Below are 57,671 nucleotides of genomic sequence, written 5' to 3' on the forward strand. Positions count from 1 at the left end.
ATCGGTGCGTCTCGCAAGCGGTTCCTCGGCGCGGTGCTGGCCGACGACGCAGGCCGTCCTCGGCCCGCCGACGGCCGCGAGGTGGCAGGCGCGGTGATCTCGGGTCTGTCGGCGCGAGCCGGGGCCTGGGGCGTTCGGGTGCACGACGTGGTCAACTCCCTGGACGCGGTGAAGGTGGCCGCCGCGTGGACCGAGGGGAGCAGAGGATGACCGATCGGATCGTTCTGACGGGCCTGCGGGTTCGCGGCAGGCACGGTGTCTTCGAACATGAACGCCGGGACGGCCAGGAGTTCGTCGTGGACGTCACGGTGTGGATCGACACCGCCCGTGCCGCGCAGACCGACGACGTGATCGACACGGTGGACTACGGCCTGCTCGCTCGGCGGGTGGCCGAGATCGTCGGCGGCGAGCCGAGGAACCTGATCGAGACGGTCGCCACCGAGGCCGCCGACTCCGTTCTCGCCGATGCGCGTGTGCACGCCGTCGAGGTGACGGTGCACAAGCCGGAGGCGCCGATCCCGCTGGACTTCGCCGACGTCGCGGTGACCGTGCGTCGGTCGCGGCGGGCGGGCCGGGGGCGGGCGGACTGATGAGCCGCGCGGTGCTCTCGCTCGGCTCCAATCTGGGCGACCGCCTGGCCATGCTGCGGCTCGCGGTGACGGGTTTCGGCGCCTCCGTGCAGGCGGTGTCGCCGGTCTACGAGACCGCGCCGTGGGGTGTGCTGGACCAGCCCGACTTCCTCAACGCGGTGCTGATCGTCGAGGATGCCGACGTCGACGCCTGGGGCTGGTTGCGCCGGGGGCAGGCGCTGGAGTCCGAGGCGGGACGGGTTCGGGAAATCCGGTGGGGGCCCCGCACGCTGGACGTCGACGTGGTGACCGTCGACGGGGTCCGTTCCGAGGACCCCGAGCTGCTGCTGCCGCATCCCGGCACGGCGGACCGGGCGAGCGTTCTGGTGCCGTGGCATGACCTGGAGCCTGCGGCGGTGCTGCCGGGACGGGGGCCGATCACGGCGCTGCTGACGAAGCTGGACACCTCCGGGGTGCGTCGCGTCGAGGCGGGGCTGCCCGGTGCGTCGGAAGTGCTGTGAGCCCGAGGAGCGGACGGCGATGCGAAGGGGGCGCGGATGAAGTTCACCCGGATGCGTGATCTCGCGGCGACCACGATCATCGTGGGGCTGCTGATCAACCTGATCGTGCAGGTCTCGTACGGGTCTTGGCCGCCCCTGCCGCTGTTGGCGGGCAGCCCGCTGCTGGTGCTCGCCGCCGTCGAGACGGCGTTCGGCTTCTCGCTGCGGGCGCGGATCGGGCGCCGCCGGGACGCCCCGCCGGTGGACGCTCTGCTGGCGGCGCGTGCGGTGGCCCTGGCCAAGGCGACCTCGGTGGCGGGCGCGGCCGTGCTGGGCGCCTGGTTGGGCGTCGTGGGGTATCTCGTACCACGGGTGGGCTTCGTGGTCGCCGCAGGCGCCGACATGCAGGCGGCGATGGTGGGTGCGGTCTCGGCTGCGGCGGCGGTCGGGGCGGGTCTGTGGCTCGAGTACTGCTGTCGGACGCCCCAGGACTCCGACGACGATCCAAGGGACGACTGGGGAGACGACCGGAAGAACGGCTAGCGTCGGCATCTCCCGCTGGTCGGGCCCGCCGCCTGCCTGCCTTCGTACTGCCGTGCGCCGCGTCGTCCCACGCCGACGTCGTGGTGCCGCAGGGGGACGTCGTGGTGCCGCAGGGGGACGGCTGCTCGCTCGTGGTGGTCGGCGGCCTCGGTTCTCTCGAGTCTCTCGAGCCTGGCTGTGCGGTCGACCGTGGGCCGCCGAGGCCTGCGATCCGAGGGATCGACGGTGAGCGTCGAAGGCGATGAGCATCGGGATCGTCGTCGGGTCGAGGCGCCTCGTCGGCGCCATCCACATCGGACTCTGCGGTCACCGACCGCGCCACGCCTGCGTTCCGCGCTGGTGGGGTGGGGTGGTGACGATGAGCCCTGGCGAGGAGGTCTCGCTCAGATAACCGACGGGTACCGTATGGGCCATGGTCGGCTTGTCGGATACGGATGGCGAGCGCCGTCGCATCGGCCGAGGAACCATGATCTGGGCGCTCGGAGCGGGTCTCGCGCTCATCGCCACGGTGGTCCTGATCCTCGGCGACGACGAGCGCCTGCTGCGACTCGGTCTGCTGGCCGCACTGTGGACCGCCCTGCTGGGTGCCTTCGCCGCCGCCCGCTATCGCAAGGACGCCAACGCCCGCACGGGCGAGGCCGATCGGCTTCAGCAGATCTACGAGCTCGAACTGGAACGGGAGATCTCCGCACGCCGCGAGTACGAACTCGAGGTGGAGGCGGAGACCCGCCGTCAGGTCGAGGACGAGGTACGGGACGAGTCCAGGCAGGAACTCGACGCCCTGCGCACCGAACTTCGTACCCTGCGCGAGAACCTGGAGGCCCTGCTCGGCGGTGACGTACTCGTCGAACGCGTCGCGCTGCGCGCGGAGTCGACGCGGCTGCGGTCGTTGTCGGATCAGTCGCGGGTCATCGCCGCCCACGACGAGGAGATCCGCAGCATCACCACCTCCAGTTCGTCCTCGGTCGTCTCGGCGGAGGAGACGCAGATCATCGACGCGCTGGTGACCGTGGACGGCTCCGTCGCGGAGATCAGATCCGGGGACGGCCGTGGCGCCGGGCAGGCCGCGCGCGGCAGGCCGGGCCGCGCCGAACGCGCGCATCCCGTCGAACAGTGGCGAGCGGGCGCCGGTGCACCGCATCGGGAGGACTCCGGACGTCAGGCCACCCGGCGTCCGTCGCAGCGGACACCGGCGCAGGTACCGCCCCAGCCGAGGTCGAACCCGCCCCGACCCCCCGAGGTGTCGGAGGAGCCGAATTCCCGCCCGACGAGGATGACCATCGACGCCGAGCCCGTCGCGCCGCCCAGGCCCGAACGCCGAGATCCGCCGCCCGCACCGGCAAGGAAGCCCCCGGCGCCGGCTCCGGGGCGAGACGCACCGTCGCGTTCTCAGCCGCCGCCGGCCGCCCGGCGCGGCCCGCAGCCGCCACCGCCGCCGCCGCGGGAAGCGTCCGGTCGGCCCGCCGCGCGGGGCGGCCCCGCGAAGCGGCCCGCCCGCGAGGAGCCGACTCGCCAGATCAGCAGGCCGCCCCGCCGTACGTCCGGCCCGCCGCCGGTCCCGGCGCCGCCGCCCGAGGTACTGGACGAGGAGAGCGCCCTCACCGAGGTCGGCGGCTGGCAGCCCGAACCCGAGGTGGAGGTGGAGCCTGCCCCCACCGGTCGTCGGGCGGCTCGCAGCAGGCGGGCAGCTCCCGATGCCGATGACGACGCAGGCGCCCACGCCTCCGGTCGATCGGTGAGCGAGCTGTTGGCGGCGTACGGCGAGGAACAGCCGCGTCGACATCGGCGCCGCGCCGACTAGGGACCACGTCGCGCCGCGGTCGACGCAGACCGTGCACTGCTCTGTCGCGACGACTCTGCCGTCGGGCGCCACCTCGGCCACCGCCGACCGGTCGGAACACGTCACACCGGCAGCGTCGTCGCTGCGCTGGTGCGGCTGCACTGGGGCAGCCGCGACTGTCGTGCCCGGTCATCGGGGAGTAGTCCTTCGCCGGTCGTCCGGCGCGCGGGTCTAGCTGCCTGCTCGTGCCTCTCCGTCGAGTCCCTCCTCAGCTCTGTGGCGGGGCTGTGCCGATGGCGAGGGCTGATCGGTGCGGCGCTGCGCCTGCGTCGGCCGGGGCAGGCCGATGACCGGCCTGCGGCGGTCCGCCTGCCTGGAGGGCTGGTGCTGCTCGTCATGACGTGCGTCGCGCTGCCGGGGTGGTGCCGGGACAACAGGCGGCCCCGGTGGGATGGCTGCGTGCGGGTCCGGTGGTGATCCTCGGGGGAGCCGCCGAGCACCCCGCTGATGCCTGACGAGCGTCCTGCGCCCGCCCGGCAGTGAGATTCCTGGACTGAAGATCCGCCGCCTCGGCTGCGGTGCGCGCTGCCGGTCGACGCCGGACTCGGGCCGATGCCGGGCCGTCGACGTGCCCGGCCTCCACCGCCAAGTCGGTGACGAGTCCCGGCTCCTCGCGGCCACGGTCGGTGGTCGTCACGGCCGATCGGGCTGTTTCGCTCGGCGATCGGTGGTGATCGCCGCCGAGGCGTCGGACCCGCTCGATACTGGAGAGCGGGCCGCGCTCGGCACGGCGGTCCGTCCGTACCGGTGCCGGGCGACGTCGCCCGAGGCGTCACGGGGAGGGCCGATGTCGGAACCGGGCTCGATCGCCGCCTGCTCGCCATCGTCGGAGGTGACCGGGTCGCCACCGGGGGCCGATGCGGGCGGCCTGCCACCTCGGGCAGGCGCGGACTCACCGCCCCCCGACAGGGCGAACGGTCCGGCCCATGCGGCGGTGGTCGGGCGGCGGTCGCAGACCGCGCGGGAGACGGCATCGGCTGGTGACCTGGCAGCTTGCCCGCCTGCTCGGGCCGGAGTCGCCGTTCCGCAGACTCGTACCGGGCATGACGCGCGGCAGTGCCGGTCGCACCCCGGCCAGTCGCCGCCCCACAAGACCCACGCAGGCAAGACCCACTCCGGTGGGGCGGCGCCGCGAAGCGGTCGGACCGGCGGGGTGGAGTCCGGTCTGCACGGCGGGCCGCGCAGACCGGACCCGCTCCCGAGAACCGACGGACTCCGGAGCACCGGAGGCGAGTCCGGCGTGGTCAGGCTCGGCAGACCCCGGCCCGGCGATCTCCGATCCGACGGCGGGCAGCCAGGACCGGCGATGCCCGTTCGGCCGCGCGTGGTGCGCCTCACCGCCCTCACGCTCGCCGGGCTCGCCGCGGCTGTGCTGGCCGCCACCATCGTGGTCTGGTGCTGGTTATGGCTTGACGAGGCCGTCGCCTCGCTGCCTGAAGTGCTGTTTTTCGGTCTCCTGGCCGTCGTGCCTGCATCGGGTGGCGCGCTGCTGGGGACGGCGGCAGGCGCCGTCTGGCGAGGCCGTCGCTGGGGACTGAGCCTGTCGGCGGGGGTGTGCGTGCTGGTGGTGATCGGCGCGATCTTCCTGTCCGCCGACTTCGTGTACCGCTCGATCGTCGGGTTGACGGTCGACGCGGCCTCCTGGTGGCTGCTGGCCGTCCTCCTCGCAGTGATCGTCTTCGCCGTCGCAGCCGCCGTCCTGCTTCGGCGACTCCGACACACGCTGTTCGTGGTCGAGACGGAGCGTCGCGGTCGGCCGACAGGGGCGAACCGCTGATCCCGGCGAACTCCACTCGTCCGGTTGTCACCCGCTTCTCGAACCGCACGAGTAAGTCGTTCGGCTCCTACAGTTACCAGCTGTGACCTGCGAATCCTCGTCTACGTCACAGCGGCTGACGCGCTCGCAGTGCGGCAGGCGTCGAATCCTCGTCTGGCCGGTGACCGGCCTGGCGCTGCTGGGTCTGTGCGGCCTGGTGCTGCTCGGCGTGACGCATGCCCGCGTGGGCGCGGTGGCGATGCTGGTGGGCGCGGCCGCCGCCCTGCTGCCGGTCGGCCCGGTGATCGCGACCATCCTCTGGGTGGATCGCTGGGAGCCGGAGCCGCCGAGGCTGCTCCGCACGGCGTTCCTCTGGGGTGCCTGCGGAGCGACCATCACCGCGTTGCTGATCAACGACACCGCGCAGGTGGTCGGCGAGGCACTGCTGGGCGCGGGCGGCGGCAACGTCGCCGCGGCCCTGGTCTCGGCCCCGTTGTTCGAGGAGGCGGCCAAGGGACTGTTCGTGCTCGGCGTCTTCCTCCGCCGCCGACAGGAGTTCGACGGGATCGTGGACGGCATCGTCTACGCCGGGATGACCGGAGTCGGCTTCGCCTTCACCGAGAACATCACCTACTTCGGGCTGGCCTTCGTCCAAGGCGGTTTCGGCGACGCGACCAGCGGAGTCATCGCGGTGTTCCTGCTGCGCGGCGTCCTCTCGCCGTTCACCCACCCGCTGTTCGGCGCCATGTTCGGCATCGGCCTCGGCATCGCCGCGATCACGACGCGCAGGCGGCTGCGTGCGGCGGCTCCGCTGATCGGCTATCTGGTCGGGGTCCTGCTGCACGCCCTCTGGAACGGCGCGGCGGTGCTGGGCGGCGGCCGGGTGTTCCTCGACGTCTACTTCCTGGTGATGGTGCCGATCTTTTTGTCCACCATCGCCCTGGTGCTGTGGCAGCGTCGTCGGGAGCAGCGGATCGTGGTCGCCCAGCTTCCCGGGTTCGCCGCCGAAGGCTGGATCGCCGCCAGCGAGATCGGCCTGCTCGCCAGCCTGACCGGTCGAAAGGGGTGGCGGGCGGCCGTCCGTCGTCGCTCCGGGGAGGCGGCGGCCAAGGCCGTGGCCGACTATCAGGCGGCCGTCACGGAACTGGCCTTCCTCCGAGACCAGAGGGCCAGGGGACGGCCGGTGCAGGCGCCTGCCGCCCGACTCGGGCATGCCGTCGACCACCTCCTGCGCACCAGGGAGGCCGCGCGTCGATCCCCCGAGGCGCTGGACGTCGCCGCTCGGGACGCCGCGGGCATCCGCAGACTGGCCAGGCCACGTCGCCGTGTCGAGTACGCCGTCACCCGGCCGATCGGGGATGCCGCCAGGCAGCACGCCGCATCCGCCGCCTCGACACCTCGGATGACCGATGCGCCCCGTGTCCCGGTGCGACCCGTCGAGGCGACGTGGCCGGGGGGCACCGGCCCCGGGGCGCCGTCTGTGCCGCGCTCCATACCGCCGCAGCCGGCACCGCAGCGAAGCGGAGTATCGGTACCGCAGCGAAGCGGAGCGTCGGCACCGCAGCGAAGCGGAGCGTCGGCACCGCAGCGAAGCGGAGCGTCGATACCGGAGCGAAGCGGAACGGCTCGCACCGAGGTCGGCGGAGAGCCGATCGCGACACCCGCCGGGCAGCCGGACGGTGACGGGACGTGCGTGCCGACCTCGACGAACTCCGGGCCTGCCGCGCTAGACCGCCGCACTCGACCGCCCGAGCCGCGTCGGCCGGGGTTCGCCGCTCTTCGACCGGAGTCTGTTGTGTCGGGCGTCCAGCGACTCGATCCCGCCGGACCCGGTCTCGCCGAGGACACCGCACCGCTTGCGGACCCACTCGGCACGGACCCGGCCTCGACGGAGACCGCAGGCGCCACGCCTGCGCCGCGCGTGCCGGAGACGGCGGAGCCGGTCGACCCGGCGGGCGCTCGGTCCGCCGAGGCCTGACCGACCCGCTTCGTCGAGCTCGCACGCCGAACCCCGCGTCGGGTCGGGCGGTGAACCTGCTCACCTGGACACGGCGAGCGAGTCCTCCGCCCGCTACGCTCGCCGCCGTCCGGTACCCGCAGGACGAACGGCGGGACCGGAACGGCAGGAATGGAGTTTCCACCCACATGATCGACACCACGCAGGTGCGGCCTGCCAGGCTGGCCGTCGGAGTCGTCTCCGCAGGCCGGGTGGGCGCGGTGCTGGGCGCCTCGCTGGCCCGCGCAGGCCACGTCGTGGTCGCCACGTCGGCCGTCTCCCGTGACTCGCTGCGACGCGCCGAGGAACTGCTGCCCGGCGTTCCGGTGCTTCCTCCGGACGAAGTGGTCGCCATGGCGGACCTCGTACTGCTCGCGGTCCCGGACGACGTGCTGCCCGGCCTGGTCAGCGGCCTGATCGCCACCGGATCGCTGCGGGCGGGCCAGATCGTCGCGCACACCTCGGGCGCCCACGGGGTGGCGGTGTTGGCGGAGGTCGCGAGGATCGGCGCGCTGCCGTTGGCCCTGCACCCGGTGATGACCTTCACCGGACGCAGCGAGGACCTGGCGCGACTGGCGGCCTGCTGCATCGGGATCACCGCATCGGGTGAGCGAGACTCGCCCACCGATCCGGGCTGGAGCGTCGGCGAGGCGCTGGTGGTGGAGATCGGTGCGGACCCGGTGTTCATCCCGGAGGCGGCCCGACCGCTGTATCACGCGGCCCTCGCGCACGGGGCGAACCATCTGATCACGTTGATCACCGAATGCGTCAGCCTCCTCTCGGCGGCCGGGGTCGCTCAGCCGGAACGACTGCTGGGGCCCTTGTGCAGCGCGGCACTGGACAACGCACTCCGCCACGGCGACCGGGCACTCACCGGGCCGGTGGCCAGGGGCGACCTGAGCACGCTGCGCGCCCACCTCGACGTCCTCGGCGAGGTCGCGCCTGAGGTGGTGCCGAGTTACCGCGTGCTCGCCGCCCGCACGGCCGAACGGGCGCGGGCGGCCGGAGTGCTCCCCGAGACCGCCGCCGCCGAGGTCGCCGACCTGCTCGATGAGGAGAACCGATGACCGACGCCCCGGCCGCTGCCGCGCTCTTCCAGCCGGACGGCACCACGGTGCACGACGACCCCGCGCAGCTCGCCAGGGTGACGCGGGCCTTGCGGGCCACCGGACGCAAGATCGTCCTGGTCCCGACGATGGGCGCACTGCATCGCGGGCATCGCGAGCTGATTCGGCGGGCCCGTCGCATTCCCAACACCGTCGTGGTCGTCTCGATCTTCGTCAACCCGCGCCAGTTCGGCGCGGGAGAGGACTTCACCCGCTATCCGCGCGACCTGGACGTCGACGTCGCGGTCTGCCGGGACGAGCAGGTCGCGCTGGTCTTCGCCCCCACCGTCGAACAGATGTACGGCTCGGGCGCCTCCGTCGCGGTGACGCCGGGCGCGTTGGGCTCGGAGCTGGAGGGCGCGAGCCGACCCGGCCACTTCGACGGGGTGCTGACCGTGGTCGCGAAGCTGCTCAACATCGTCCGGCCGGATTACGCCTTCTTCGGTGAGAAGGACTATCAGCAGCTCGTGCTGCTGCGGCGCATGGGGCGAGAGTTGAACTTCGACGCCTCGATCGTGGGCATCCCGACCATCCGTGAGCATGACGGCCTGGCGCTGTCCTCGCGGAACGCCTACCTGGACTCCGACGAGCGCGCCGCCGCCGTCGTCATCTCGGCAGCCCTGGCCGCCGCGGTGCACGCGGGCACGGCAGGCGCCGACGCGGTGCTGGCCGCCGCCCGGTCCGTGCTGGCCAGTGAGCCTGCTCTCGACCTGGACTACCTCGAGCTGCGCGACGTTGAACTGAATGCCGCCCCGGAGCGAGGCGAGGCACGACTGTTGGTCGCGGGGCGGATCGGCGGTGTTCGACTGATCGACAACACCGCAGTCCGGCTCGGCGAGCCGGATACCTCGGCGGGCCGAGCCATCGATACCGAGGCGGGGCGAGCCCCGGACGAGACGGAGCCTGCCCACGCGGGCAGCTGAGAGTCCATCGGCCACCGCGCCCTCCTCGGGCGCGGCAGAGGGGAGAGCAGATGTTGCGGACGATGCTCAAGTCGAAGATCCATCGCGCCACCGTCACTCAGGCGGATCTGCATTACGTCGGCTCGGTCACCGTGGACGAAGACCTGATGGACGCCGCCGACCTCCTGGCGGGGGAGCAGGTGGCCATCGTGGACGTCACCAACGGCGCCCGGCTGGAGACCTACGTCATCCCCGGCGAGCGAGGCACCGGGGTGTTAGGGATCAACGGCGCCGCCGCCCACCTGGTACACCCCGGCGACCTGGTGATCCTCATCGCCTACGGGCTGATGGACGCGGCCGAGATCCGCGAGCACCGGCCCTCGGTGGTCTTCGTCGACTCGCACAACAAGGTGGTCACCCGAGACGACGACCCGGCGGGAGTCCCGGCGGACTCCGGGCTGAAGTCGGGGGCGGTGACCGCGGGCCCGCCGGTCACGGGGCCCGCGACCGGCACGGGCAGGCCTGCCCAGGCCGCCGAGGACCGAGCGGCAGGCGCGGAGACCGACGACGCGGCCCGGCTGGACGCTCTGCTGCAGTCCGAACGCTGACCCGGCCACGAGGCCAGCGCGCGCACGAAGGGAAGGACCTCCGGTGCTGTTCGCCATCGACGTCGGGAACACCAACATCGTGCTCGGCCTGTACGAGGGCGAGGGTGCGGACGCGCGGCTCATCCGGGACTGGCGGATGCGCACCGACGCCAGGGCCACGGCCGACGAGATCGCGCTGACGATGCGGGGACTGCTCGGCGATCATGCCGAGGAGATCACCGGCATCTCCGCCCTGTCCACGGTCCCCGCCGTGCTGCGTGAGCTGCGCGTGATGCTCGCCCGCTACTACGCCGACGTGCCGACGCTGATCGTGCAGCCGGGGGTGCGCACCGGGGTCCCGCTGCTGGTGGACAACCCCAAGGAGGTCGGCGGCGACCGGGTCGTCAACACGCTGGCCGCCCATCACCTCTTCGGCACCGCCTGCGTGGTCGTCGACTTTGGCACCTCCACCAACATCGACGTGATCTCGGCCAGGGGCGAGTTCCTCGGCGGCGTGTTCGCCCCCGGCATCGAGATCTCGGTGGACGCGCTCGCGTCGCGGGCGGCCCAACTGCGCAAGGTCGAGCTGATCCGTCCGCGCCACGTGATCGGCAAGAACACCGTCGAATGTCTGCAGGCGGGCATCCTCTACGGCTTCGCCGGGCAGGTCGACGGGCTGGTGCGGCGCATCAGCGCCGAGTTGGCCGCGACGGAGCGAGGACCGATCACCGTGCTCGCGACCGGCGGGCTGGCGCCCCTGGTGCTCGGCGAGTCGGAGACGATCGCCGAGCACGTGCCCGATCTCACCCTGATCGGATTGCGGCTGGTCTACGAGCGCAACGTGCTCTGAGCGGCGGCCCGCGTCGCGCTCGGCCGCGCCCGCGAGCGGTACCGTCGATCGATGCCGGACGGCAACCCGTCGTCCGGGCGTGTCCGCCCGACGCCTACGCTGTGTCTCCGTGAACGCCATTCCGGAGAACGACGCCACGACCAGCGAGGACACCCTTCCCGAGCAGATGCGTATCCGTCGGGAGAAGCGGTCGCGGTTGCTCGAATCCGGCACGGAACCGTATCCGGTCGTGCTTCCGGTCACACATGCTCTCGCCGACATCAGGGCGAAGCACACCGGACTCGCACCCGACACTGCCACGGGCGAGATCGTCGGCATCGCGGGCCGGGTGATGTTCCTGCGAAACACTGGAAAGCTGTGTTTCGCCACCTTGCGTTCCGGCGACGGCTCCGAACTGCAGGCGATGCTCAGCCTCGGTCAGATCGGCGCGGAGGCATTGGCAGCCTGGAAGGGCGATATCGATCTCGGCGACCATGTCTTCGTACACGGCGAGGTCATCACGTCGCGTCGAGGCGAGCTCTCGGTGATGGCCGATGAATGGCGGCTCGCCGCGAAGGCACTGCGGCCGCTTCCGGTCGTGCACAAGGAGCTGAGCGAGGAGACGCGGGTTCGGCAGCGTTACGTCGATCTGATCGTCCGGCCGCAGGCGCGGCACATCGTCGAGGTCCGGGCTGCAGTCGTGCGCTCGCTGCGGGAATCCTTCCACCGGCACGGTTACACCGAGGTCGAGACCCCGATGTTGCAGACGCTCTACGGCGGTGCGGCGGCTCGGCCCTTCCAGACGCACTCGAATGCCTTCGACATCGACCTCTACCTGCGAATCGCGCCGGAGCTGTATCTCAAGCGCTGTGTGGTGGGCGGAATCGAGCGGGTCTTCGAGATCAATAGGAACTTCCGCAACGAGGGCAGTGACTCCTCGCACTCGCCCGAATTCGCCATGACCGAGTTCTACCAGGCGTATAGCGACTACCACGGTATGGCGACCCTGACCAGGGAACTCATCCAGGACGCGGCCAAGGCGGCCTGTGGCGGGGAGGTCGTCACGCTGGCCGACGGCAGCGAGTACGACCTGTCCGGGGAATGGACCTGGCTCAGCATGTACGGGTCTCTTTCCGAGGCACTCGGCGAAGAGGTGACGCCGGACACAGCGGTGGCGCGGTTGCGGGAGTGGGCGACCAAGCACGAGTTGGAACCGCACCCGGCTCATGGTCACGGCAAGCTGGTCGAGGAGCTGTGGGAGCATCTGATCGGGGATCAGCTGCACGAGCCGAGCTTCGTGAAGGATTTTCCGATCGAGACCTCGCCGTTGACTCGGCAGCATCGCACCGATCCCGGTGTCGCGGAGAAGTGGGATCTGTATATCCGAGGCTTCGAGCTCGCCACCGGCTACTCGGAACTCGTCGACCCGGTCGTGGAGCGGGAACGCCTGGAGGCCCAGGCCCTGCTCGCGGCGGGCGGCGATGTCGAGGCCATGCGGCTGGATGAGGACTTCCTGCGTGCGCTGGAGTACGGAATGCCGCCTAGTGGGGGCGTCGGAATGGGCGTCGATCGTTTGTTGATGGCGTTGACCGGTGCCGGTATCCGGGAGACGATCCTGTTTCCGCTGGTCCGTCCGGAATGAGCCGTCGCCGATCGGCGGCTGCGGGCGCTGATCGGCCGGACGGAGTCCTTAGCGTCCGTTAGATCTAAGGGTGACCAGATCCATTTCTGCGGTAATATCGGCCGAAATGAGGCACGTGGGCAGCCTCGTCAGATCTTTTCGGTGGAAGGACATGGGTCATGGCACAGAAGGTCACCGTCACACTGGTCGATGACTTGGACGGTTCCAAGGCAGATGAGACGGTCGAGTTCACATTCGACGGAGCCGCTTACCAGATCGACCTTTCCGCGACGAATGCCGGGGCACTGCGGGATGCGCTCGCCGGTTTCGTCGGACACGCTCGCCGCTCCGGCGGCCGCAAGCGCAACGTGCGTCCCGGCGCTCGTCCGGACGGCGGCAGCACGGCGGCGGGTGATCGCGAGCAGAACCAGGCGATCCGCGAGTGGGCGCGCAAGCGGGGCATGAAGGTGTCGGACCGAGGCCGCATCCCGGCCGAGGTCATCGACGCCTACCACGAGGCGAACTGACTCCACGCCCTGGAGCAGACGGCCTGCGTCGCCAGGCCATGACGGGCGTCGTAGCCGCCACCGCGCCGCAGAGAACCGCCGGGTGCGTACCTGGTGAGGACGATGGGCACGTCCTCTCGGGGCCGCTCGTCGGGTTCCCCGGTGCTTCTTTGACGCCTGTGCGACAGGTCATGCGTGGACGAGACGGGCTCGTCGGCCGGCCCTGGCGGGTCTCGACCCGCCGAGCAGGCGGGCGGGCCCGTTGCCGTTTCTGGCCGCCGCCGAGCTCGTCGTCGAGGCCGTCGCCCGGTTATCAGCCCAGCTCGCGCACTCGCCTGGCGCGTTCCTCCGCACCGACGCGGGGACAGGTGGTGCAGGCCTGCGGCGAACCGGGCAGGGCGTAGTGGAAGCAGCAGCTCTCCCTGCGTCGCGTCCAGCGGTCTTCGCCGTCGGCGCCGGGGACTCGATACATCGTCGAGAGAGCGGTGAAGGGGTCGGCCTCCGTGCCGAAGACGAGGGCGGCATCGGCGACGCCGCGGTCCTCGTCGCCGCACATCTGGCCGCTCAGCCACAGTGTGGTGTCGAGCACGTCGGTTGCGGCCGCCCAGAGCATCCGCCTGCCGAGGCGGGTGCCGGGGGCGAACGCGGCCACGAAGCGCGCGGCGTGACCGGCGAATCGGGCGCGCAGCAGTACGGCGAGGGCCTGTTCGTCTGCCACGACGGTGGCCGACGGGTCGTCGGCGTCCGGGTCGTCGGGCAGGCAGGCGAAGGCATCGCCGGTCAGCGCGATCCCGTCGAGGTGCGGCCTGCCTGCGGCAAGGCGGAAGGCGGTGTCCTCCGGGCGCAGCGACGGCACGCGACGCGCCGTGTGAAAGAGCAGTGCGCCGAGATATCCGGGCACGCTCAGATACCAGGACATCACGTAGCCCGCGGTGGTCCGCTCGGGTGCCGCGCCGTAGTTCTCGGTGAGCCAGCCGCCCAGCACCTCACGCCATCGGGTGAAGGCCGCCGGGTCGTCGAGCAGCGAGGAGCAGCGCGACCAGTCCTCGCCGATCGAGGCATCGCCGTGTCGGGCCTCCAGCCATGGCGGGAGGCCGAGCCGCGCGACGGACTCGGCCAGTGCCGAGCGCCGACCTGCGGCGATGGCCGGGCCGCGAGGCGCTGACCTGCGAAAGGCCGTCGTCATCGGCCTGCTCCACGGCCTGTGTCGGCGGCGCTGATCGGCACGATGTCTCACCTTCGTCGATGACGACCCCTCGGAGTCCGGCGTCGTCTGCGGGAACTTGTCAGGCTTGCCTAAGCTTATCTGGTCGGCCGATCCGGCCTCCGCGACGGGAGCGGACCGGTGGGCGGCGCGCACGGCCGACACGAAGCGTGTTCGCTCTCAGCGGACATCGCCCCTGCGGGGGCCTGACCAGGAATGGGGCCGGGTCACCCTGCGTTGTGGGGGGTGCGAGTGCTGCAGAACGGCGCACCAGAAGCCGACACGAACTCGATGTCACGGTAATGCCGACTACAGTGGTTGTTAGGGTGCCGACCCCGTCACAGAGCGCCAGGGACCGATTCACTGGTGTGTGGCCGGGCGAGAGCCGCTGCCGCCGCTGTCGAGGAGTGCGAATGTTCGAGAGGTTCACCGACCGCGCGAGGCGGGTGGTCGTCCTGGCCCAAGAAGAGGCCAGGATGCTCAACCACAACTACATCGGCACCGAGCACATCCTCCTGGGCCTGATCCATGAGGGTGAGGGTGTCGCCGCCAAGGCGCTGGAGTCGTTGGGGATCGCCCTGGAGGGCGTTCGCCAGCAGGTTGAGGAGATCATCGGTCAGGGGCAGCAGGCCCCGAGCGGCCACATCCCCTTCACGCCTCGGGCGAAGAAGGTGCTGGAGCTGTCGCTTCGGGAGGCTCTGCAACTCGGCCACAACTACATCGGTACCGAGCACATCCTTCTGGGTCTCATCCGCGAGGGCGAGGGCGTCGCCGCGCAGGTGCTGGTCAAGCTGGGTGCCGACCTGAACCGAGTGCGTCAGCAGGTCCTTCAGCTGCTGTCGGGCTACCAGGGCAAGGAGCCCGCCGAGACCGGTGGTCGCGGCGAGGGCACTCCGTCGTCTTCTCTGGTGCTCGATCAGTTCGGTCGCAACCTGACCTCGAGCGCTCGGGAGGGCAAGCTCGACCCGGTCATCGGCCGGGAGAAGGAGATCGAGCGGGTCATGCAGGTGCTGTCCCGCCGCACCAAGAACAACCCCGTCCTCATCGGCGAGCCCGGCGTGGGCAAGACGGCCGTCGTCGAGGGCCTGGCACAGAACATCGTCAAGGGCGAGGTGCCCGAGACCCTCAAGGACAAGCAGCTCTACACGCTCGACCTCGGCTCGCTGGTCGCAGGCTCCCGGTACCGAGGCGACTTCGAGGAGCGCCTCAAGAAGGTGCTCAAGGAGATCCGCACGCGCGGCGACATCATCCTGTTCATCGACGAGATCCACACCCTGGTGGGTGCGGGTGCCGCCGAGGGCGCGATCGACGCCGCGAGCATCCTGAAGCCGATGCTGGCCAGGGGCGAGCTGCAGACGATCGGCGCCACCACGCTCGACGAGTACCGCAAGCACGTCGAGAAGGACCCGGCGCTGGAGCGTCGTTTCCAGCCGATCCAGGTGGGCGAGCCCACCATGGAGCAGACCATCGAGATCCTCAAGGGTCTGCGCGACCGGTACGAGGCACACCACCGCGTCTCGATCACGGACTCGGCGCTGGTGGCCGCCGCCACCCTGGCGGACCGGTACATCAACGACCGCTTCCTGCCCGACAAGGCGATCGACCTCATCGATGAGGCGGGCGCGCGGATGCGCATCCGCCGGATGACGGCGCCGCCGGACCTGCGCGAGTTCGACGAGAAGATCGCCGACGTGCGTCGGGACAAGGAGTCCGCGATAGACGCGCAGGACTTCGAGCGGGCCGCGCGCCTGCGGGACGAGGAGAAGCAGCTCCTCGGCCAGAAGGCGGAGCGCGAGAAGCAGTGGAAGTCCGGTGACCTCGACGTGGTCGCCGAGGTGGACGACGAGCAGATCGCCGAGGTCCTGGCGAACTGGACCGGCATCCCCGTCTTCAAGCTGACCGAGGAGGAGACGACTCGGCTGCTGCGGATGGAGGACGAGCTGCACAAGCGGATCATCGGCCAGGAGGACGCCGTCAAGGCCGTCTCCCAGGCGATCCGCCGTACCCGTGCAGGCTTGAAGGACCCGAAGCGGCCCTCCGGATCGTTCATCTTCGCCGGCCCCTCGGGTGTCGGTAAGACGGAGCTGTCCAAGGCGCTGGCGAACTTCCTGTTCGGCGAGGACGACGCGCTCATCCAGATCGACATGGGCGAGTTCCACGACCGCTACACCGCCTCCCGTCTGTTCGGCGCACCCCCCGGGTACGTCGGCTACGAGGAGGGCGGACAGCTGACCGAGAAGGTGCGGCGCAAGCCGTTCTCGGTGGTGCTCTTCGACGAGATCGAGAAGGCGCACCAGGAGGTGTACAACACGCTGCTTCAGGTTCTGGAGGACGGCAGGCTCACCGATGGTCAGGGCCGCACCGTCGACTTCAAGAACACGGTGATCATCTTCACCTCCAACCTGGGCACGCAGGACATCTCCAAGGCCGTCGGCCTCGGCTTCTCCGGTGGCGGCACCGAGAACTCGAACTACGACCGGATGAAGCAGAAGGTCAACGACGAGCTGAAGAAGCACTTCCGCCCGGAGTTCCTCAACCGGATCGACGACATCATCGTCTTCCACCAGCTCACCGAGGACGAGATCATCCGGATGGTCGACCTGATGATCGCCAGGGTCGAGGTTCAGCTCAAGAACAAGGACATGAGCCTCGAGCTGACCGCCAACGCGAAGAGGCTGCTCGCCAAGCGCGGCTTCGACCCGGTGCTCGGTGCGCGGCCGCTGCGGCGGACGATCCAGCGGGAGATCGAGGACCAGCTGTCCGAGAAGATCCTGTTCGGCGAGCTGGAGGCCGGTCAGATCATCATCGGCGACGTCGAGGGCTACGAAGAGGGCAAGAGCGACGACAAGGCCCGCTTCACCTTCCGAGGCGAGCCGAAGCCGTCGAAGGTGCCGGACGTCCCGCCGGTGGAGCTGTCCAGCTCGACCGGGGTGGGTCAGGACGCACCTGTGGAGGGCGAGTCCGAGTGACTCGATGAACTAGCTCCTCCGACGGGGCCGATGCCGAGCAGGCATCGGCCCCGTCGCATGTCCGGGGCCCGATCGAGGCGTCAGTGCCTCAACCGGGCGGTATCGTCGTACGGGACCTACGGCAGCAGCAAAGGCAGGAATACGCAGGGGCGGAAGGCGCAGGCGTTGATGAGCCGAGGACGCCTCGAAGGCGGCTCGGCAGGACATCACCGAGCGGGTCGGGTCTTGCGGTCAGCCGGAGCACAGTTCGCAGGCCGGCTCGGCCTGCCGGGACGAGCGCGGCGATCGATGGTCGAGAATCAGCGGCATGGCAGTGCCGACGGATCGAGGTCCCCGCGAGCAGACCGACGAGGACGACCTCGTCGACGCAGGCCGCCGCAGGCCTGGTGGGCGGGTGACGACCTTCCTGCTGATACTGCTGACCGTCCCGTTCGTGCTCATCGCGATCAGTCGGCTCATCGAGGTGGGCGGTACCCGCGCCTTAGTCGCCGCAGCCGCACTCACGCCGTACACGGTTCCGGTCGGCCTGTTCCTTACCATCGCGGGCTTCGCCCTGCGTCGATGGGCGGTGGCGCTGGTGGCGGGCCTGCTGACGGTGATCATGGCGGCGGTGGTGCTGCCGAGGGCCACGCCGGACGCCCGGCCCTACGTGCAGGGCGAGTCGGCACGAGTGCTGAGTCTGAACATGCGCTACGGCAACGCCGACGCCGAGGCGGTTCTCGAACTGGTTCGCGATCATCAGGTTGACGTGTTGAGCCTGCAAGAGCTGACGCCGACGGCGGTGGACGCGCTCGCCGACGCGGGAATCGACGAGGAGCTGCCGCATCGCGTCATCGACGCGCGAGCCGGGGCGCCGGGCTCCGGCATCTACTCACGGCATCCGGCCGAGCGGGTCGGGACCGCCCCTGCCACGAACCGCCAGCCGATCGCCAGGGTGCGGCTGCCCGAGGGCGCCGAGCTGGAGGTCGTCGCCGTGCATCCGCTCTGGCCGGTCGGAGCGGACACCACCGACACCTGGCAGCGAGAGCTGGCCAGTCTGCCTGCCGCTCCCCCCTCAGGGCCGATCCGCGTCCTCGCCGGTGATTTCAACGCCACGCTCGACCACGGCCCGCTGCGCAGGCTGCTGGGTACCGGCTATCAGGACGCCGCCGATCAGACTGGTGACGGGCTGCGGCCGACCTGGCCTGCGCCGGGCACGGTCTTAGGGCCGCCGCTGACCATCGACCACGTCCTGGTGGACCGTCGGTGTGCCGTCGAGGACTTCGGCGTGTTCGACGTCTCCGGCAGCGATCACCGGGCCGTGCTCGCGGAGTTCGTCGTGCCGGTCTGATCCCTGCTGCGTGGCAGGCTCCGTCGCGCTGCCCGTGACCACGCCCTGCCCGTGCCCACGTGATGCCCGGGCCGGTTACCAACGCCGACAGCGCCCGCGGGCCCGTGCGGGGCTGCGGGATGCCGGGAACGGGCGACTCAGGCTCGAAACGGGACTCAGGCTCGAAACGGCGCGGGCAGCAGCTCGTCGACGGCCGCCAGCGCATCCGCCGCGCTCATCCGCAGTGCGACGCCCCGGCCGTGTCGGACCTCGGGTTCGACCGGGTTGATCCTGATCAGCGCCCCGCTCGCGGCGCTGGCCAGTTCCGCCTGCCTGCGCACGGTCGGCACTGCGGTGCCCGCACCCAGTTCGATGACCACGAGCTTCGAGGTTCGCAGGCCCCGTCGCCACCGGCCGACCTCGTCCAGCCGCAGCCCACTGCGTTCGCCCACCCAGTGCGCGTCGCCGAACATCAGGATGTTCGGCCGTGCCAGATCCCCGCAGTGCGGGCAGGCGGGCAGCGGCCCGATCGCCCGCATCGTCACGGGGTCGACCTCGACGGTCACGTCGGCCGCGGACCAGGACTGCGTGGTGCAGGGTCCGGAGCACTGGAGGTGGTGAATCGAGCCGTGACATTCGGCGATCACGTCGTCGGGAAAGCCTGCCCGGTGAAACTGGCCGTCGACGTTCGAGGTGAACACCCGCAGGCCGCCCGGCAGCGCCGCACCCCAGCGACGCAGGGTGGCGAAACCCGCATGCGGCCGGGTGCGGCGGTACAGCGCGAGCCGATGACCGTAGAAACCCCAGGCGAGGGCTGGATCGGCGGCGAAGTGCACGGGATCGGCCAACTCGGCGAAGCTCAGGCCGAGATCCCGGTACGCCGGGTAGGCCCGCCAGAAGCCTTCCGGGCCTCGGAAGTCGGGCAGGCCGGAGTCGACGCCCATCCCCGCGCCCGCGCACACCAGCAGGGCGTGGGCGTCGGCGATGAGGCCCGCCGCCGCCGAGACCCCGGCCGCCTCCGCCATGGTCACTCCGCCGTGGGCGCAGCCTGCTGGATGACCTCGAACTCGAGCAGGCTCGATCCGGAGGCGACCGGCTTGGCCCGCTCACCGGCGTGCGCCTCCTTGGCGGGCCCGCCCGACCAGGCCTGGAACGCCTCTTCTGACTCCCACTTGGTGTAGACGAAGTACCGGTTCTCGCCTGCAGTCGGCCGGAGCAGTTCGAAGGCCAGGAAGCCGGGGGCGTTCTCCACCGCGCCCTGGCGGGCGGCGAACCGCTTCTCCAGCTCGGGGCCGCTGCCCTCGGGAACCTCGATAGCGTTGATCTTCACGACTGCCATGCCCTCGACGGTACCGCCACGCCGTGCGGTGCAGACCGACACGGCGGTCTGCCCGCTGCCGGCTGGACCGGCGGCCGCCGGATATCCGGTGTGTCACCCGCGCGTGACGAGCTGCTCCGTTCGGCCGGTGCGGCTGTCGGTGATGCCGACGCCGCCGACGCGGGCGTGGACGGCGCGTACCGGATGCAGGGCGGCGAATCCGGCGGCGAGCCGATCCCCGGGGACGCCCTCGGTCAACGGGCAGTGCGGCACCCACGCGCCGGGCAGGTAGTAGGCCGACGGCTGGCGGACTCGGCCCGCGAGCACGTCGTGCACCGCCGAGTGCACGGCGAGCAGTTCGGCGTCGACCACCGCGCCGAGCATCAGGACCGGCTCCGATGTCGTGAAGGTTCCCAGCGTGGTCAGCCAGAACGCGGGCAGCGACAGGGCGGCCAACTCGGTGCGCAGATCGCGTCGGACGGCGGCGGGCACCTCGGCGGCCGAGGCGAACCGGACATGCGGTCGGCGGCCGGGCGCGGCATCGGCGGCAGCCTGGGGGTCCGCTGCTCGGAGGTCGGCATCCGCCAATCGCTGCCACAGGGCGCGAATGCGCGCTTCGGAGTCAGCGTCGAAGAAGAAGTCCAGCGTGACCGCCACGGAGCAAGTCTGCCGCAGCGCCCTCCGACCGGGGCACGCACCGGCAGGGAGCCGCAACGGGGCCTCGCCGCGCGGATGCACGCAGCGCCGCAGGCCGGACTTGGTTTCGACCGGCCGGTGGCCTCGATGGGCAGCGGCTTCGGCCGGCAGCGGACGTCGAGCAGTCTCCTGCCGCTGCCGCCGTCGGTCGGAACGTCCGCAGCGCGACCAGGCGCCGCCTGCTCGACCGTCTGCTCAGCCGTGCTGCCGGTGCCGTCGTCGCGAAGGCCTGGCTGTCTCGCCCGGCGCGTTGACCTCCACCTCGCCGGGATGCGGAATCGCCCCCGTGCAAGGCCGGCTCGTGCGCAGGCGGTCGGTCAGGCCTCGCCGGGCAGCGCGAACAGGCCGTCCGCCGTCTGCTCCATGAGCCCGTCCACCAGCAGCGAGTCCAGGCAGCGGTCGCGTTGGCCGTCCTGGCGCCAGACCAGGTCGAGCTTGGCGCGTTCCACCGGGCCCGGCGCCGCCCGCAGGACGTCCAGCAGCAGCCCCCGGACCTGGCGATCGGTGCCCGCGAACCGTTGCGCCTGCCGAACCGGGCCGGCGTAGGCGGGTCGGCCCGCACGCTGCCAGGCGCAGTCGGCGAGCACCGGGCAGTCGACGCAACGCGGTGTCCTCGCGGTGCAGACCAGCGCCCCCAGCTCCATCAACGCCGCCGAATACCGTGCGGCCTCTGCATCGGGACGGGGCAGCAGCGCGTCGACGTCGGCGAGATCGCGAGTCGTGGACGGGGGTCCTGCCTCCGCCGCACCGTGCACGGCCCTGGCGACGACCCGGCGCACGTTGGTGTCCACGACCGGTGCGCGCAGGCCGTAGGCGAAGGCCGCCACCGCTCGCGCCGTGTAGGCGCCGATGCCGGGCAGGGCCAGCAGCGTGTCGACGTCGGAGGGCACGACGTCGCCGTGGTCGCTCGCGATGGCCGTCGCAGCGGCGTGCAGGCGTAGCGCACGACGCGGGTAGCCCAGTTTGCCCCAGGCCCGCAGCACCTCGGCAGGCGTGGCCGCTGCCAGCGAGGACGGCTTCGGCCAGCGCTCAAGCCACTCCAGCCAGATCGGCTGCACCCTGACGACCGGGGTCTGCTGGAGCATGATCTCGCTGACGAGGACGCCCCAACCGGTGGTGTCGGATCGGCGCCAGGGCAGATCGCGGCCGGTCTCGTCGAACCAGTCGATCAGCGTCTCGGGGGCTAACACGTTGGTCTTCATCGCCGTCCGATCCTGACAGCCCCCGCCATGGTGATCGACGCGACCCCCGACGGGCGCCGACGGCGGTCATGGGAGCCGCCGACGGCCGCCCGCCCGCACCTGTCGCGCTTCGTAGGCCGTTTGGGCCGGCCGGGTGACCGCAGGCACATTCGGTAGCTAACGAGCAGGGCACCGTTACGCCTCGTTTCGCTTGGCTAAGAAAAACTGCCCTGCCGGCTGGATACCGTCTCGATGACATTCGTCGGGCTGTGCCCGGAGGTGCTGGAGGAGCAGGTGAAGCAGGCGAGACTGGTCGCCTCCGCGTTGATCGCGGGGGTACTGGCTGCCGGATCGGTCTTGACGGCGACTCCGCCAGGGGCCGCCCAGCAGACCGGCGCGGTGGACTCGTCTGCTGCCGAGCAGGTGTCGAAGTACCCGACGGGCCTTCGCGCCGCGATCCAACGCGACCTCGGCACCGAGCCGATCACCTACGCGGCGAACTCCCTGGCCTCGGCTGCGGCATCGGCCACCAGCGAGGAGCTGCGCGACCAGCTGGGCGACAACTTCGGCGGGGCCTGGTTCGACGCCGCCTCCGGAAAGCTGAATGTCGCGGTCACCAGCCAGAGCGCCGCCGACGCAGTTCGACAGAGCGGCGCAGAGGCCCACATCCGAGGGATCAACGAGGCCCGCCTCACCCAGGTCGCGGGCGAGATCCGGCAGTGGGTCAACGAGCTCCCCGCAGAGCGGCGCGATCTCGTCTACGGACTGTCCACCAGCGCCCGAGGCAGCTCCGTCACGCTGGTGCTCTCCTCGTCCGCCGAGGGGCGCAACCTGGCGTCCGAACTACCCGTCGATCGCGGGGCCGAACTGGACGTCGACTTCGTCGCCCAGCGCCCGGACCCCCAGCAGGGCGGCGAGCTGCGCGGCGGCCAGGGGATCATCGCCCAGGACTCCGACGGCGCCGAGGTGGCGAACTGCTCGCTCGGCTTCAACGCCCTCGACGCCCAGGGGCGGGCGCTCGCGTTGACCAGCGGCCACTGTCTGTCCGGAGCCGAGACCGTCGTCGCCGAGGCCGACGGCAGCGAGATCGGCACCGTCGACCGAGTGGTCTGGGACAGCGTCTCCGACGGCGGCGAGGGCGACGACTACGCAAGCGTGCGCCTGACCAACTCGGCCTTGACGCTGCGGCCGGAGGTCGTCGACTGGCAGGGCGGCAGCCTGCCGGTGGAGGGCGTCGTCGAGCCGATCGAGGGAATGCAGGTCTGCAAGTCCGGTCGCACCACCGAGTGGGAGTGCGGCGAGATCCAGCAAGTGGACGTCGAGGTCCGGGTCAACGACTTCGACGGCGGCGTCAAGACGCAGCGGATGTTCTGGTACGACGCCTGCACCGAACGCGGCGACAGCGGCGGCGCCGTCCTCGCGGGGACGCTGGCGGTCGGCCTGCACGCCGCCGGAGCGTTGACCGCGACAGACCAGCACTGCCTCTCCACGGTGGGCGAGGAGGACATCGCATTCGCCGAGCCGTTGAGCACCGACGTGCTCGGCGACTTCGGCGAAGAGCTTCGGCTGCTCACGACGACGGCCGACACCGACGGTGACGGAGTCCCCGACCACGAGGAGTTGGCCGCCGACCCGACCGTCGTGCGGGACGACAACGGGGATGGTGTCCCCGCCTACCTCGATCGCGACGAGCCGGTGCTGAGCGTTCCGGTCGTCACCTCGCCGGAGGACGGATCGCGACACACCGACCGCAGCCTGCCGATCACCGGCACCGCGAAGCCCGGTGCCGCCGTCACCGTCACCCATCAGGGCGAGGCCCGGCAAGTCGAGGCCGACGGCGAGGGGCGCTGGCAGCTGCCCGCGCTGAGCGAGCTGCCGCTCGGGCATTACGAGATCACCGTCGCGCAGTCGTGGACCGCGCCGAACCTCTCGGAGTGGGATTCGGCGGAGATGACCACCGGCTTCTTCGTCGCCCCCGGAGAACCGACCATCAGCGCACCGCAGGACGGCACGCAGAGCACCGAGGCCCGCCCCATGATCCTCGGCAGCGCGGAGCCTGCCGCCGTCGTCGCGGTGATGATCGACGAGGTCGAGATCGGCTCCTCCGTCGCCGACGATGCCGGCGACTGGTCGGTGACCGTGATCGATCCGCTGCTGATCGGCACGCACGTCCTGAGCGCCGTGCAGGTCGTCGACGACGTGCGGTCGAACCCGCGCACCGTGCACTACACGGTGCTTCCCGGCGACGGCCTGCCGACCGCGACGCCGTCCGAGCCCGGCCCGCCTGCCGGCCCACCGCCGACGGGCGGTGGCGAGGACCTCGCCGACACCGGGGCGTCCGCCGTGGTGCTGTTAAGCCTGATCGGTGCGGCGGGACTGATCACCGGAGCAGTGCTCGTGCTTCGTCATCGGCGCCGCCTGGCCGGTCCGGCCGACACGGGAGATCTCGACTGACGGGCACTCGACCCGACGGGCCGTGACCGACCCGTCGGGTCGTTCTCGTCCTGCCTCGCCGAGGTGGCGGAGACTCCGCCAGGCATCGCAGGCGGATGTTCGCCCGAACCGGGTGCACCGTGCACGGGCAGCCCCGGCGCCGGATCAGCCTCGCCCGTGCCACCCCACCGGAGCGGCGCAGGCCCGGGAGCCATGACCGCCGAGGTGGGCCTCGTCCCCGCCGCCTGCCGCCGATCGCGGGCGGGTCAGTGTCCCCGGCGAAGCTCGGCCAGTGCGGACCGCAGGTCCGGCACCACCACGGCACGCAGCTCAGGCGGCAGCGGGCCGGAGTCCGGCGGAACCAGCGCCCTGGTGAATCCGAGCCTGGCCGCCTCGGCGAAGCGCCTGCCCGCCCCGACCACGGGACGCACCTCGCCTGCCAGCCCCACCTCGCCCACGACGGCCAGGTCCGGCGGCAGCGGCTGATCACTGGCCGCCGAGGCCACCGCCAGCGCGACCGCCAGATCCGAGGCGGGCTCGGTGACCTTCATGCCGCCGACCGTCGCGGTGAAGACGTCGGACTCGCCCAGCCGCACCCGGCCACGTCGTTCCAGCACCGCGAGGACCATGGACACCCGCGCGGAGTCCAGGCCGCTCACCGCTCGGCGCGGCATGGCCAGGGTGGACTTCGACACCAGGGCCTGTACCTCGGCCAGCAGCGGTCGCTTTCCCTCCACCACGACGGTGACCGCCGTACCCGCCACGGCGGTCTCCCGCCGGTTGAGGAACAGTCCGGACGGGTCGGCCAGCCCGACGATGCCGTCGTCGCGGAGTTCGAAGCAGCCCACCTCATCGGCGGCGCCGAAACGGTTCTTCACGCCTCGGACCAGCCGGAGCGTGGAGTGTCGATCGCCCTCGAAGTGCAGCACGACGTCGACGAGGTGTTCCAGGACGCGCGGCCCGGCCACCGACCCGTCCTTGGTGACGTGGCCGACCAGCACGACGGGGAGCCCGCGTTCCTTGGCCAGGGCGGTCAGCGCGACGGTCACGGCCCGCACCTGGGTGACACCGCCCGGACTGCCCTCCACCTCGGGTGACTGGACGGTCTGGACGGAGTCGACGATCAGCAGGCCGGGCCGGACCGCATCGACGTGGCCGAGTACGGCCGACAGATCGCTCTCGGCGCTCACGTACAGCGACTCGTGCACGTTCCCGGTGCGCTCCGCCCGCAGCCGGACCTGGCCCGCCGACTCCTCGCCGGTGATGTACAGGGCGGGCCCGCCGGGCCCGGCGGCCCACTGGTGGGCGACCTCGAGCAGCAGGGTCGACTTCCCCACGCCCGGCTCGCCCGCGAGCAGCATGACCGCCCCCGGCACGATGCCGCCGCCCAGGACGCGATCGAGCTCAGGCACACCGCTGGGCCGGGCCCTGGCCGCCTCCACGTCGACCTCGGCGATCGGCCGGGCAGGCAGTGCCGGGGCGCCTGCCGCAACCCGGTTGAGGCTCGATCGGGCGGGCGCTGCGGTCTCGGTGACGCTGCCCCACGCCTGGCATTCGGGACAGCGACCGACCCACTTGGGCACCTCGAGACCGCATTCGCCACAGCGGTACCTCGGACGGGCGGGCTTCGCGCTCTTGGTCGGGGCCACGGATCAGGAGACTAGGCCGCCGCTCTGACGGGCGGTGCCTCGCCGCCGGGTGTCGACGGCTGCCTGCTGCCGTACGCCCCGTGCTGCGGGCCCTCAGACCGCAGGAGCGACCGTGGTGCCCGCCGGGTCGGGCGAGGCGGCAGGCGGGCCGCACACCCTGGGCAGCCGCCGCCCGGTCTGTCCTGCCACACCCCCGCAGCGCAAGCAGCCCGGCCGGGCGGCGATGGTGCTCGCCGTCCGGCCGGGCGCGGTTGCTGCGTGTTCAGTTCCCGAAGCTCGTCGGACCACCGTCCGCCGAGCACCGAGGCTCAGTCGTCGACCGAACCCCTCAGTGCTGGTCGTCCTGCGTGTTGGCGCGCGGCTCGGAGGGCGCTCCCATCGGCACCTGGAGCGAGATCGGCCCCGCGTTCTCGAAGACGAACACGATCTCCAGGTTGATTCCCGGCTGGAGGTCGTTGATCAGGTCGGTCAGCGTCACCGTGATCACGTCGTCCTCGAGCGGCAGCCTGTTCTGGGCGTTCGCCTGGCTGGACGGCGTGCTCGTCGAGGTCGCGTCGTCGGTGGCGTCGTCACCCTCGGTGTCAGCACCCGCGGCATCGTCACCCGCAGCGTCGTCACCCTCGGTGCCTGCCGCATCGCCCTCGACGTCACCGTTCTCGGGGTCGACTTCGACGGTGGACGGGCTTGTCGAACCCTGTTCCTCCTGCTCAGCGAGCCTGCGCTGCGCGTCGGTCCAGTCCGCCGGGTCGACGGTCGCCACGACCGTGGTCCCGCCGGGGATCTCCGTGTCGCCCTCGACCTCGACGAGCGCGGCCGAAGGGCTGGTGATCTCGACCAGCCGGTCCGTCGTCCTGCCGGTGTTCACCAGGGTCATGCTCAGCGGAATACTGGAGCCCGCCGGGTAGAAGTGGTCCTCGCCGACCGGGAAGAGGAGCTGTGCGTCACGCACCGCCATGTCCCCGACGTCGCCGTTGATGCCGTTGATGACCGGTTCCTTGCGGGAGGTCTGAGTGATCTGACCTGCACTGCAGCCGCTCACAACCAGGGCGAGGCCTGCTGCCAGCGCTGCGGGGATCAGGCGTCCTCGGGACGGGCGGCCTGCGCCGAGCCCATTCCGCACCGTCTGCTCTACGCGTCTCAATGCGGGTCCTCCTCGTAGACCGTGCCCAGACCAGGCTCCTGACGGGCCCGAGCCCGTGACCTCCTGCGCAGCCTAACCAACGCCGCCAGGCGCCGTGACATCAAGTCCCGACGAACCGTCCGAGGTATTAGTCCACAATGGACCGTCTGGTGGATCTTCTGCCGACGCCCTTGCATGGCCTTCGGCCGTTTGTCAACCCCGGACACTGGCGCTGACCTGCGCCGAAGGTTGGTCGGTCGGCCGGACGTGAATTGTCCTGCGTGTTAAGATGGCACCAGCGAAAGGGGCAGAGGACACATGGTTTTCAAGGTCGGAGAGACCGTCGTCTACCCGCACCACGGTGCCGCTCTCATCGAAGCAATCGAGACCCGTGTGATCAAGGGCGAGGAGAAGAAGTATCTCGTCCTGAAGGTAGCGCAGGGCGACCTCACCGTGCGCGTTCCCGCAGACAACGCCGAGATCGTCGGTGTGCGGGACGTCGTGGGACAGGAGGGCCTTAATCGGGTCTTCGAGGTGCTGCGTGCTCCCCACACCGAGGAGCCGACCAACTGGTCTCGGCGGTATAAGGCCAATCTTGAGAAGCTCGCCTCCGGCGATGTGAACAAGGTTGCCGAAGTGGTGCGCGATCTCTGGCGGCGTGAGAAAGATCGCGGTCTGTCCGCGGGCGAGAAGCGCATGCTGGCCAAGGCACGACAGATACTGGTCAGCGAATTGGCCCTGGCCGAGGGCACCGACGAAGGCAAGGCCGAGACTCTCCTCGACGAGGTCCTGGCGACCGCTTCGTGAGTCGGACATCCTGAGTAAACCGAGAAGTAGCTGACAGTGAGTGTCATCGCGGTCGTGCCTGCGGCCGGACGTGGCGAGCGGCTGGGCGCCCAGGTGCCCAAGGCGTTGGTCGAGGTGGCAGGCGAGCCGTTATTGGTACATGCCGTGCACGGCCTGCTGGCTGCGGGGTGTGTCGACCACGTGGTGGTCGCCGCACCTGCGGCCGAGGTCGGTGTGGTCGTGGCGGCCGTACGGCGCTTCGAGTCCCAGGTCAGCGTGGTGGTGGGCGGCGCTGAACGTGGCGACTCAGTGCGCCTCGCACTGCGCGCGGGCCTGCGGACGCTGGCCGACGTCGATGTGGTTCTGGTCCACGATGCCGCGCGCGCCTTCACCCCGGTCGAGGTCATCCGCTCCGTGGTCGACACGGTGCGGGCAGGCTCGGCGGCTGTGGTCCCCGTCCTGCCGGTGTCCGACACCGTCAAGCAGGTCGATGCGACGGGTCTGGTGATCGCCACCCCCGATCGAGCTGGGCTGCGGATCGTGCAGACCCCGCAGGGCTTCGACGCCGCCCTGCTTCGCCGTGCGTACGGCATCGCCCCGGAGGACGACGAGTCGTCCCCGCCGTCGTCCGTATCGATCCAGGCCACGGACGATGCCGGGCTCGTCGAGCAGCTCGGCGTGCCCGTGCAGACCGTGCCCGGCCATTCACACGCCTTCAAGGTGACCACCCCCTTCGACCTCGCGGTGGCCGATGCGCTGCTCACCGGGCAGGCGGGCGACGGGGTGGGGGCAGACGCTCGTCGAGCCGAGCGTGCCGCCGCCGAGTTCCGAGCCCATCGAGCGGGAGACGCAGGATGACCATCGAGCTGCCCCGAGTCGGCCTCGGCACCGACGTGCATCCCGTCGAGGCGGGCCGGGACTGCTGGCTGGCCGGCCTGCACTGGCCCGACGTCGCGGGCTGCACCGGCCATTCCGACGGCGACGTCGCGGCCCACGCCCTGTGTGACGCGATGCTCTCCGCCGCCGCGCTCGGCGACCTCGGATCGGTGTTCGGCACCTCTTCCGCGCGGTGGGCGGGTGCGCACGGCGTCGAGCTGCTCGGCGAGGTGCGGCGGCGTTTCGAGGCGGCGGGCTACCGACTGGGCAACGCGGTCGTGCAGATCATCGGCAACGCCCCTCGGATCGGCCCCCGGCGCGAGGAGGCGCAGCGCGTGCTGTCCGACGCCGCAGGCGGGCCGGTGAGCGTCACCGCGACGACGACGGACGGACTCGGCCTCACCGGCCGAGGCGAGGGGGTCGCCGCCGTGGCCACCGCGCTACTGGTTCCGCTGACCGTCTGACCGCAGGCACTCCGCGACGACGGAAGACGCCTCGTCGCCACTCGGGTGGCGTGCAGCACAGCGCCGGAGAACGGATGCTCGTCGCCGCTGCGGTGCCAAGCAGGTCTCCAGAATCCTTGCGCTGCCCCTCGTGATCGGCCCGCCGGACGCCGTACGGTGGACCGGTGGCGATTCGTGGGGTGCTGTTCGACTTCTCCGGAACCCTGTTCCGGCTCGAACCCGGTCCGGCCTGGTTCCGGGGGCTGACCGAGGGGGAGTCGGGCTCGCCGCTGTCGCCGGACGCCGAGGCGGCCCTGATCGTCGCGCTCACGGCTCCGGCTGGCGAGGCGGCCGGACTGCCCGAGTCGCTGGCGGACGCCTGGCGACGCCGCGATCTCGACCCGGCGCTGCACAGGGCCGTCTACGAGGCGATCATCATCGGCGCAGGCATCGACGAGGCGCTGGCCACGCCGCTCTACCGCCGACTGATCCACCCGGATTACTGGCGGGCCTACCCGGACACCGAACGGGCCCTGCGCGGCCTTCGCTCCGCTGGAGTCGGCACCGCCGTGGTCAGCAACATCGTCTGGGACGTCCGGTCCGCGCTGGCGAGGATCGACTCCGCCGACCTGATCGACGAGTACGTCCTCTCCTACCTGGAGGGGGCGATGAAGCCCGACCTGAAGCTCTTCGCCCTCGCCTGTGACCGGCTGGGCATCGCTCCCGCCGAGGCGCTGATGATCGGCGACAGCCCGGAGGCCGACGGCGCCGCCGCCGAGCTGGGCTGCCGGGTGGAGATCGTTCCACCGCTGCCTACCGAGGAACGACCGGACGCCCTGTCGGCCGCATTGCGCAGGCACGGACTCCTCGACGATCACGTCTGATGGCGTCGAACCCCCGGTTCGTCAACCCTTTCCGCCTGGCGCAGTGGTGATTCCGTACCATTTCGGCTGTGAGCCTGCACCTGCATGACACCGGCACCCGAACAACTCGGGAATTTCGTCCACTTCAGGACGGCGTGGTGTCGATCTATGTCTGTGGGGCGACGGTGCAGGGGATTCCCCATATCGGCCACGTGCGCAGCGGACTGAATTTCGACGTACTGCGTCGGTGGCTGATAGTCGCGGGCTATGACGTGCTGCTGGTGCGCAACGTCACAGACATCGACGACAAGGTCCTCGCCAAGGCCGCCGCCGCGGGCAGGCCGTGGTGGGAGTGGGCCGCGCGATTCGAGCGGGCCTTCGAGGACGCCTACGACGCGCTGGGCTGCCTCCCGCCGTCGATCACGCCGAGGGCCACCGGTCACGTGCCGCAGATGATCCAGCTGATGCAGCGGTTGATCGATCGAGGCCACGCTTACGCGGCGGACGGCGACGTCTACTTCTCGGTGACGAGCCACCCCTCCTACGGTGAGCTGTCCGGTCAGCGCCTGTCCGAGATGCAGCAGGGCGAGACCGCCGCGACCGGCAAGCGCGACCCGCGCGACTTCACGCTCTGGAAGGCCGCCAAGCCGGGAGAGCCCTCGTGGGAGACGCCTTGGGGTGCGGGGCGCCCCGGCTGGCACCTGGAGTGCTCGGCGATGGCCACCTACTACCTGGGGCCCCGGTTCGACATCCACGGCGGGGGCGCCGATCTGGTCTTCCCGCACCACGAGAACGAGGTTGCCCAGTCGACGGCGGCAGGCGATGGCTTCGCCGAGTACTGGCTGCACAACGCCTGGGTGACGATGAGCGGCGAGAAGATGTCGAAGTCGCTCGGCAACACCGTCGGCATCCCCGTGATGCTGGAGCGGGTGCGCGCCTCTGAACTGCGTTACTACCTCGTGTCGGCGCACTATCGGTCGAACCTGGAGTACAGCGAGGAGGCTCTTGCCGAGGCGGCGAAGGCCTACCAGCGCATCGAGGCCTTCGTCCGCAAGGCGGTCGGGGCCGCAGGCGAACTGCCGGTGGCCGACGCCGGGTCGTCGACCTCGGCGGCCCGTGTCGAGTTCAGCGCCGCGATGGACGACGACCTCAACGTGCCGAGGGCACTCGCCGTCGTGCACAACCAGGTTCGCCTGGGCAATCAGCTTCTGGCCGACGACTCGAACAGCGACGACGGCGGCAGGCTCGCGGAGCACGTCGCCCTGGTGCGGTGGATGCTCGCCTGCCTCGGTCTCGACCCGCTCGGCGCGGAATGGCACACGGCGGCAGGCAGCACCGAGGACCGGGCGGTTCAGGTGCTCGGCGATCTCGTGGAACAGTTGTTGGCCGAGCGGCAGACCGCTCGGGCAGCCCGCGACTTCACGAGCGCCGACGCGATCCGCGATCGACTGCTCGCTGTCGGGGTCGCCGTCGAGGACGGTCCGGACGGGCCGACATGGACTGTGAAGGACGGCAACTGATGGCGGGCAACTCTCAGCGGCGCGGCGCGATGCGCAAGCCCGGAACGAAGAAGGGCGCCGTGACGGGGTCCGGCGGCCAGCGTCGCAAGGCGCTGGAGGGCAGGGGTCCGACGCCGCGCGCCGAGGACCGGCCCTATCACCCCGCCCATCGGCGTGCCGAGCTGGCCAATCGCGCGGAGGCCAAGCGGGTCCAGCGCGGCAAGGCCGCGGCAGCGGCTCCGGAGACCATCGCCGGGCGTAACCCGGTGGTCGAGTGCCTGCGGGCCGGGGTGCCTGCCACGGCGCTGCACATCGCCACCGGCATCGACACGGACGACCGGGTCGCGGAGGCGGTGAGCCTCGCCGCAGATGCGGGCATCTCGGTGCTCGAGGTGTCCCGCACGGAGCTGGACCGCATCACCCAGGGCGCCATGCACCAGGGGATCGGGCTTCAGGTCCCGCCGTTCGACTATGCCCACCCCGACGACCTGCTGGCCAAGGCACGGGAGTCGGGTCGCCAGCCGCTGCTCGTGGCGCTTGACGGGGTCACCGACCCGCGCAATCTCGGCGCTGTCATCCGCTCGGCTGCGGCGTTCGGCGCCGACGGCGTGGTGGTCCCGCAGCGTCGTAGCGCCGGGCTGACGGCAGTGGCCTGGCGAACCAGCGCGGGCACAGCGGCGCGGCTGCCGGTGGCCAAGGCCACCAACCTCACCAGGACGCTGAAGGACTGGGCCAAGCAGGGCCTGATGATCGTCGGACTCGACGCGGACGGCTCGATCACGGTCGACGAGCTGGACCTGGCCACCGGTCCGCTGGTCGTCGTCGTCGGCTCCGAGGGGCGCGGCCTGTCGCGGCTGGTCCGGGAGACGTGCGACGCGACGGTGTCGATCCCGATGGCCTCGGACGTCGAGTCGTTGAACGCCTCGGTCGCGACGGGCGTGGTACTGGCCGAGGTTGCTCGGCGTCGGCGCATCTCCTGACGCCGGAGTTCCCCAGGTCGCCCATTTCGGGCACCCGGCGGCTGCCGGTCGGTTAGAGTCGTTCGCCAGACGTCGATAAGGCCGAGGATGTCGTTCGCCAGTCCGCTGTTCCTGTGGTACTTCATGCCTGCCGTCCTGCTGGCAGTGCTGATCGCACCCCGGAGTTGGCGCAACGGCGTCATCGCGGTGGCGAGCCTGGTGTTCTATGCCAGCGGCGCGGGCGGAACCACGCTCCTGCTGCTGGCGTGCATCGTGGTCAACTATCTGGTCGCGCCCGCATTACAGCCGGACGAATGGGATCTGGAACGGCGGCGTAAACGCTGGCTGCTCATCGGCGTGATCAGCTTCAACCTCTCGATCCTCTTCGTCTGGAAGTACGCCGGCTTCGCCACCGAACAGGCCGCCGTGCTCGCGAGCTGGTTCGGCGCCGACCTGCCGGTGGTGGAGCTGGCGTTGCCGATCGGTATCTCCTTCTACACCTTCCATCACATCTCCTATGTGGTGGACATCTATCGGGGCGAGCGACCCGCGCTGCGCAATCCGGTCTCGTTCGTCACCTATATCGCGATGTTTCCGCAACTCGTGGCCGGGCCGATCATCCGCTATCGCGAGATCGCCGACCAGCTTCCGCAGCAACGCAGTCACCGGCTGGACGACATCGCCGCCGGGCTGCCCCGGTTCGCGCTCGGTCTCGCGAAGAAGGTCATCGTCGCCGATTCGCTGGCGCCGGTGGTCAACGCGTGTTTCAACACGCCCGCTGAGGATATGACCTTCGCGATCGCCTGGTTGGGGGCGATCGGTTACACCCTCCAGCTCTACTTCGACTTCTCCGGCTACTCGGACATGGCGATCGGCTTAGGCCGGATGCTCGGATTCCGCCTGCCGGAGAACTTCGCCCGGCCCTATTCCTCGGTGACCGTCACCGAATTCTGGCGACGGTGGCACATGTCGCTGTCCCGCTGGTTCCGGGACTACGTCTACATCCCGCTGGGCGGCAATCGGCATGGGGCGGTGCAGACGTATCGCAATCTCTGGATCATCTTCCTGCTCACCGGGTTCTGGCACGGCGCCGCCTGGACGTTCGTCCTGTGGGGGGTGTTCCACGGCGCCCTGCTGGTGTTCGAGCGGGCCACCGGGCGCGATCGTGCTCCCGCAAGCCAGGGCGGTCGAATCGCTCGCAGGCTGCTGACCACGGTCCTGGTCACGATCGGCTGGGTCGTGTTCCGGTCGCCGGACATGGCTGCGGCGATGAACGTGCTCGGGAACATGCTGGTGCCCGATCTCGACGGTCTGTCGATCGAGGTCGGCGATGCGCTGAACAACCAGCGGCTGCTGATCCTGGTGGCGGCGCTGAGCGCGTTCTTCCTGCCCGCCAAGTCGGTGACCGGCCCGTACCTGGAGTCGGCGCGGTCCCGGCCTGCGGCGGTGCTGCGGGTGGCGCTGCTGACGGTCGGCCTCTGGTACGCGGCGATCCTCGTGGCCACCGGGACGTTCAGCCCGTTCCTCTACTACCAGTTCTAGCGTCACGAGCCTCTGAACTGGGATTATGCTCGTCTTCGCTCGGTGAGGCCGTCTCCAGGCCGTCAGCGTCACCAAGTCGTGCGTCGAGCGCTCGCCGAGCCCGCTCATGGCTGGACGGCAGGAGGTGGGTGTAGGTCCGCAGTGTGAAGCCGGGATCAGCGTGGCCGAGATACTCGGACAGGGCCTTGACCGACTCGCCGCTGTCGAGCAGCACGGAGGCGTAGTAGTGGCGGAGTGCATGAGTGCCGTCCTTCCTCTCCGGTGTGGTCATTCCCGCGCGCTGTAAGGCGGGCTTCCAAAGGTCACGGTTGAAGGCCTGGCGCCAGTACGCCTGTCCGCAGTCGTCGGTCATGAGCAGATCGGCGGTGACGGGTTCTCCGGTGACGTCGTTCCACGGCAGAGTCACCTGTTGTGCGGGGAAGGCCTCCAGATGCGCGTCCAGCCGTCTCAACGTCCCGGCAGACAGTGGCACGGTCCGACTCTTCTCGCGCTTCGGCCGACAGAAGATCAACTTCCCGTTGACCTGTTGTATCTGCCGGACCACGTGCAGGACGTTGTTCCGCCGATCGATGTCCTGCGGAGACAAGCCGAACATCTCACCCTGACGAAGCCCGCACGCCGCCCCCAGCGGCACGGTGATCTGTGCTCGATGGGGGAGGGCGAGGAGTACGGCCTTGACACGGGCATCGGTCCAGGGGACGACCTTGGGCGGTTGGGGCTGTGGCTTGGTTATCGACGCGGCCTTGCAAGGGTTCGTCCGAATCCGCTTGTCATCGACGGCCGCGCTCAAGATCGACGAGACGTGGATGAAGCAGACAGATCGGTAGCTGGGTGCCGTCCGTCTGTCGGTCATCCATCGAATCCACTGGCGGATTTTGCTCGGGTTGATCGCGTGTAGCGGTAGGTCGCCGAGGAAGGGATACACCTGGCTTCGCAAGCGGGAGGGCACGTTGACCCGTGTCGTGCTCTTGAAGGACTGACCCGCCAGCCACTCTTCGGCGTAGTCACGAAAGAGGATCTTGCCCGCGTCGGGTTCGAGGTAGGTGCCCTGCTTCTTGTCGTTCTCGACTGAGATGAGGAACTGCTCGGCCAGACGCTTCTGGCGATCGGGAAAGGACTTGGACCTTTCCGTACCAGCAGGATCGAAGTACCGAACGCGGTAGCGGAGTCCTCGGCCGTGCAGGTCGGTCTTGACTCGTTGGTTCTTACCAGGAAGATCTGGGTCGGGGATCTCAGCCCACCAACGGTCTTGGATGTGGCCCATCGGTGTGTCTCCTGTTCGTCGGATTGCGGAAGGATCGGCTCTTGTCACGCCGCAGCGGTGTCGGTGCTGGTGGTGGCCCAGGCGCAGACTTTGGTGGGGTCGTAGCGGAGGTGGCGGCCGATCTTGCGGACGGGTGGCCCCTCGCCGCGCCAGTTCCACTGGTAGAGGGTCTTGACCGGGATGCCGAGGTAGGCCGAGACGTCCTCGACGGTCCAGAGTGGTTCGAGCCGGGTCGTGGTCATGGCGTTGTTCCCCCTGGTGGTCAGGCTGCGTGTGGAGTTGCCGAAAGTTCTGTGTCACCGCCTGGTGGTGGTTGTGCGGCGAGTAGGGCGCGGTCGTATTCGGCTTTCCAGGTGAGGCGTTCGGAGATGGCGTGCATGAGGACGTGTGCGCGTGGTGGTACGCCGGGGTCGCCGGGTCGGACTTTCTGCCAGACCAGCCGCGAGGTGTCTTGTGGTGGTTTCTCGATTCCGGCGGCGGCCAGGGTCTCGACGACGAAGCGTTTCCGGTCCGCTCGGTGGTCTGCCAGGGACTTGCCGGACCACTTCCGAGAGACGAGGACTCGGCGTCCGGGGAGGCCGAGGGTGGTGCGTCGGTGGGCTTTGCCTTTGCAGTGCGCCGAGGCGATCTGGGACCGGGCGCCGAGGGGTTGGATGCCGTAGCGGAGCCAGATCGGGCACCGGGGGGAACACGGCGTCACGGCCAGCTCGGCATGAAGCCGGTCGGCGTGTTCGCGCTGCCGAGTCGTGTCCTGTTCGACGACTTCGGAGACGGATTTGGTGAGGTATTTGGTCAGGTAGCCGATGTGCCGTCCGGCTTCCGGGGTGCCGCCGAGGATGCCCTTCGAGTGGACTTGTTCGCCGAAGGTCGAGACGTGCGCGGGTGCGTCCAGTTCGGCGACGGCCTCATCCCAGGTGGGCAGTGGTAGCCGGGTGTCGGGGTCGGTGAACGATCGCCGTTCGTGATCCCAGACGGGCAGCCGGTCGCCGTCGTAGACGAGTTGGTCGTGGTTGGGCCACCACACCTGGTGGTACGTCGCCGCTGTGACGTCTTTGACGACCGAGTGGGGGATGGTGCCGCGTAGTGCGGCGTGCAGGTGTGGCGCCCCGCGTTTCTGCGGTTCCACCGTCGCGAAGTACTGCACGTCCCAGCCCACACAGCGGCGAAGGTTCTGCCACCACCGGTCGACCAGGGCCGCGAAGTGGACGACGTCGCGTGCGGCTCGGCGGTAGTCGTAGGTGGCGAAGTCCACGGGGGTGCCGTCCTTGCGGACTCGCCCGTAGGTGTCGAGGGTGAGCGTGAGGAACATGGAGGGTCGGAACTTCCCCGCGTACTCGCGGCCGAGGGTGCGTTTCTCCACCCGCCGTCGAGGAAGGTTCGGCGCGTCCTGCCGACGCCGGGTAGACCGCTTGCGTACCGCCGTGACCGGGGCGTCCGGGTTGGGCAGCTTGCCCCGGACGCCGAGGTTGCGCAGGTCGGCATCAGCGGTGTGGATCGCTTCGCGGAGTTCCTCTGCGTCGGTCTCGGCACCCTCGGCGACGGCCTTGCGGTACTCGGCGACCAGGTCCGCCCGATAGGCCACGAGTAGTCTCTGCTGCTCTGTGGCGGGTTCTTGGGTGAAGTCGGGTTCGTCGGTCAGGTGCCATCCCTCGCGGCACTGGGTCTGCCGCAACGCCCGAGCCTTCCGAGCACACGGCCCGCACTGAGATTCCACGGTCGAGCCGCACGGCACACCGACATAGCGCATCTCGCCGGTGTCGTAGTCGACGGTTTCCATCATGAACGGGCGGATGCACACGCCGTGGTGATCTGCCGTGGCTTCCAGGACCTTCCCGGCGAGGGGTTGGCGCATCCGCTCGGCACGGGTGAAGCCCTGCACGTCGCCGGGAACGGTGGTCAGGTCGGTGCTCATGCGGCCTCACCCCGCCTCACCGAGTCTGCACTCGGAATCTCTGGCCGTGTCGGGAAGGTGTGCACGATCGCCGACTGCTCGGCGGAGGCCGCCCCGGTGACGTACTCCACGAGTCGATCCAGGTCGGTATCGGTGACGTGGAACGCGCGGACGCGGAGGGGTTCGCGTCGGTCGGTGTACTTCACCCACGCCACGCCCGGAGTCGTCTCTGAAATCTCGTGAGCAGCCGCGCCACGTTCCCGGACGCCGTCGCCCAAGACCATGTCCACCTGGCCGGGTTCGTCGACTCGCAGTGCGATCCGGGTGGGGAAGAGATGCCGGAAGGACAGGACTTCCTTGCGGGGGTCTTGCAGTTCGCCGATGACGCAGACGCCGGGTGCCCGTCCTTGGGAGGTGATGGTCTGCAAGGCGGAGTTGGCGCGTTCTTTGAGTTTGCGGTCGGTCTGGTAGGCCACGACATCGGCCAACTCATCGACCACCAGGAGCAGGAACGGCTGGCCGCAGTCGACAGACCACCCCCGCCGCCGGCCCCGGAACGACTCGGCCCGTTGCTTCACCTCGTTGGCGACGTCTTCGAGGAGTTCGGCGGCTTCTAGGCCGTTGTTGAACACGAGGCGGTGGAACAGGTCGGGGGCCTTGCCGAGTTCCATCCCGCCCTTCGGATCGATCCCATACACCCGGACCACCCCCGACCGCAGCAGCGGAGCGAGAGACCACAGCAGGGACCAGACCACCGAGGCCTTACCTGCCCCGGTCGCACCGACAGCCAGGACATGTGAGCCGAGGAGCTTCAGCAGCCACGTCTTGCCTGCCTCGGTCACCCCGACCGGAACCCGCTCCAAGTCCTTGGCAGTGCAGCCCGCCGCGTCGTCGGCGGCGTCAGGCAGCGGAGGAGGCGATACCGGTCGGGTCAGCGGGTCACCGTGCAACAGATCCAGGACGATCCGACGAGGACCGATCACCCGAATCCGACACGAGCGGGCGCCGAACGAGTGCGCGAGAGCCTCGGCGCGTACCTCGAACTCGCCCGGTGCCTGCCCGTGCAACAGGCGCACGGTGACCCTGTCCCGCCACCCGTCGGCCCGGACTCGGACGAACACCGGGACGTGGGTCTTGCGGTTCACGGTCCGTTCCAGGTGGCAGAACCGCATCGTCCGATGCCACACGGGTGCATACACGGTGAGCCGTCGCCATTCCGAGCGCACCTCAGCCAGCACCAGACGCACGAACGACCGGCGGAACCGCCACCACCAGCCGACCAACACCAGGGCGAGGACCGCCCCGAGGACCAGGGCCGCAGGCCAACCCGACAAGCGCCAGACGACGAGGAGCACCAGGACCACGGCGAAGGCCACCGGATACCGGACAGCCTTCCGCAGGACGACCACGACCAGCCACACCGCCAAGCCGACCGCAACAAGCGGCGCCACCAGGAGCAGTGCCCAGCGGGGCGAGTGTGTCCACCACGGCAACCTCGGCCGGGCAACCTCCAACGGTGCCGGGTCGATCCACCGACTGCGCTCAGGCATCCCGACCACCCCGCACGGTGGTGTTCACGGCCGGACCGAAGTCGAGGGGCAGCCAGCCGAGGCACCGCAGACACCAGGTGCGGCCGGGGGCGAACTTGCCGAACTTGTGGCAGGCAGAACACCTGCGGGGAACTGACCGTCCGTGAGAACTTGACACGCTGGGTGGTTGCTCTAAGCTCATAGTTGTTCACTCCGATTAATAGAGGTTGAAGTGGACAGCGCAGAGGCGGCCGGTTTCCAGGCCTATAACCGCCTCTGCGCCTTTCCTTTCCCACACCCCCGCTTAGTTCAGCGGGTGGTCTTCTCAGTCACTCGGGTGACAGTTGCGAAACGCCCCCGGTGACACCCCCATCGGCCGCACCGTGGCCCGGCAGTCCTCGCACAGCCACCGAGGCGTCCGCACCCACGCACGACACCCCGAACGGGCACAGAACCGACCGACGTGACGCCGCCACCAGGCGAGCAGCCGTCTCACGACCGCCACCCCGGATCAGGCCGCTCCTCCGAGGTCATCCCTGGCTGTTCGGGGTCTTCCGGCCAGGCGTGACGACCCTGCGGCACCACGTCACCAGGCCGCGCGTCCTCGTTCCACTGACCCCGAATCTCCCGGTACCCGGAGGTCATCCCGCCCGGCGGTCGTGGTTCCTGCACGACCAACGAGCCCGCACCCAGCCCCGCTGTCTCCTCCAGCCACTCGATGGCACGGTTCGCCGAGAAGGCGACGGCCCGCAGCAGATCAGCAGTCATCGCGCGCCCCGCCGGGTGCGTCAACACCGGGACCTCCACGTGCACTGAGCCCAGGTCCATCAGGAAGATCGGTCCGTGACCGGGGAGGTTCGCGAAGAACACCGCAGTCGAGCCGGCCTCGGGGATGGCCACCAACCGGGGAATAGGTTGCTGATTCATCGTTGCCTTCCTTTCCTGGGCTTGCCGCGCGGGTAGAGGCAGGGCTGTATGCAGGTCACTTCCACGGCGTTTCCCCCTCTGGCGCTGGAGCGATCCGACGATGCGTGCGCTGGCTTGGTCTGGTGATGTCTCGCGGCGGCAACCCGCCCGGCGACGAGGAAGATCGAGCGAGCCAGTCACGGGACTGTTGGTCGAACGCCGATGCGGCGGCGTCCAAGGCAGCGAGCACCCACCACGGCAGTTGTGACGATCCTCGGTAGATCGCGCGCCACGCTGCCGCCACAGCAGCGGATGCCTCGGCCATCTCGCGTGCTGCTTCGACGGTTCGATCCAGGGCCACCCGGTCGGAAGCCGCCCCATATCGGCGATAGGCCGACTCCCAGGAACGGACCTGCTGCGGAGATACCGCGTGCAACACGACGGCACGTCTCCGAGTCACGCGGCTTTGGCTGCGGATGAACCGGACCCCGACGAGCCCGCGCCAGACACAGCCTTGCCGTTACCCGAGCCCTGACCGGTACCGGCATCGACAGCACGGAACCTCGATGCGCGGAACGCGTACGCCTGGTACTTGAACTCACCCGTGCCACTGAGCCGAGGCTCGGCGGTGAGTCCGTCCAGCGCGATCGGCCGGATGCCGGGAAGCACCTCCGCCGACGTCGGGACGGGCGCAACCTCGCTGAGCAGCGTCACGCTGAAGGACGCCCGCTTGGCGTTCGTCTCACCAGGGTCGGTGACCGAGAGCCGCCACTGACGTGCTCCGCTCACCTCGTCGGTGCGCTGGCGAACCGGGCGCCCGCTGGCCTTGTCTTCTCGCGACTGGTACTCGGTATCGGGAACGATCTCCCCGACCATCACGAGCCCTTGCGGGAACGCTTCATCGAAGTCGATGGGGAAACGATGTCCCTTGGGAATCGCCACGGCGACCACCTCTCGTCTGGTGCGGCTGTTCTGCGGCACATCCCTAGATTCGGCTGATCTCGGTCCGCTCACGACACCGTCCGTGTCCCGTGAAGGCCACCTTGATCCCCTGTAGTCCCGTCTTTGACCCGTCTGGCTGCTAGGGTGGCGTCCTCAGTGGCCGATCACGGAGGGACGCCCAGATGGTCAAGGCCCCGATCGCACTCAAGGTCTTACTCCGTAAGCGGCACTTGCAGGGACACACGGCCTTCTGCAAGGAGTACGACAAACAGGCCAAAGCGGCAGCGCCTGATCTGGTGCGAAGTTGGCCCAGCAAGACGCAGTTCTACCGCTGGTTGTCCGGCGATCTCCGGGGGCTGCCGTACGCGCATCACTGCCGAATCCTCGAACTCATGTTTCCCGAGTGGACTGCCGAGGCCCTGTTCGAGCCCTATGAAGGAGGGATCGAGTTCGTTCCAGACCCGGCGGACAGGATCGCTACTGTGCCGGGACGCTCGCCGGTCGTCGCACAGGCATCCGTGCATGGGATGGAGGACGTCGCCGCCGTGTTCGGATCCCGCCCGGAGTTCGCCCAGCAGATACCGCCGCACCGCCTGTTTGACGGCGCGGAGAGTATTCGCATGGCCGGGCTCTCGCTCAACGTCTTCTGCCAGCAGTACAGCGACCGGTCGATTCTCGAGATGATCTCGAACGGCGGTACCGTCGAAGCCCTGTTCCTGGACCCGGACGGCGAGTACATCAAGATTCGGAATGAAGACGAAGGGCACCCGGTCGACACGCTGTCATCTCTCACAGCGGCCAATGTCAGCGCCCTCACGCGACTGCGGACGAAACTTGATCCCGCAGTTCGGGAGAACTTGCAGATTCGCGTTTATGACGAGGTGGTTCGATTCAACATCACCACTATCGATGATCGAATCTGCATTGTGCAGACCTACCTTCCGAACTCCCGAGGCGTTGAGTCGCCGACGTTCGTCATCGAGAAGCGGGACGACGTCGCCGGCCTTTTCGCCACTTTCACCCAGGTCTATGTTGATCTATGGGGTCGCGCCCGAGAGGTTGCCGAGTGAAGAGCTTGACCGATCTTGCCTCGATCGCAGACGAGGCGATTTCCATCGCAGGTTCCCTGCTCGCGCACGGTGCGCCAGGGGTCGTCAGCGCAAAGAGCGACCGAGATCTGGTGTCCGAACTAGATCTCGAGATCGAACGGCGAGTCCGGAAGTTCCTCGCCGAGCAGACTCCCGAATGTGGCTTCCTCGGCGAGGAAGAGGGGGGTCGAGGTGTCGACTACGAGCACGGTGATTTCTGGGCATTCGACCCCATCGACGGGACTTCGAACTTCACTCACGGGCTACCGCTCTGCGCTACCTCGTTGGCTCTCATTCGTCGCGGAAGCCCCGCAGTAGGAGTGATCGACGCTCCCTTTCTCTCCCGCCGGTACCGGGCTGTGAAATCGGAGGGATCGACACTCAACGGAGAACGAATCAGGGTGAGCGACACCGACGATCCAGCTCAGGCCATCGTGTCCATCGGCGACTACGCGACAGGCGTAGAATCGGCCCAGAAGAACTCATTCCGATTCGCTCTCACACAACGTCTGGTAGCCGTAGTCGAGCGGGTCCGCATGTTCGGGTCCGCCGCGCTGGACCTCGCCTTCGTCGCGGATGGCAGCACCGACGCCATGGTGATGACCTCTAACAAGACATGGGACACCGCAGCGGGTGTGTTGATCGCCGCCGAAGCCGGCGCGACACTCACTGACATCGAAGGCGCGGCCTACACCCTGACATCCAACTCGGTTATCGCACGCACGCCGAAACTCGTTCTCCCGATCGGCAGGTGACAGAGTGAATCGTTGCCGAATCCAGCTCTAGGGGATCAAGGCGCGTCGCCTGCGGCGACGCGCTGGCCGGTCACCTCAGGCAGGCCGGGCGCCCGGCTCAGCCCTGCGGGCGCGCTGCCGCGCGTCCTCGGTCTGGCCGACGCCCAGCCGCCGGGTTCCGGGATGCGCCACCGCAGACGACGCGCGAGAAGGCCGAGCAGGACTGAAAGGCCGCACCGGTCCAACAGAGCGCTGAGGGGGTCATCCTGGCCGAGCTGGTCATGGCGCTCGACTGCCGCGACGGCTCCGCCGCCTTGCCACCGGGTTCCCATCACCGCCATGTTTGGACATGCGGAAGGGACGGCACCGTGAGATCAACAGTGCCGTCCCTCAGGCCGTCCCCAGGCCGTCTAGCGTCGGAAACCGCTCAGAACGAGTGAGAACGGGTGAGCACGTTCGCGCAGGTCAACGGTTTGAGAACTCAGGAATCCGCAGGTGCGCCGTCCTCGTGCTCACTACTACCAGTTCTAGCCCGTGCGGTGCTGAACACCGCGTTTTCGGCTCCTTAGGTCGCTCCCGGCCCGCGCGTTCGCCGATGGGCCTGCGGTACGACGGTGCTCGTCGCCTGCACCGTCATCGGCGTCGACGGCACTGCGCTCGTCCGTGTGCTCGGCTGTCGGCTCGGCCGGATCTCCGGCTCGGCGCGTCGGAGGCAGGTTCGGCAGCAGCGTGGTGCGGACCGCCTCAGGCCGGGGCGACGGCGTAGACAAGGAACACGACCCTGGGTCGGTCGCCTGTGACCTCGTGTCGGCGGGCGACGACCTCGCGGAAGCCCGCCGCGAGGGCAAGGTCGGCGGCCTGCTGCTCGTCGGCCGGAATCGGCAGGTCTGGGGCGACCAGTTCGGCGAAGGCGCCGGATGGCCGGAAGTATCCTGCGGCGGTCAGGGTGAAGGCGGCGCGCCCGCCGGGGCGCAGGACTCGCAGCCAGTCGTGGAGGGCTGCCCGGCCGAGGAAGTGCAGCGCCGAGGCGCACAGCACGAGGTCCACGCTGCGCGCGGCGGCGGGCGCAGGGATGCCGGGGGCGCGTTGCCAGCTGATCCGGCCGGCCGGATCAGCCATGGCAGCGGACTCTCGCGCTCGGTCGATCATGGCTTCGGAGACGTCGACGGCGACGACGTGTGCGGGGTCCAGGTGTCGTAGTGCCGCGAAGGCTGCGGCGCCGGTGCCGGTGGCCACGTCGAGCACCGTCAAAGTCGCAGTGGTCGCAGCGGCTGGGGGCAGCCCGGCGACGAGTGTCTCGGCCAGCGCGCTGTGCGAGCCGTCCTCGTCGTAGCCGGGGGCGAGGGCATCGAATGCTGCGGCCCGGTTTGTCACCGACCGATTCTAGGCGCCGATTCTGCTCGGTAGCCATGGAATTCTCGGTGGCTGCACTGCGCCGATGACATTCCGCTAGGTATACCGATCGGTGTGTTCCCACAGAACAGCATGCGGTGTCGGGGCCTGCGGACAACGTCGCCCTCACAGGTGGTCGCGGATGGCGTGCCCGGCGAATCGGCACGGACTGATCGTGTGGCCGGGCTGAATCGTCCGTTCCCCGCCGCGTGCCGTCGGAGATCGGCGGAATCGGCGGCGAGGAATCCGACCGCGGCTCGGCGATGTCGGGGTCCCCCGCGTCGTCGCGGCGGCGACCCCGGCACGTTCCGACTCGGTCAAGGCTTGCTGCGGGTTGTTCGTCGGGGCCGCGTAGATGGCTACCGTGTACAACGTGACGCTCCAGGAGGGCACTCCAGGCGAGGTGCCGGAGTCGTCGGTGCTGCCTGCGGTGCACGAGTCCTGGCTGCCGAGGGAACACGCGCTGTACCGGCCTCGACATGGCGGACGACAGCTCACCGCGTTGATCGCGGGGGCGGTCTTCTTCGCGGCACCGTTGGCGGCCTACGCGGTGGGAGTCCGGGCCGCCGAGATCGAGAACCGGCCGTTGGTGGCCCTGCCCACCCCTGCGGACGGCTGGGGCCTGTTCACCGGGATGCCGCAGTGGGCGGTCGACCACCTCGTCTTCCGGGAGGCGGCCGTGCAGGCCGCCGACGTCGTCAGCCGGGGGATCTTCGCCGAGCCGAGGGGACGCAGCGGTGCTCCGGTCGAACTGCCGGGTCCGATCGCTCCGCCCCCCGGCGATCAGCGGTCGCCGGGTTCGGGTGCCGAGGAACCCTCCGACTTGACCGAATCGCTGATCCTGGCCGAGTCCAGCGAGGTCATCGAGGGCAAGGACGGCTGGCTGTACCTCGGATACGACATCGAGGGGAAGTGCACCCCGTATCGGGATCTCGATCAGTCCATCGCGAGCCTTCGAGAACTGCGTCGAGTGGTGGAGGCTTCCGGCCGCGACCTCGTCATCCTGATCGCTCCGGACAAGTCGACGGTGGTGCCGGAGCACCTGCCTGATGCGTATCCCGACCTCGACTGCGCGCGACAGGCGACCGAGGAGTTCTGGGAACGGGTGCCTGCGGAGACGGGCGCGCTCGACCTGCGCGCCGAGCTGCGGCGACCCGAGATCGGCGACGGCCGTCCCGCCTACTACCGGATGGACACCCACTGGACGGACGAGGGCGCGCTGGCCGCGCTTCGCGCCGTCGCGCAGGAGATCGACCCCGGCGGCTCCGAGAGCTGGGTGATCGATCGTGACGGGACGGCGGCGCACACGCCCGACCTGGCGGTCATGCAGGGCAGGCCCACCGAGGAGAGCGGCATGCGCTACCGGCTGCGGCCGGACGGCGAATTGAACCGGACCGGGCCGAGAATTCACCGCTTCGAGCAGCCGGTGCGGTTCGAGGGGGAGCCGATGCCGGGGATGATCGCCGAGCCCGTCGCCATGCTCGGCGACTCCTTCATGGTCTCCACCAGCCGGTATCTGCCCGGCGTCTTCTCTGACCTGAGCCTCGTCAACTACACGGCCGCGCAGAGTGATCGGGCGGCGATGCTCGACATGCTGGCCGACGGCGACGTGATCGTCGTGCAGTCGGTGGAGCGGCTCATCGCGGGTGGTGTCACGCCGTTCCTTGATCCAGGGGTGATCGCCGACATCGGGGCGGCGCTGGCGGCGCGGCCCCGGCCCTGAGTGCTCGACCGTCGCCGGGGCGGGCGGTGATCCCTGCCGTCCTGTTGCGGCGGGCCCTTGTGGCGATCTGCGTCCTCGTCGGTCGCCATGGCTCCGTGCCGGCTTCCTCCGGCCCCGTGCAGCTGATCCACGCCGATCCTCGCTCACGGCGGGGCTGGACCGATGACAGGCGCTCCTGGCGCGGGTCCGTCAGCGGCGAGGACCGGCGGTTCGGCTCACGCCGTTCCGACGCGGCGCAGCCGGTAACGCCCGATCAGCCTGCACACCAGGTAGATGGTGAAGGAGATCGCGGTGACGAAGCTGCTCACCGGAGCGCCGGGCGCGAGCGAGAGCACGATTCCGCCCAACACCGCCGCCTCGGCGAAGATCACCGCGAGCACGGTCGCCGTCACCGGGTTGGCCGTCACGCGAGCGGCGGCGGCACCAGGGGTGACCATCAAGGCGAGGACGAGCAACGCGCCGACCGTCTGGACGCCCAGGGCGGTGGCGACGCCGACCAGCACCGCGAAGACCGGCGTCAGCCAGGCCAACGGGACGCCTCTGGCGAGCGCCACCTCGGGGTCGACGCTGGCGAACAACAACGGTCGATACAGCACCGCGAAGACCACGATCACCGCGATGGACGCCCCGGACAGCAGCGCGAGATCGGTCGAGTCCACGCCGACGATCTGCCCGACCAGCAGGCTGAACTTGCTGGACGCCCGCCCCGGATACAGCCACAGCAGCAGCACGCCGAGACCGAGGCCGAACGCGAGCACCGCGCCGATCACCGAGTCCTGCTCGTTGCCCCGCCTGCCGAGGACGCCGAGGATCACTGCGGCGATCACCGCGCCGGCCAGGGCGCCGACGCCCACGCTCAGCCCCAGCAGCAGTGCGGCGGCGGCCCCGGTGAAGGCCAGCTCGGCCGTGCCGTGGACCGCGAAGGACATGTTCCTGGCGACCACCAGCGGGCCGAGCACGCCCGAGACCAGCCCGAGCACCGCGGCCGCCAGGAGTGCCTGTCGGACGAAGTCCAGCTGGAGCAGCCGGAACATGGTCTCGAGGTCGAAGAGGGCGGCGAGATTCACGGAGTCCCTTCCGCGGGGTGGTGGTGGGCGGCACCGTTCTCGCCGCCGACGACCAGGATTCGATCGGCGAGCCGGATGACCTGGACCGGCGTCCGGTACAGCTCGGACAGCGTCTCGGAGGTCATCACCTCGTCGGGGGTGCCGATGCGGAAGCGACCGTCGACCAGGTAGAGCACTCGATCGACGACCGGCAGCACGGGGTTGATCTCATGGGTGACGAACAGGACGGCGGCGTCCTTGCGTCGTGCGGAGTCGGCGACCAGTTCGCTCACCATCCGCTGGCTGGCGAGGTCGAGGGAGAGCAGCGGCTCGTCGCACAACAGCAGCGCCGGATCTCCGACGAGGGCCTGCGCCACCCGGAGTCGCTGCTGTTCGCCGCCCGAGAGCAGTCCCAGCGGCCGATCGCCGAACGCGTCGGCGCCGACCGACTGCAATGCCGCGTCGACGCGGCGCCTTCGCTCGGCGCGTCCCCGGAATCCGAGGCCCCAACGGTGCCCGTCGAGACCGAGCCCGACCAAGTCGCGGCCTCGGACGGTCAGCGTCGGCTCGATGGTGCGCTGCTGCGGGATGTACCCGATCCGTCGATTTCCCTTACCTGCGGGAAGACCGCCGATCTGCACCGATCCGCTGGTCAGCGGCTGCAGGCCCAACAGCACGCGAAGCAGGCTCGTCTTGCCGGAGCCGTTGGGGCCCAGCACCGCGAGGAACTCGCCGGGGGCCACCTCCAGATCGAGTCGGTCCCACAGCGTCCGCTCGCCGAACGCCAGGGTGGCCGACCGCAGGCGCAGCGCGGTGGGGTCTTGGGAGCCGGATGTCATCACTGTCCTCGTCCTTGCGGCGGCCGCCCGGTGGCGGCCGGTGCTCGACCACGTGGCGGCCGAGTCCTGCACTGACTGCGCAGCGCTCGAATCCTGCCCGCACCGCTGCGCGGTCGCCTCGTCCCCGGATCGCCGAGCGGCTCGATACGCACCGCAGGCGAGGCGTGGAGACCACCCTCAGGGCGTCAGCGCAGTGGACAGGGCGTCTACCTGACCCGTCATCCACGCGACGTAGTCCTGCTCGCCTTCTGGCAGCGTCTCGGTGAACTCCACCACCGGGATGCCCGCCGCCTCGGCCCGCTCGCGGACCTGGCTGGTCACGGCCGTCTCCGTCTGTGGATTGAACACCAGTGCGTCGATCCCGCCCCCGTCGACCGCCTCGTTGATCTCGGCGATGGCCGCCGCAGGCGGGTCCGTCTCGGCGTCCACGGCGCGCAGGAAGTCCGGCGGCGTGAGGTCGTGCAGACCGGCGCGGGCGAAGAGGTACTGACCGAGCGGCTCGGTCGACAGGATGTGCGCCTCGCCGTCGAGTTCGGTTCCGACGGCATCGATGTGGCTGCCCAGCTCGTCGATCTCGTTGTGGAAGGCCTCGGCGTTGGCGGTGTAGGTCTCGGCGCCGTCCGGATCGAGTTCGCCGAGCTCGTGGGCCACCGCCTCGGCCACGGCGCCGACGGTGGCGACGTCGTACCAGACGTGCTCGTTGCCGTCGCCGTGCTCGTGTCCGTCGTGTCCGTGCCCGTCGTCCTCGTCGGCGTGCCCGTCCTCGTCGGCGTGCTCGTCGTCGGCAGCGCCCTCGGTCTCGTCGTCCGGCGGCGCGGGCACCGGCTCGCCGCCCGGCCCCGTCGCACTGTCGTCGTCGGGGGACTCGTCATCGGTCCCGTGGTCGTCGTCCAGTCCGAGAAGCTCCGCGGCGTTCACGGTGGGCTTGTCCGACCCGACCGAGTCCAGGATGCGAGTCATGAACTCGTCGTAGCCGCCGCCGTTGAGCACGACCAGGTCGGCGTCCTGCACCTCGGCCGCGTCACGCGGAGTGCCCTCGTAGGAGTGGGGGTCGGCGGAGGGGTCGTCGATGAGCGCGACGACCTCGACCTCGTCCCCGCCGACCGCGCGAACGACGCTGCCCCACACGTTGGTGGAGGCCGCCACCCGGAGCGACCCGCCGTCGGCCCCGCCCTGCTGGGCGGACTCGCCGTCACCGCACGCCGCGAGCGTCAGCACAGTGACCGCCAGGCCGCCCACCAGGGCACCGGGTCGCCTCGTCCGGGATCTCATCGCGTCGGCCTCCTGAGACTGACTCTCGAAAATGGAAACGATAGTCAATCCAGTGTAGCCGCTAGCTGTACTCCGTTCGGGTGGCTGTGACGCAAGCCTGTCGCCGAACGGAGCAGCGCGGAGCCCCCGCCGGTGTGGTGTTACTTGGTGGTGATGCGGTGTCCGGTGGTGGGGTGGAAGAGGTGGGTGTGGTCGGGGGTGGTGAGGGTGGCGGTGACTTGTTGTCCGATGGTGGGTGGGGTGCGGGAGTCGACGCGGACGATGAAGCGTTCGGGGGTGTCGGCGGTGGTGGTGCCGTAGACGTAGGCGTCGGCGCCGAGTTCTTCGACGAGGTCGACGGTGAGGGTGATGCCGGGTTCGGTGGTGGTGAGGTGGAGGTTTTCGGGGCGGATGCCGATGGTGACGGTGTCGGTGTCGAGGGTGGTGCGGGTGGTGGTGGTGAGGGGGATGGTGAGGCCGTCGAGGTGGGCGCCGTCGGGGTGGAGTGTGGCGGTTTTGAGGTTCATGGCGGGGGAGCCCATGAAGCCGGCGACGAAGGCGTTGGCGGGGGCGTCGTAGAGGGTGCGGGGGGTGTCGCATTGTTGGAGGAGGCCGTCTTTGAGGACGGCGACGCGGTGGCCCATGGTCATGGCTTCGACCTGGTCGTGGGTGACGTAGATGGTGGTGGTGTCGAGGCGTTGTTGGAGGGCGGCGATGTTGGCGCGGGTTTCGACGCGGAGTTTGGCGTCGAGGTTGGAGAGGGGTTCGTCCATGAGGAAGACGGAGGGTTCGCGGACGATGGCGCGTCCCATGGCGACGCGTTGGCGTTGTCCGCCGGAGAGGGCTTTGGGTTTGCGGTCGAGGTAGGGGGTGAGGTCGAGCATGCGGGCGGCTTCGTCGACCTTGGCTTTGATCTGGTCTTTGGGGATGCGGCGGAGTTTGAGGGCGAAGCCCATGTTCTCGGCGACGGTCATGTGGGGGTAGAGGGCGTAGGACTGGAAGACCATGGCGATGTCGCGGCCTTTGGGTGGGGTGTGGGTGACGTCGCGGCCGCCGATCTGGATGGCGCCTTCGTCGATGTCCTCCAGGCCGGCGAGCATGCGCAGGGCGGTGGACTTGCCGGAGCCGGAGGGGCCGACCAGGACGAGGAACTCGCCGTCGGCGACCTCGAGGTCGAGCTGGTCCACGGCCTTGACCGGGGGCGTTCCCGCGAACACCCGAGAAGCACCCCTGTAAGCCACATCGGCCATCTGCTGCACCTTCCACGCGATAGGTAGCGAACTCCGACCTGCCGGGCTGGACCCCTGCCTGCCGGTTGGTCCGGTCGACATTCCGCCCGCAGCATCGTTGCCGCTACGTGAGGTTCTTGTTCGATTACCCTTTGACGCCGCCGGCCGCGAGGCCGGACACCAGGAAGCGCTGTACCAGGTAGAAAACCACGACCGCAGGGATCGCGACAAGGATTGATGCGGCAGCGAGATGTCCCCACTCGGTCCGGTTCTGCTGGACGAACACCTGCAGGCCGACTGCCAGCGTCTTGGACTGGTCGGCCGCCGAGAGGAGTGACGAAGCGAACGCCACCTCGCCCCACGCGGTCAGGAAGGCGTAGAACGCGGTGACCGCCAGCCCCGGCCGGGACAGCGGCAGCACCAGCCGCCAGAAGACGCCGAAGGGCGACAGGCCGTCCACCCGGCCCGCCTCGTCGATGTCCACGGGAATCGTGTCGAAGTAGCCCTTGAGCATGTAGGTGCAGAAGGGCACCGCCGTGGTGCAGTACACGAGCACCAGACCGATGGTCGATCCCTGGAGCCCCAGCGCGAGCAGGATGTTGTACAGCGGCACGATCAACACCGCGAACGGGAACATCTGGATCAGCAGGAAGCCCAGCAGCAGGCCTCGGCGGCCGGGGAAGTTGAACCTGCTGGCCGCGTAGGCGGTCGTGGAGGCGAGGAAGAGCCCGATCACGGTGGTCAGTCCGGCGATCACCACCGAGTTGCCGAACCAGGCGAGGAAGTCGCCCTTCTCGCCCGCGAGGATCGCCCGGTAGTTGGCGAGGCTGGACTCGTTGAACAGCGTCGGAGTGGGTTCGATGGCCCGCGAGTCGGGCTTGAACGAGGTCACGAGCACCCAGAAGACCGGGAAGACGGCGATGAACGAGGCGACGATCAGCGTGCCGTGCAGTCCGATGCTCGCGAGTCGGGACCGCCGGGTCCGCGTGGATCGCCTCGGCGCGGCTGCCTGCCTGCTGACCTGTAAGGATGCGGCGTCGATGCTCACCAGACCTCCCCCTGCCGCTTGAGCGCGCGGCGATACACGGTGGCGAAGACCAGCAGCACCGAGAGGATCAGCACGCCGTAGGTGGAGGCGATGGCGTAATCCCTGGTGGCGCCGGAGAAGAATCGTTCGAAGGCGTAGGTGATCAGGATTCGGGTGTTGGGGTTCGGCCCGGTGATCAGGTAGATCACGGCGAACATGTTGAAGGTCCAGATGACGCCGAGCAGGATCACCGTGTTCGACACCGACCGCAGCGCGGGAACGGTGACGTGGACGAACCGCTGCCACGGCGTCGCGCCGTCGATCTCCGCCGCTTCGTACAGGTCGGCCGGGATGGCCTGGAGGCCGCCGAGGAGCGCGACCATCATGAAGGGCACACCGAGCCACACGTTGACGATGATCACCGCGACGAGTGCGATGTTCGACTGGCCCAGCCAGACCGGCGTCGGCAGCCCCACCGACTCCAATGCCCAGTTGATCAGGCCGTAGTCGGCGTTGAAGAGGTATCGCCACGAGAACGCGCTGATGAAGGCGGGCACCGCCCAGGGCAGGATCAGCAGCACCCGGTACATGCTGCGGAACCGCATGGGGCGATTGAGCAGCATCGCCAGACCCAGGCCGATGACGTAGTGGAAGAAGACGCCGGAGAACGTCCAGATCAGGGTGCGGACCAGGGTGGCCCAGAACGCGCCGTAGGCGGGCTCGCCGGAGAGCACGTTCAGGTAGTTGGCCAGCCCCACCACGTCGTAGGTGGAGGGCCGGTCCAGGAACGGGTTCGCGATGTTGCCTTCGTTGATGTCGGTGAAGGTGAAGAAGAGGCCCTGCCCCAGTGGCAGGAGCACGAGAACGCTGATCACCACCACGACCGGCAGCACCATGGCGTAGGCGTACCAGTATCGGTCCAGGAACCGACGCACGGTGTCGTCCTTCCTTGCTCGTCGGCGAAGTGAAGCGGCAGCGGAGTGAAATGGCAGCGGCGGCGTCGCGCTCGCGCGAGGGTGTGCGACGCCGCCGAGTCGAGCCTGTGCCTGGTCCGGTCGCTGGGTGTCCGTCTCGGGCGCCTGCCGCGTGCGGCGCGGGAGAGACCTGCGGCGCGGTCGTCTAGTTGGCGGTGTACTCGGTCAGGATGGTGTCCTGGTAGATCGTGGCCACCTCGTCGAGCGCGTCCTGCGGCTCGACGTTGCCCGCCAGGATGTCGGAGTAGGCGATCTTCAGCGGGTCGAACAGCTCGCCGCCCTCGGGAATCCAGGGCCTGGGGTGCGCGCGCTCGATCACCGGGGAGAAGGCCGAGACGATCGGCTGGGCCGAGACGGCCGGGTCCTCATAGGCCGACTCGCGGGTGGGCAGCAGACCGAGCTCGGTCGCGACGGTGATCTGCGATTCGGTGCTGCTCAGGCACGCGATGAGGTCCTGTGCGGACTCGGTCACCGCGCTGCCCTGTCGGATCACGTAGTCGTGACCGCCGACCGGGGAGTTGCCGTCGCCGTCGGCGGGCCCGGGCACGGGGGCGATCCCCAGGTTCTCGGGATCGGCGAACGCCTCGCCCTCCAGCAGCTCGGCCACCGCCCACGGGCCGTCGATGATCATCGCGACGTCGCCCGCGACGAAGGCGGCCTTCATGTTGCCGTAGGAGTTGCCCTGGTCCAATGCGGTCTGCGCGGCGCCGTCGTCGAGCAGTTCCTTGGCGGTGGCCAGGCCTTCGACGGCCTCGGGGGAGTTGACCAGGATCTCCTGCGCCTCGGTGTCCACGAGGTCGCCGCCCGCGCCGTAGATGAAGGGCAGCGCGTAATAGGCGTCGTTGTTCAGGAAGATCGCCGACTCGCCGCCGAGTGCGGGTGCCGACTCCGCCAGCTCCGCCCAGCTCGTCGGCGGCTCGACCTCGGCCTCGGCGAGCAGCTCCCGGTTGTAGAGCAGGGCGAGCGTGTCGGTGACCTGGGGAACGCCGTAGGTTCGTCCGTCGTACTGCGTCGAACTCCACGGGGTTGCCAGGAAGTCGGCGGAGTCGGCGAGGTCGGTCTCGGAGAGGTCCTGGATCAGGCCGCCCTCGGCGAGCTGGGGGACCCAGGCGACCTCGGCACGGAAGACGTCCGGCCCCTGCCCGCCCTGGGCCGCGTTCCGATAGTTGTTCAGGGCCTGATCGAAGGCCACCTGCTCGATGTCGACCTGATAGCCGCCCGCCTCGCCGCAGTCCTCGGCGAGCTGGGCGAAGACCGGCGACTCGGCGGGTCCGCTGGTGTCCCAGAAGACGACGGCTCCGTCACCGCTGCTCGCGTCGCCGCCGGAACCACAGGCGGTGAGTGCTAATGCCGAGGCCAGCCCCATGACGGACATGGTGCTGAGAGTTCTACGTCGCATCGTTGCTGTCGTACCCTCCCGAGAGGACCTGCCGCGCGCATCGCAGAAGGTCGATGACTGAAAGCTTTTGCAGATTCGTTGACGCGGATTGCACTCCTGTTGCGTAGGTCACGTCAAGGGACTGGCGGTAACCAACTGGTAACGAGGCTGCCCTGAGCTGAGTGTGCGGGTCTCCGGCTCGCGATTGGCGGGCAGTATGGGGCCGGGTGGTTGCAAAAAATTGCGACGATCGGCAGGCTGCTCTCATCGGGTTGGTGCGATCAGGGAGAGGAGGCGGCCGAGTGGCTGGACTGTCGGAGATCGCCAGAGCGGCGGGGGTCAGCGTGTCGACGGTGAGCCGGGTGCTCAATCGCCGGGCAGGCGTCAACCAGGACACTCGGCGACGCGTGCTCACCGTGTTGGCGGAGATCCCCTACACCTCGCGGGGAATCGGGGCGCTGCGGCGGACCGGAGTCATCGGTCTGCTCGTTCCCGAGCTGTCCAACCCGGTGTTCCCTGCCTTCGCCGAGGCGCTGGAGACCAGGGCGGCCAGTGCGGGCTACGCATCGATGCTGTGCAACACCCGCTCGCTGAGTCCGCAGGGGCTCGGCGAGGAGGAGTACGTGCGCATGCTGCTCACCCGAGGCGTCGAGGGGATGATCTTCGTGTCTCCCGACATCACCAACCAGGAGAACGCCGCCGATGGCGAGGCCGGTCGAGTGCGCAGTCACTACCGCAGGCTGGTGGACGACGGCGTGCAGCTGGTGTTCGTCAACGGCGGCGCGGCATCGCTGAACGTGCCGGACGTCCGGGTCGACGAGCAGCTCGCCGGCTACACGGCCACCCGACACCTGCTCGAACTGGGCCACCGGAGCATCGGCTTCGTCAGCGGCCCGGCGTATTCGCTGCCCTCCCGGCTCAAGCACGCGGGCTGGGCGGCGGCGATGGAGGAGGCCGGGCACGCCTCGCGGCCGGAACTGGTCGCCCATGCCCCCTACGGCGCGACCGGGGGTGCCAACGCACTGCGGGAGCTGCTCGGCCGCACCGAGGTCACCGGCGTCATCTGCTCCTCGGACCACATGGCGTTGGGCGTGGTCGCCGAGGCACGGCGACAGGGCCGCTCGGTGCCCGCCGACCTCTCGGTGGTCGGCTTCGACGACAGCGCGTTGGCGGCGTACTGCGGCCCGCCGTTGACGACGCTGGCGCAGCCGATCGGCGAGATGGCGGCGGCCGCGGTCGCGGAACTGGTGGAGCGCCTGGAGCCGGAGTCCGACGCGGACGCGGACACCTTCAGCCGGGTGTTCCGTCCTCGCCTGGTGGTCCGGGAGTCCACCGCACCGCCCGCCAGGTGAGGCACCTCGGCGAAGCGCCGGGCGGTGGGAGACGGCTCCCCCGGGCCGGGCGGATGCGCCCGCCGCGCGACAGGCAGGCCGGCCTGTCGTGACCGGGAGAGCGGAGTCTGTCGACGTCCGAGTCGATCCGACGCGCCCGCGCCGAGGGTGCGCGACATCCGCACGGCGTTCTCGAGCCCGATCGTCCTGCGGTGCAGGCGAATCAGTCGACGGCGACGTCCGACCACTCGGCGGGGCGGACGGTTCGTTCGGAGTGTCGCGGCAGGCCGTGCCGTGTCGCGAGATCCCGGTACTCGGCGGCACCCCCGTAGGCCAGCAGGAATTTCGTGATTCACATATCGATCTATTAGGCAAATTGGTCTGAACCACTATTCGCCCAACCGGGGGTGCTGAACTGCGGAAATGCATTCGTTCTAGTGGTGAGCGTCGCGCATGCTTCACCTGTTGGTTCTGGACCGTTACGGTCACTTCATGGCGCGGTCAATGAATGCCCGCCGCCCGGCTACCTTGGCTTCGTTGGCGGCAGAACTCGGGGTCTCACGGACCACCGTGTCCAATGCCTACAACCGCCCTGACCAGCTCTCTCCTGAGCTTCGTCGGCGAGTCCTGGAGACCGCGCGGCGTCTAGGTTATCCCGGACCCGACCCGGTGGCGCGTTCACTGCGGACGCGAAAGGCCGGTGCAGTCGGACTGCTGCTGACCGAGAACCTCTCCTACGCCTTCCGCGATCCGGCGGCGGTGAGCTTCCTGGAGGGGCTTGCCCTGGCCTGCGAGACGGCGGGCCAGGGACTACTGCTGGTGCCCGCGAATCCGGAACGCGAGGATGTCGCGGCCGTACAGCGGGCAGGCGTCGACGGATTCGTCGTCTATTCGGTTCCCGACGACGATCCGCATCTCGCCGCGGTGCTGGAGCGGCCGGTGCCGACCGTCGTGTGCGATCAGCCGGAGTTGGAGCTGTTCGACTCCGTCGGCATCGACGACCATGCGGCGATGACCGAGGTCGCCGCGCACCTCATCGCGCTGGGGCATCGGCGAATCGGCGTGATCTGCATGCGATTGAGCCGTGATCGCAACGACGACGTCGTTCCGCAGACCAGACAGCGCGGCGCGCACTTCCACGTGCAACGCGCGCGCCTGGCCGGGCTCGCCGAGGCATTCGCCTCCGTCGGCGTCGACTGGTCGGGTGTGTCGGTGGTCGAGCGCTTCGACCATGACGTCGAGAACGGCGCCGCCGCTGCCGCCCAGCTCCTGGATCGTGATCCGCAGATCACGGCGGTGGTCTGCACCTCGGACATCCTGGCGCTCGGTGCGATTCAGGAGGCGACTCGCCGAGGACTGCGCGTTCCGCACGACCTCACCGTCACGGGCTTCGACTGCGTGGCCGAGGCGGAACGGATCGGACTCACCACCGTGCGCCAGCCGGTGCGGGAGAAGGGCCTCGCGGCGGGCAGGCTGCTCACCGACCCGACCGATCACGGCAGGCCGCGTCGGGTCACGCTGCCGACCGAACTCATCATCGGAACCACCTCGGCGGCGCCGAGGACGGCAGAAGAACGCTGGTTCGGTCCCTGACCTCCGATCCCCGAAATCTGGCACTGCCCGGCACTGACCGGCACGTGCGGTCCGGCGGGAGAACCGAGCCTGCTGAGGAGGGCTCGATCCGAACGCCGGCTCCCAGCCTGCGCGCCTAAGCCCGTCGGCTGCCGACAGCGCTTGTCTCCGATCGCAGGGGGCCGGCGGGTCGACTTCCACGTGCCCGCCCGCACCCGACATCAGCCCTCGGCGAGGCGGCGGTCGGCTTCGGCAGCGGCCGCCGGTGTGTTCGGCTCCGCTCACCTGCGGTGGTCGGCGGACCGGCCTACCCGCGCGCTGCGGTGCAGCCGGACGCTGTGAAGGTGTCGTCGCCACGGGCGGCGGTCTCGGCCGTCGCAGGGTCGGCGCGCGACGACGTCGGCGTCGGGTCGTCGTGGTGACGACACCGGGGCGGCGCCCGGCCACCGTCGTCGGTTCCCACCCCGTCGGTCGAACCTCTCCCGCCCGACCTCGAGTCCGCCCGCGTAGGCGGCTGCTCCGCCGACCACATCCCGTCGTCGGCGTGTCCCGACTCCTCGGCGAGCTTCCTGCCGCGCCCGTCGCAGAACCGCTCGGCCTCCCCACAGACGGCGAAGAGCCCCGGACCGGCGTCGGCCGATCCGGGGCTCTGCTTCGTCGGTGCGTCGGTGCGTCGGTGCGTCGGTGCGTCGGTGCGTGTCAGGCGGACAGCAGCCGGGCACAGCGGATCAGGCCCAGATGCGAGTACGCCTGCGGGTGGTTGCCCAGCGAGCGCTCCGCGATCGGGTCGTACTCCTCCGGCAGCAGGCCCGTTGGGCCCGCCGCGTCGACGAGCTGCTGGAACAGCTCCTCGGCCTCGGTGCGCCTGCCGGTGAGGAGGTAGGCCTCGACCATCCAGGTGGCGCACAGGTGGAAGCCGCCCTCGGTGCCGGGCAGGCCGTCGTCCCGCTTGTACCGGTATACGGTCGAACCGCTTCGAAGTTCGGCCTCGGTAGCCGTCACCGTGGCATGGAACCGGGGGTCCGAGGGCTCGATCAGCCCGGCCAAGCCGATGTGCAGCGTCGCGGCGTCCAGGTCCGTGCCGTCATAGGCGGTCGTGAAGGACTGGACCTCCTCGTTCCACCCGTGCTTGAGCACGTCCTCGGCGATCTCGCTGCGCAACGCGGTCCAGGCCGGGTTCACCTCTCGATCGTGCGCCTCGGCGAGCTTCAGCGCCCGGTCCAGGGTCACCCAGCACATGACCCGCGAGTACACCCGGTGGCGCGGCGCGTGCCGCTCTTCCCAGATGCCGTGGTCCGGCTCGTTCCACCGTCGCGAGACCGCCTCGGCCATGGACTTGACCATGCCCCAGTCGTCGTCGGTGAGCTTGCCGCGTACCTCGGTGAGCTGGACGACGAGATCGACCACCGGACCGAACACGTCGAGTTGAACCTGCTGGTTCGCCAGGTTGCCGACGCGAACCGGTCGCGAGCCCGCGTAACCCGGCAGCGTGTCGATCACGGCCTCCGGCCCCAGTGCGGTGCCGTAGAGGGTGTAGAGCGGGTGCAGTCGCTCCGGACCCGGCAGTGTGTCCAGAATGCGGTGCAGCCAGCCGAGATACGCCTCGGCCTCCACCGTGGACCCGAGCGACACCAGCGCCTGAGCGCTGAGCGCCGCGTCGCGAACCCAGCAGTAGCGGTAGTCCCAGTTTCGGATGCCGCCGATCTCCTCGGGCAGCGACGTGGTCGCCGCCGCGAGGATCGCGCCGGTCTCGCCGTGGGCGAGCCCGCGCAGGGTCAACGCGGAGCGACCGACCAGTTCGCGCTGAACCGGCGGCAGCTCCAGGGTGTGCAGCCACTCGGACCAGTAGCGCCCGGCCCGGTCACGACGCGCGGCCTCCGAGGTCTCCGACGGCGTCAGATCGTCGGTCCCGCAGCGCAGCTCCAGCACCACCGGCTGGTCCGCTCCGGGGTG

49 protein-coding genes and 1 pseudogene (2 of these 50 cut by a window edge) are annotated in these 57,671 nt (G+C 69.7%); 28 read left to right on the forward strand and 22 right to left on the reverse strand.

The features are described from left to right. From folP to UA75_RS01590, 13 genes and pseudogenes are all read left to right on the forward strand, one after another. Window positions 1-210: the end of a dihydropteroate synthase gene (gene folP, locus UA75_RS01530; RefSeq protein ID WP_075743292.1), read on the forward strand. It extends 594 nt beyond the left edge of the window; only the last 210 of its 804 coding nucleotides appear in the window; its start codon lies beyond the left edge, outside the window; the stop codon is at window positions 208-210. Then, window positions 207-590 carry a dihydroneopterin aldolase gene (folB, locus tag UA75_RS01535; protein WP_075738219.1) on the forward strand — a complete coding sequence of 128 codons (384 nt, stop codon included), beginning with the start codon at window positions 207-209 and terminating at the stop codon, window positions 588-590. Before folP ends, folB begins: the two co-directional genes overlap by 4 nt. Continuing rightward, on the forward strand, window positions 590-1,090 hold the full coding sequence (folK, locus tag UA75_RS01540) for a 2-amino-4-hydroxy-6-hydroxymethyldihydropteridine diphosphokinase (RefSeq protein ID WP_075738221.1): 501 nt from the start codon (window positions 590-592) through the stop codon (window positions 1,088-1,090). The genes folB and folK overlap by 1 nt, the downstream gene beginning before the upstream one ends. A 36-nt stretch (window positions 1,091-1,126) precedes the next feature. After that, window positions 1,127-1,612 (forward strand): DUF3180 domain-containing protein, encoded by a 486-nt coding sequence (locus UA75_RS01545; RefSeq protein ID WP_075738223.1) that lies wholly within the window; start codon window positions 1,127-1,129, stop codon window positions 1,610-1,612. A 412-nt stretch (window positions 1,613-2,024) separates the two neighbouring features. After that, window positions 2,025-3,413: a DUF6779 domain-containing protein gene (locus UA75_RS34865; protein ID WP_075738225.1), complete on the forward strand. Its 1,389-nt coding sequence runs from the start codon at window positions 2,025-2,027 to the stop codon at window positions 3,411-3,413. 1,345 nt (window positions 3,414-4,758) lie between these two features. Next, entirely contained in the window at window positions 4,759-5,229 is a 471-nt protein-coding gene (locus UA75_RS01555; RefSeq protein WP_157433935.1) for a hypothetical protein, read from the forward strand. Window positions 5,230-5,344: 115 nt separating this feature from the next. Continuing rightward, window positions 5,345-6,493: pseudogene (locus UA75_RS34285) on the forward strand (PrsW family intramembrane metalloprotease); the annotation flags it as partial. Between the two features lie 860 nt (window positions 6,494-7,353). Further along, a complete protein-coding gene (locus tag UA75_RS01565; protein ID WP_075738230.1) occupies window positions 7,354-8,271 on the forward strand; it encodes a Rossmann-like and DUF2520 domain-containing protein in 918 nt (305 codons plus the stop codon). Beyond that, window positions 8,268-9,233, forward strand: coding sequence for a pantoate--beta-alanine ligase (panC, locus tag UA75_RS01570; RefSeq protein ID WP_075738232.1), 966 nt, complete (start codon window positions 8,268-8,270; stop codon window positions 9,231-9,233). The genes UA75_RS01565 and panC overlap by 4 nt, the downstream gene beginning before the upstream one ends. Before the next feature lie 50 nt (window positions 9,234-9,283). Beyond that, complete coding sequence (panD, locus tag UA75_RS01575; protein ID WP_075738234.1) at window positions 9,284-9,820, forward strand: aspartate 1-decarboxylase; 537 nt, start codon at window positions 9,284-9,286, stop codon at window positions 9,818-9,820. A 43-nt stretch (window positions 9,821-9,863) separates the two neighbouring features. After that, a complete protein-coding gene (locus UA75_RS01580) occupies window positions 9,864-10,649 on the forward strand; it encodes a type III pantothenate kinase (RefSeq protein WP_075738236.1) in 786 nt (261 codons plus the stop codon). A 166-nt stretch (window positions 10,650-10,815) separates the two neighbouring features. After that, on the forward strand, window positions 10,816-12,270 hold the full coding sequence (gene lysS / locus UA75_RS01585) for a lysine--tRNA ligase (protein ID WP_083683894.1): 1,455 nt from the start codon (window positions 10,816-10,818) through the stop codon (window positions 12,268-12,270). Window positions 12,271-12,428: 158 nt separating this feature from the next. Then, complete coding sequence (locus tag UA75_RS01590) at window positions 12,429-12,776, forward strand: histone-like nucleoid-structuring protein Lsr2 (RefSeq protein WP_075738238.1); 348 nt, start codon at window positions 12,429-12,431, stop codon at window positions 12,774-12,776. Between the two features lie 292 nt (window positions 12,777-13,068). On the opposite strand, the gene UA75_RS01595 is transcribed toward UA75_RS01590, so the two are convergent. Then, on the reverse strand, window positions 13,069-13,941 hold the full coding sequence (locus UA75_RS01595) for a (2Fe-2S)-binding protein (protein WP_083682849.1): 873 nt from the start codon (window positions 13,939-13,941) through the stop codon (window positions 13,069-13,071). A gap of 431 nt (window positions 13,942-14,372) precedes the next feature. Between UA75_RS01595 and UA75_RS01600 the strand changes: the two genes are divergently transcribed. Both UA75_RS01600 and UA75_RS01605 read left to right on the forward strand, forming a co-directional pair. Beyond that, window positions 14,373-16,928, forward strand: a complete 2,556-nt coding sequence (locus UA75_RS01600; RefSeq protein ID WP_075738240.1) for an ATP-dependent Clp protease ATP-binding subunit — start codon at window positions 14,373-14,375, stop codon at window positions 16,926-16,928. A gap of 307 nt (window positions 16,929-17,235) precedes the next feature. Continuing rightward, a complete protein-coding gene (locus UA75_RS01605; protein WP_083682850.1) occupies window positions 17,236-18,258 on the forward strand; it encodes an endonuclease/exonuclease/phosphatase family protein in 1,023 nt (340 codons plus the stop codon). Between the two features lie 155 nt (window positions 18,259-18,413). Here the strand turns inward: UA75_RS01605 and UA75_RS01610 are convergent, their stop codons facing one another. The 4 genes from UA75_RS01610 to UA75_RS01625 form a co-directional block, all read right to left on the reverse strand. Then, window positions 18,414-19,262 carry an SIR2 family NAD-dependent protein deacylase gene (locus tag UA75_RS01610; RefSeq protein ID WP_075738242.1) on the reverse strand — a complete coding sequence of 283 codons (849 nt, stop codon included), beginning with the start codon at window positions 19,260-19,262 and terminating at the stop codon, window positions 18,414-18,416. A gap of 2 nt (window positions 19,263-19,264) precedes the next feature. Then, entirely contained in the window at window positions 19,265-19,576 is a 312-nt protein-coding gene (locus UA75_RS01615) for an antibiotic biosynthesis monooxygenase family protein (RefSeq protein ID WP_075738244.1), read from the reverse strand. A gap of 93 nt (window positions 19,577-19,669) precedes the next feature. Next, complete coding sequence (locus UA75_RS01620) at window positions 19,670-20,212, reverse strand: 2'-5' RNA ligase family protein (RefSeq protein WP_075738246.1); 543 nt, start codon at window positions 20,210-20,212, stop codon at window positions 19,670-19,672. Between the two features lie 356 nt (window positions 20,213-20,568). Beyond that, window positions 20,569-21,453, reverse strand: a complete 885-nt coding sequence (locus UA75_RS01625; RefSeq protein WP_075738248.1) for an A/G-specific adenine glycosylase — start codon at window positions 21,451-21,453, stop codon at window positions 20,569-20,571. 231 nt (window positions 21,454-21,684) lie between these two features. On the opposite strand from UA75_RS01625, the gene UA75_RS01630 reads away from it, so the two are divergent. Further along, the gene (locus UA75_RS01630) at window positions 21,685-23,886 is read left to right on the forward strand and encodes a trypsin-like serine protease (protein ID WP_075738250.1); all 2,202 of its coding nucleotides are present in this window, start codon (window positions 21,685-21,687) and stop codon (window positions 23,884-23,886) included. A 245-nt stretch (window positions 23,887-24,131) separates the two neighbouring features. Here the strand turns inward: UA75_RS01630 and radA are convergent, their stop codons facing one another. Continuing rightward, window positions 24,132-25,514 carry a DNA repair protein RadA gene (gene radA, locus UA75_RS01635; protein WP_075738252.1) on the reverse strand — a complete coding sequence of 461 codons (1,383 nt, stop codon included), beginning with the start codon at window positions 25,512-25,514 and terminating at the stop codon, window positions 24,132-24,134. A 328-nt stretch (window positions 25,515-25,842) separates the two neighbouring features. Further along, on the reverse strand, window positions 25,843-26,655 hold the full coding sequence (locus tag UA75_RS01640) for a hypothetical protein (RefSeq protein WP_157433936.1): 813 nt from the start codon (window positions 26,653-26,655) through the stop codon (window positions 25,843-25,845). Window positions 26,656-26,952: 297 nt separating this feature from the next. On the opposite strand from UA75_RS01640, the gene UA75_RS01645 reads away from it, so the two are divergent. The 7 genes from UA75_RS01645 (at window position 26,953) to UA75_RS01675 (ending at window position 33,602) form a co-directional block, all read left to right on the forward strand. After that, window positions 26,953-27,441, forward strand: a complete 489-nt coding sequence (locus tag UA75_RS01645) for a CarD family transcriptional regulator (RefSeq protein WP_075738256.1) — start codon at window positions 26,953-26,955, stop codon at window positions 27,439-27,441. A gap of 36 nt (window positions 27,442-27,477) precedes the next feature. Next, a complete protein-coding gene (ispD, locus tag UA75_RS01650) occupies window positions 27,478-28,278 on the forward strand; it encodes a 2-C-methyl-D-erythritol 4-phosphate cytidylyltransferase (RefSeq protein WP_075738258.1) in 801 nt (266 codons plus the stop codon). Beyond that, a complete protein-coding gene (gene ispF / locus UA75_RS01655; protein ID WP_075738260.1) occupies window positions 28,275-28,760 on the forward strand; it encodes a 2-C-methyl-D-erythritol 2,4-cyclodiphosphate synthase in 486 nt (161 codons plus the stop codon). The genes ispD and ispF overlap by 4 nt, the downstream gene beginning before the upstream one ends. 164 nt (window positions 28,761-28,924) lie before the next feature. Next, window positions 28,925-29,623, forward strand: coding sequence for an HAD family hydrolase (locus UA75_RS01660; protein ID WP_075738262.1), 699 nt, complete (start codon window positions 28,925-28,927; stop codon window positions 29,621-29,623). A gap of 68 nt (window positions 29,624-29,691) precedes the next feature. Next, the gene (gene cysS / locus UA75_RS01665; protein ID WP_075738264.1) at window positions 29,692-31,122 is read left to right on the forward strand and encodes a cysteine--tRNA ligase; all 1,431 of its coding nucleotides are present in this window, start codon (window positions 29,692-29,694) and stop codon (window positions 31,120-31,122) included. Further along, on the forward strand, window positions 31,122-32,081 hold the full coding sequence (gene rlmB, locus UA75_RS01670) for a 23S rRNA (guanosine(2251)-2'-O)-methyltransferase RlmB (protein WP_075738266.1): 960 nt from the start codon (window positions 31,122-31,124) through the stop codon (window positions 32,079-32,081). The genes cysS and rlmB overlap by 1 nt, the downstream gene beginning before the upstream one ends. Before the next feature lie 87 nt (window positions 32,082-32,168). Continuing rightward, window positions 32,169-33,602 (forward strand): MBOAT family O-acyltransferase, encoded by a 1,434-nt coding sequence (locus UA75_RS01675; protein WP_075738268.1) that lies wholly within the window; start codon window positions 32,169-32,171, stop codon window positions 33,600-33,602. On the opposite strand, the gene UA75_RS01680 is transcribed toward UA75_RS01675, so the two are convergent. The 6 genes from UA75_RS01680 to UA75_RS01705 form a co-directional block, all read right to left on the reverse strand. Then, the gene (locus tag UA75_RS01680; protein ID WP_083682851.1) at window positions 33,574-34,866 is read right to left on the reverse strand and encodes a tyrosine-type recombinase/integrase; all 1,293 of its coding nucleotides are present in this window, start codon (window positions 34,864-34,866) and stop codon (window positions 33,574-33,576) included. The genes UA75_RS01675 and UA75_RS01680 overlap by 29 nt on opposite strands. Window positions 34,867-34,910: 44 nt before the next feature. Then, window positions 34,911-35,108 carry a helix-turn-helix domain-containing protein gene (locus tag UA75_RS01685; protein WP_075738270.1) on the reverse strand — a complete coding sequence of 66 codons (198 nt, stop codon included), beginning with the start codon at window positions 35,106-35,108 and terminating at the stop codon, window positions 34,911-34,913. A 20-nt stretch (window positions 35,109-35,128) separates the two neighbouring features. Then, entirely contained in the window at window positions 35,129-36,778 is a 1,650-nt protein-coding gene (locus tag UA75_RS01690; protein WP_075738272.1) for a replication initiator, read from the reverse strand. Continuing rightward, the gene (locus UA75_RS01695; RefSeq protein WP_075743297.1) at window positions 36,775-38,307 is read right to left on the reverse strand and encodes an FtsK/SpoIIIE domain-containing protein; all 1,533 of its coding nucleotides are present in this window, start codon (window positions 38,305-38,307) and stop codon (window positions 36,775-36,777) included. The genes UA75_RS01690 and UA75_RS01695 overlap by 4 nt, the downstream gene beginning before the upstream one ends. 471 nt (window positions 38,308-38,778) lie before the next feature. Then, entirely contained in the window at window positions 38,779-39,213 is a 435-nt protein-coding gene (locus tag UA75_RS01700) for a hypothetical protein (protein WP_157433937.1), read from the reverse strand. 435 nt (window positions 39,214-39,648) lie between these two features. Beyond that, a complete protein-coding gene (locus UA75_RS01705; protein ID WP_075743298.1) occupies window positions 39,649-40,134 on the reverse strand; it encodes a hypothetical protein in 486 nt (161 codons plus the stop codon). Between the two features lie 182 nt (window positions 40,135-40,316). On the opposite strand from UA75_RS01705, the gene UA75_RS01710 reads away from it, so the two are divergent. After that, a complete protein-coding gene (locus UA75_RS01710; protein ID WP_075738276.1) occupies window positions 40,317-41,204 on the forward strand; it encodes a DUF5919 domain-containing protein in 888 nt (295 codons plus the stop codon). Then, a complete protein-coding gene (locus UA75_RS01715) occupies window positions 41,201-41,977 on the forward strand; it encodes an inositol monophosphatase family protein (protein WP_198042900.1) in 777 nt (258 codons plus the stop codon). Before UA75_RS01710 ends, UA75_RS01715 begins: the two co-directional genes overlap by 4 nt. Before the next feature lie 723 nt (window positions 41,978-42,700). Here the strand turns inward: UA75_RS01715 and UA75_RS01725 are convergent. Continuing rightward, window positions 42,701-43,330 carry a class I SAM-dependent methyltransferase gene (locus UA75_RS01725; protein WP_075738282.1) on the reverse strand — a complete coding sequence of 210 codons (630 nt, stop codon included), beginning with the start codon at window positions 43,328-43,330 and terminating at the stop codon, window positions 42,701-42,703. Between the two features lie 391 nt (window positions 43,331-43,721). Between UA75_RS01725 and UA75_RS01730 the strand changes: the two genes are divergently transcribed. Continuing rightward, window positions 43,722-45,071 (forward strand): alginate O-acetyltransferase AlgX-related protein, encoded by a 1,350-nt coding sequence (locus UA75_RS01730; RefSeq protein WP_198042901.1) that lies wholly within the window; start codon window positions 43,722-43,724, stop codon window positions 45,069-45,071. Between the two features lie 215 nt (window positions 45,072-45,286). Here UA75_RS01730 and UA75_RS01735 read toward each other — a convergent pair whose 3' ends face one another. The 7 genes from UA75_RS01735 to UA75_RS01765 all read right to left on the reverse strand — a co-directional run bounded on the left by UA75_RS01735 (window position 45,287) and on the right by UA75_RS01765 (window position 52,836). Next, a complete protein-coding gene (locus UA75_RS01735; RefSeq protein WP_075743300.1) occupies window positions 45,287-46,105 on the reverse strand; it encodes a metal ABC transporter permease in 819 nt (272 codons plus the stop codon). Window positions 46,106-46,134: 29 nt separating this feature from the next. Next, on the reverse strand, window positions 46,135-46,956 hold the full coding sequence (locus UA75_RS01740) for a metal ABC transporter ATP-binding protein (RefSeq protein ID WP_075738284.1): 822 nt from the start codon (window positions 46,954-46,956) through the stop codon (window positions 46,135-46,137). Between the two features lie 177 nt (window positions 46,957-47,133). Further along, the gene (locus tag UA75_RS01745) at window positions 47,134-48,228 is read right to left on the reverse strand and encodes a metal ABC transporter solute-binding protein, Zn/Mn family (RefSeq protein ID WP_075738286.1); all 1,095 of its coding nucleotides are present in this window, start codon (window positions 48,226-48,228) and stop codon (window positions 47,134-47,136) included. Between the two features lie 140 nt (window positions 48,229-48,368). Continuing rightward, window positions 48,369-49,457, reverse strand: coding sequence for an ABC transporter ATP-binding protein (locus tag UA75_RS01750; RefSeq protein ID WP_075742218.1), 1,089 nt, complete (start codon window positions 49,455-49,457; stop codon window positions 48,369-48,371). Between the two features lie 124 nt (window positions 49,458-49,581). Further along, complete coding sequence (locus UA75_RS01755; RefSeq protein WP_075738288.1) at window positions 49,582-50,484, reverse strand: sugar ABC transporter permease; 903 nt, start codon at window positions 50,482-50,484, stop codon at window positions 49,582-49,584. Continuing rightward, on the reverse strand, window positions 50,481-51,359 hold the full coding sequence (locus tag UA75_RS01760; protein ID WP_083683895.1) for a carbohydrate ABC transporter permease: 879 nt from the start codon (window positions 51,357-51,359) through the stop codon (window positions 50,481-50,483). Before UA75_RS01760 ends, UA75_RS01755 begins: the two co-directional genes overlap by 4 nt. 223 nt (window positions 51,360-51,582) lie before the next feature. Then, on the reverse strand, window positions 51,583-52,836 hold the full coding sequence (locus UA75_RS01765; RefSeq protein WP_075738292.1) for an extracellular solute-binding protein: 1,254 nt from the start codon (window positions 52,834-52,836) through the stop codon (window positions 51,583-51,585). A 281-nt stretch (window positions 52,837-53,117) separates the two neighbouring features. Here UA75_RS01765 and UA75_RS01770 point away from each other — a divergent pair, with 281 nt between their 5' ends. Further along, window positions 53,118-54,167 carry a LacI family DNA-binding transcriptional regulator gene (locus UA75_RS01770; RefSeq protein WP_075738294.1) on the forward strand — a complete coding sequence of 350 codons (1,050 nt, stop codon included), beginning with the start codon at window positions 53,118-53,120 and terminating at the stop codon, window positions 54,165-54,167. 471 nt (window positions 54,168-54,638) lie between these two features. Next, entirely contained in the window at window positions 54,639-55,739 is a 1,101-nt protein-coding gene (locus UA75_RS01775) for a LacI family DNA-binding transcriptional regulator (RefSeq protein WP_075743301.1), read from the forward strand. 678 nt (window positions 55,740-56,417) lie between these two features. Here the strand turns inward: UA75_RS01775 and otsB are convergent. Beyond that, on the reverse strand, window positions 56,418-57,671 hold the 3' portion of the coding sequence (gene otsB / locus UA75_RS01780) for a trehalose-phosphatase (protein ID WP_075738296.1). It continues 1,275 nt past the right edge of the window; only the last 1,254 of its 2,529 coding nucleotides appear in the window; its start codon lies off the right edge, out of view; the stop codon is at window positions 56,418-56,420.

Source organism: Actinoalloteichus sp. GBA129-24, from assembly GCF_001941645.1.
Lineage (GTDB): Bacteria > Actinomycetota > Actinomycetes > Mycobacteriales > Pseudonocardiaceae > Actinoalloteichus_A > Actinoalloteichus_A fjordicus.

Excerpts from the sequence above, each read along its gene's own strand:
- folB (WP_075738219.1), top strand. The coding sequence starts at position 207 with ATGACCGATCGGATCGTTCTGACGGGCCTGCGGGTTCGCGGCAGGCAC.
- folK (WP_075738221.1), top strand. The coding sequence starts at position 590 with ATGAGCCGCGCGGTGCTCTCGCTCGGCTCCAATCTGGGCGACCGCCTG.
- UA75_RS01545 (WP_075738223.1), top strand. The coding sequence starts at position 1,127 with ATGAAGTTCACCCGGATGCGTGATCTCGCGGCGACCACGATCATCGTG.
- UA75_RS34865 (WP_075738225.1), top strand. The coding sequence starts at position 2,025 with ATGGTCGGCTTGTCGGATACGGATGGCGAGCGCCGTCGCATCGGCCGA.
- UA75_RS01555 (WP_157433935.1), top strand. The coding sequence starts at position 4,759 with ATGCCCGTTCGGCCGCGCGTGGTGCGCCTCACCGCCCTCACGCTCGCC.
- UA75_RS01565 (WP_075738230.1), top strand. The coding sequence starts at position 7,354 with ATGATCGACACCACGCAGGTGCGGCCTGCCAGGCTGGCCGTCGGAGTC.
- panC (WP_075738232.1), top strand. The coding sequence starts at position 8,268 with ATGACCGACGCCCCGGCCGCTGCCGCGCTCTTCCAGCCGGACGGCACC.
- panD (WP_075738234.1), top strand. The coding sequence starts at position 9,284 with ATGTTGCGGACGATGCTCAAGTCGAAGATCCATCGCGCCACCGTCACT.
- lysS (WP_083683894.1), top strand. The coding sequence starts at position 10,816 with ATGCGTATCCGTCGGGAGAAGCGGTCGCGGTTGCTCGAATCCGGCACG.
- UA75_RS01590 (WP_075738238.1), top strand. The coding sequence starts at position 12,429 with ATGGCACAGAAGGTCACCGTCACACTGGTCGATGACTTGGACGGTTCC.
- UA75_RS01595 (WP_083682849.1), bottom strand. The coding sequence starts at position 13,941 with ATGACGACGGCCTTTCGCAGGTCAGCGCCTCGCGGCCCGGCCATCGCC.
- UA75_RS01600 (WP_075738240.1), top strand. The coding sequence starts at position 14,373 with ATGTTCGAGAGGTTCACCGACCGCGCGAGGCGGGTGGTCGTCCTGGCC.
- UA75_RS01605 (WP_083682850.1), top strand. The coding sequence starts at position 17,236 with ATGGCAGTGCCGACGGATCGAGGTCCCCGCGAGCAGACCGACGAGGAC.
- UA75_RS01610 (WP_075738242.1), bottom strand. The coding sequence starts at position 19,262 with ATGGCGGAGGCGGCCGGGGTCTCGGCGGCGGCGGGCCTCATCGCCGAC.
- UA75_RS01615 (WP_075738244.1), bottom strand. The coding sequence starts at position 19,576 with ATGGCAGTCGTGAAGATCAACGCTATCGAGGTTCCCGAGGGCAGCGGC.
- UA75_RS01625 (WP_075738248.1), bottom strand. The coding sequence starts at position 21,453 with ATGAAGACCAACGTGTTAGCCCCCGAGACGCTGATCGACTGGTTCGAC.
- UA75_RS01630 (WP_075738250.1), top strand. The coding sequence starts at position 21,685 with ATGACATTCGTCGGGCTGTGCCCGGAGGTGCTGGAGGAGCAGGTGAAG.
- UA75_RS01645 (WP_075738256.1), top strand. The coding sequence starts at position 26,953 with ATGGTTTTCAAGGTCGGAGAGACCGTCGTCTACCCGCACCACGGTGCC.
- ispF (WP_075738260.1), top strand. The coding sequence starts at position 28,275 with ATGACCATCGAGCTGCCCCGAGTCGGCCTCGGCACCGACGTGCATCCC.
- rlmB (WP_075738266.1), top strand. The coding sequence starts at position 31,122 with ATGGCGGGCAACTCTCAGCGGCGCGGCGCGATGCGCAAGCCCGGAACG.
- UA75_RS01675 (WP_075738268.1), top strand. The coding sequence starts at position 32,169 with ATGTCGTTCGCCAGTCCGCTGTTCCTGTGGTACTTCATGCCTGCCGTC.
- UA75_RS01680 (WP_083682851.1), bottom strand. The coding sequence starts at position 34,866 with ATGGGCCACATCCAAGACCGTTGGTGGGCTGAGATCCCCGACCCAGAT.
- UA75_RS01685 (WP_075738270.1), bottom strand. The coding sequence starts at position 35,108 with ATGACCACGACCCGGCTCGAACCACTCTGGACCGTCGAGGACGTCTCG.
- UA75_RS01690 (WP_075738272.1), bottom strand. The coding sequence starts at position 36,778 with ATGAGCACCGACCTGACCACCGTTCCCGGCGACGTGCAGGGCTTCACC.
- UA75_RS01695 (WP_075743297.1), bottom strand. The coding sequence starts at position 38,307 with ATGCCTGAGCGCAGTCGGTGGATCGACCCGGCACCGTTGGAGGTTGCC.
- UA75_RS01700 (WP_157433937.1), bottom strand. The coding sequence starts at position 39,213 with ATGAATCAGCAACCTATTCCCCGGTTGGTGGCCATCCCCGAGGCCGGC.
- UA75_RS01710 (WP_075738276.1), top strand. The coding sequence starts at position 40,317 with ATGGTCAAGGCCCCGATCGCACTCAAGGTCTTACTCCGTAAGCGGCAC.
- UA75_RS01735 (WP_075743300.1), bottom strand. The coding sequence starts at position 46,105 with ATGTTCCGGCTGCTCCAGCTGGACTTCGTCCGACAGGCACTCCTGGCG.
- UA75_RS01740 (WP_075738284.1), bottom strand. The coding sequence starts at position 46,956 with ATGACATCCGGCTCCCAAGACCCCACCGCGCTGCGCCTGCGGTCGGCC.
- UA75_RS01745 (WP_075738286.1), bottom strand. The coding sequence starts at position 48,228 with ATGAGATCCCGGACGAGGCGACCCGGTGCCCTGGTGGGCGGCCTGGCG.
- UA75_RS01750 (WP_075742218.1), bottom strand. The coding sequence starts at position 49,457 with ATGGCCGATGTGGCTTACAGGGGTGCTTCTCGGGTGTTCGCGGGAACG.
- UA75_RS01760 (WP_083683895.1), bottom strand. The coding sequence starts at position 51,359 with ATGGTGCTGCCGGTCGTGGTGGTGATCAGCGTTCTCGTGCTCCTGCCA.
- UA75_RS01765 (WP_075738292.1), bottom strand. The coding sequence starts at position 52,836 with ATGCGACGTAGAACTCTCAGCACCATGTCCGTCATGGGGCTGGCCTCG.
- UA75_RS01775 (WP_075743301.1), top strand. The coding sequence starts at position 54,639 with ATGGCGCGGTCAATGAATGCCCGCCGCCCGGCTACCTTGGCTTCGTTG.